At 63.0% G+C, this 52,155-nt stretch carries 79 protein-coding genes and 1 tRNA gene (1 of these 80 only partly in view); 16 read left to right on the forward strand and 64 right to left on the reverse strand.

The features are described from left to right. The 14 genes from CH283_RS28005 to CH283_RS28345 form a co-directional block, all read right to left on the reverse strand. A protein-coding gene (locus tag CH283_RS28005) for a hypothetical protein (RefSeq protein ID WP_141215250.1) crosses the window boundary here: on the reverse strand, positions 1-209 show its 5' portion. 70 nt of this gene lie to the left of the window's left edge; only the first 209 of its 279 coding nucleotides appear in the window; it begins with the start codon at positions 207-209; its stop codon lies beyond the left edge, outside the window. Continuing rightward, positions 206-859, reverse strand: a complete 654-nt coding sequence (locus CH283_RS16860; protein ID WP_094640293.1) for a metallophosphoesterase — start codon at positions 857-859, stop codon at positions 206-208. Before CH283_RS16860 ends, CH283_RS28005 begins: the two co-directional genes overlap by 4 nt. Before the next feature lie 158 nt (positions 860-1,017). Further along, positions 1,018-1,251, reverse strand: coding sequence for a hypothetical protein (locus tag CH283_RS28010; RefSeq protein WP_141215251.1), 234 nt, complete (start codon positions 1,249-1,251; stop codon positions 1,018-1,020). Next, complete coding sequence (locus CH283_RS16865; protein WP_094640294.1) at positions 1,248-1,604, reverse strand: hypothetical protein; 357 nt, start codon at positions 1,602-1,604, stop codon at positions 1,248-1,250. The genes CH283_RS28010 and CH283_RS16865 overlap by 4 nt, the downstream gene beginning before the upstream one ends. Further along, entirely contained in the window at positions 1,597-1,848 is a 252-nt protein-coding gene (locus CH283_RS16870) for a hypothetical protein (protein ID WP_094640295.1), read from the reverse strand. Before CH283_RS16870 ends, CH283_RS16865 begins: the two co-directional genes overlap by 8 nt. Next, positions 1,845-2,030, reverse strand: a complete 186-nt coding sequence (locus CH283_RS28015; protein WP_141215252.1) for a hypothetical protein — start codon at positions 2,028-2,030, stop codon at positions 1,845-1,847. Before CH283_RS28015 ends, CH283_RS16870 begins: the two co-directional genes overlap by 4 nt. Continuing rightward, positions 2,027-2,212, reverse strand: coding sequence for a hypothetical protein (locus tag CH283_RS16875; protein ID WP_094640296.1), 186 nt, complete (start codon positions 2,210-2,212; stop codon positions 2,027-2,029). The genes CH283_RS28015 and CH283_RS16875 overlap by 4 nt, the downstream gene beginning before the upstream one ends. A 255-nt stretch (positions 2,213-2,467) precedes the next feature. After that, entirely contained in the window at positions 2,468-2,761 is a 294-nt protein-coding gene (locus tag CH283_RS16880; RefSeq protein ID WP_094640297.1) for a hypothetical protein, read from the reverse strand. 325 nt (positions 2,762-3,086) lie between these two features. Beyond that, positions 3,087-3,278: a hypothetical protein gene (locus tag CH283_RS16885; RefSeq protein WP_094640298.1), complete on the reverse strand. Its 192-nt coding sequence runs from the start codon at positions 3,276-3,278 to the stop codon at positions 3,087-3,089. Beyond that, on the reverse strand, positions 3,275-3,460 hold the full coding sequence (locus CH283_RS16890; RefSeq protein ID WP_094640299.1) for a hypothetical protein: 186 nt from the start codon (positions 3,458-3,460) through the stop codon (positions 3,275-3,277). The genes CH283_RS16885 and CH283_RS16890 overlap by 4 nt, the downstream gene beginning before the upstream one ends. Positions 3,461-3,583: 123 nt before the next feature. Then, positions 3,584-3,961 carry a hypothetical protein gene (locus tag CH283_RS16895; RefSeq protein ID WP_094640300.1) on the reverse strand — a complete coding sequence of 126 codons (378 nt, stop codon included), beginning with the start codon at positions 3,959-3,961 and terminating at the stop codon, positions 3,584-3,586. A gap of 187 nt (positions 3,962-4,148) precedes the next feature. Beyond that, on the reverse strand, positions 4,149-4,511 hold the full coding sequence (locus CH283_RS16900; protein ID WP_094640301.1) for a hypothetical protein: 363 nt from the start codon (positions 4,509-4,511) through the stop codon (positions 4,149-4,151). Beyond that, entirely contained in the window at positions 4,508-4,897 is a 390-nt protein-coding gene (locus CH283_RS16905) for a hypothetical protein (RefSeq protein WP_094640302.1), read from the reverse strand. The genes CH283_RS16900 and CH283_RS16905 overlap by 4 nt, the downstream gene beginning before the upstream one ends. Further along, positions 4,894-5,457, reverse strand: a complete 564-nt coding sequence (locus tag CH283_RS28345; protein ID WP_176460285.1) for an NUMOD4 motif-containing HNH endonuclease — start codon at positions 5,455-5,457, stop codon at positions 4,894-4,896. The genes CH283_RS16905 and CH283_RS28345 overlap by 4 nt, the downstream gene beginning before the upstream one ends. A gap of 753 nt (positions 5,458-6,210) precedes the next feature. On the opposite strand from CH283_RS28345, the gene CH283_RS28020 reads away from it, so the two are divergent. Then, positions 6,211-6,618: a hypothetical protein gene (locus tag CH283_RS28020; RefSeq protein WP_141215254.1), complete on the forward strand. Its 408-nt coding sequence runs from the start codon at positions 6,211-6,213 to the stop codon at positions 6,616-6,618. 96 nt (positions 6,619-6,714) lie between these two features. On the opposite strand, the gene CH283_RS16920 is transcribed toward CH283_RS28020, so the two are convergent. The 44 genes from CH283_RS16920 to CH283_RS17125 form a co-directional block, all read right to left on the reverse strand. Beyond that, complete coding sequence (locus tag CH283_RS16920; protein ID WP_094640305.1) at positions 6,715-7,104, reverse strand: hypothetical protein; 390 nt, start codon at positions 7,102-7,104, stop codon at positions 6,715-6,717. Continuing rightward, the gene (locus CH283_RS16925) at positions 7,101-7,283 is read right to left on the reverse strand and encodes a hypothetical protein (RefSeq protein ID WP_141215255.1); all 183 of its coding nucleotides are present in this window, start codon (positions 7,281-7,283) and stop codon (positions 7,101-7,103) included. The genes CH283_RS16920 and CH283_RS16925 overlap by 4 nt, the downstream gene beginning before the upstream one ends. Next, positions 7,280-8,077, reverse strand: a complete 798-nt coding sequence (locus tag CH283_RS16930) for a hypothetical protein (protein WP_094640307.1) — start codon at positions 8,075-8,077, stop codon at positions 7,280-7,282. Before CH283_RS16930 ends, CH283_RS16925 begins: the two co-directional genes overlap by 4 nt. After that, positions 8,074-8,274 (reverse strand): hypothetical protein, encoded by a 201-nt coding sequence (locus CH283_RS16935; protein WP_094640308.1) that lies wholly within the window; start codon positions 8,272-8,274, stop codon positions 8,074-8,076. Before CH283_RS16935 ends, CH283_RS16930 begins: the two co-directional genes overlap by 4 nt. Continuing rightward, positions 8,271-8,525 (reverse strand): glutaredoxin domain-containing protein, encoded by a 255-nt coding sequence (locus CH283_RS16940; RefSeq protein ID WP_094640309.1) that lies wholly within the window; start codon positions 8,523-8,525, stop codon positions 8,271-8,273. Before CH283_RS16940 ends, CH283_RS16935 begins: the two co-directional genes overlap by 4 nt. Further along, positions 8,522-8,923 (reverse strand): hypothetical protein, encoded by a 402-nt coding sequence (locus CH283_RS16945; protein WP_094640310.1) that lies wholly within the window; start codon positions 8,921-8,923, stop codon positions 8,522-8,524. The genes CH283_RS16940 and CH283_RS16945 overlap by 4 nt, the downstream gene beginning before the upstream one ends. After that, positions 8,920-9,213: a hypothetical protein gene (locus CH283_RS16950; RefSeq protein ID WP_094640311.1), complete on the reverse strand. Its 294-nt coding sequence runs from the start codon at positions 9,211-9,213 to the stop codon at positions 8,920-8,922. Before CH283_RS16950 ends, CH283_RS16945 begins: the two co-directional genes overlap by 4 nt. After that, positions 9,210-9,422 (reverse strand): hypothetical protein, encoded by a 213-nt coding sequence (locus CH283_RS16955; RefSeq protein WP_094640312.1) that lies wholly within the window; start codon positions 9,420-9,422, stop codon positions 9,210-9,212. The genes CH283_RS16950 and CH283_RS16955 overlap by 4 nt, the downstream gene beginning before the upstream one ends. Then, the gene (locus tag CH283_RS16960; RefSeq protein WP_094640313.1) at positions 9,419-10,072 is read right to left on the reverse strand and encodes a hypothetical protein; all 654 of its coding nucleotides are present in this window, start codon (positions 10,070-10,072) and stop codon (positions 9,419-9,421) included. Before CH283_RS16960 ends, CH283_RS16955 begins: the two co-directional genes overlap by 4 nt. Then, positions 10,065-10,823: a hypothetical protein gene (locus CH283_RS16965; protein ID WP_094640314.1), complete on the reverse strand. Its 759-nt coding sequence runs from the start codon at positions 10,821-10,823 to the stop codon at positions 10,065-10,067. Before CH283_RS16965 ends, CH283_RS16960 begins: the two co-directional genes overlap by 8 nt. Continuing rightward, a complete protein-coding gene (locus CH283_RS16970) occupies positions 10,820-11,005 on the reverse strand; it encodes a hypothetical protein (protein WP_094640315.1) in 186 nt (61 codons plus the stop codon). Before CH283_RS16970 ends, CH283_RS16965 begins: the two co-directional genes overlap by 4 nt. Further along, positions 11,002-11,265 (reverse strand): zinc finger domain-containing protein, encoded by a 264-nt coding sequence (locus CH283_RS29130; RefSeq protein ID WP_441344165.1) that lies wholly within the window; start codon positions 11,263-11,265, stop codon positions 11,002-11,004. The genes CH283_RS16970 and CH283_RS29130 overlap by 4 nt, the downstream gene beginning before the upstream one ends. A gap of 717 nt (positions 11,266-11,982) precedes the next feature. After that, positions 11,983-12,816 carry an HNH endonuclease gene (locus tag CH283_RS16975; protein WP_094640316.1) on the reverse strand — a complete coding sequence of 278 codons (834 nt, stop codon included), beginning with the start codon at positions 12,814-12,816 and terminating at the stop codon, positions 11,983-11,985. Next, complete coding sequence (locus CH283_RS16980) at positions 12,817-13,161, reverse strand: HNH endonuclease signature motif containing protein (RefSeq protein WP_094640317.1); 345 nt, start codon at positions 13,159-13,161, stop codon at positions 12,817-12,819. Then, positions 13,158-13,565, reverse strand: coding sequence for a DUF4326 domain-containing protein (locus tag CH283_RS16985; protein WP_255183240.1), 408 nt, complete (start codon positions 13,563-13,565; stop codon positions 13,158-13,160). Before CH283_RS16985 ends, CH283_RS16980 begins: the two co-directional genes overlap by 4 nt. Next, complete coding sequence (locus CH283_RS16990; RefSeq protein ID WP_094640433.1) at positions 13,562-14,941, reverse strand: DNA-methyltransferase; 1,380 nt, start codon at positions 14,939-14,941, stop codon at positions 13,562-13,564. Before CH283_RS16990 ends, CH283_RS16985 begins: the two co-directional genes overlap by 4 nt. Beyond that, positions 14,938-15,222, reverse strand: coding sequence for a hypothetical protein (locus CH283_RS28025; protein WP_141215256.1), 285 nt, complete (start codon positions 15,220-15,222; stop codon positions 14,938-14,940). Before CH283_RS28025 ends, CH283_RS16990 begins: the two co-directional genes overlap by 4 nt. Before the next feature lie 18 nt (positions 15,223-15,240). After that, entirely contained in the window at positions 15,241-15,735 is a 495-nt protein-coding gene (locus CH283_RS16995) for an endonuclease domain-containing protein (protein WP_306437455.1), read from the reverse strand. Continuing rightward, entirely contained in the window at positions 15,719-16,675 is a 957-nt protein-coding gene (locus CH283_RS17000) for a DNA cytosine methyltransferase (protein WP_094640318.1), read from the reverse strand. The genes CH283_RS16995 and CH283_RS17000 overlap by 17 nt, the downstream gene beginning before the upstream one ends. Before the next feature lie 163 nt (positions 16,676-16,838). Beyond that, complete coding sequence (locus tag CH283_RS17005) at positions 16,839-17,588, reverse strand: hypothetical protein (RefSeq protein WP_141215257.1); 750 nt, start codon at positions 17,586-17,588, stop codon at positions 16,839-16,841. Next, complete coding sequence (locus CH283_RS17010) at positions 17,588-18,772, reverse strand: AAA family ATPase (RefSeq protein ID WP_094640320.1); 1,185 nt, start codon at positions 18,770-18,772, stop codon at positions 17,588-17,590. Before CH283_RS17010 ends, CH283_RS17005 begins: the two co-directional genes overlap by 1 nt. Further along, the gene (locus CH283_RS17015) at positions 18,769-19,365 is read right to left on the reverse strand and encodes a hypothetical protein (RefSeq protein ID WP_094640321.1); all 597 of its coding nucleotides are present in this window, start codon (positions 19,363-19,365) and stop codon (positions 18,769-18,771) included. The genes CH283_RS17010 and CH283_RS17015 overlap by 4 nt, the downstream gene beginning before the upstream one ends. Continuing rightward, positions 19,362-19,688 carry a DUF6197 family protein gene (locus CH283_RS17020; RefSeq protein WP_094640322.1) on the reverse strand — a complete coding sequence of 109 codons (327 nt, stop codon included), beginning with the start codon at positions 19,686-19,688 and terminating at the stop codon, positions 19,362-19,364. The genes CH283_RS17015 and CH283_RS17020 overlap by 4 nt, the downstream gene beginning before the upstream one ends. After that, a complete protein-coding gene (locus tag CH283_RS17025; RefSeq protein ID WP_141215258.1) occupies positions 19,685-20,203 on the reverse strand; it encodes a hypothetical protein in 519 nt (172 codons plus the stop codon). Before CH283_RS17025 ends, CH283_RS17020 begins: the two co-directional genes overlap by 4 nt. Positions 20,204-20,220: 17 nt before the next feature. Further along, positions 20,221-20,874: a hypothetical protein gene (locus tag CH283_RS17030; RefSeq protein WP_094640324.1), complete on the reverse strand. Its 654-nt coding sequence runs from the start codon at positions 20,872-20,874 to the stop codon at positions 20,221-20,223. 30 nt (positions 20,875-20,904) lie between these two features. Next, positions 20,905-21,099, reverse strand: a complete 195-nt coding sequence (locus CH283_RS17035; protein ID WP_094640325.1) for a hypothetical protein — start codon at positions 21,097-21,099, stop codon at positions 20,905-20,907. After that, positions 21,096-21,302 (reverse strand): hypothetical protein, encoded by a 207-nt coding sequence (locus CH283_RS17040; protein WP_094640326.1) that lies wholly within the window; start codon positions 21,300-21,302, stop codon positions 21,096-21,098. The genes CH283_RS17035 and CH283_RS17040 overlap by 4 nt, the downstream gene beginning before the upstream one ends. Further along, positions 21,299-21,544, reverse strand: a complete 246-nt coding sequence (locus CH283_RS17045; protein ID WP_094640327.1) for a hypothetical protein — start codon at positions 21,542-21,544, stop codon at positions 21,299-21,301. Before CH283_RS17045 ends, CH283_RS17040 begins: the two co-directional genes overlap by 4 nt. Further along, positions 21,541-21,927 carry a hypothetical protein gene (locus CH283_RS17050; protein ID WP_094640328.1) on the reverse strand — a complete coding sequence of 129 codons (387 nt, stop codon included), beginning with the start codon at positions 21,925-21,927 and terminating at the stop codon, positions 21,541-21,543. The genes CH283_RS17045 and CH283_RS17050 overlap by 4 nt, the downstream gene beginning before the upstream one ends. Next, a complete protein-coding gene (locus CH283_RS17055; RefSeq protein ID WP_094640329.1) occupies positions 21,924-22,187 on the reverse strand; it encodes a hypothetical protein in 264 nt (87 codons plus the stop codon). Before CH283_RS17055 ends, CH283_RS17050 begins: the two co-directional genes overlap by 4 nt. Further along, entirely contained in the window at positions 22,184-22,645 is a 462-nt protein-coding gene (locus CH283_RS17060; RefSeq protein ID WP_094640330.1) for an RNA methyltransferase, read from the reverse strand. Before CH283_RS17060 ends, CH283_RS17055 begins: the two co-directional genes overlap by 4 nt. Then, positions 22,642-23,064, reverse strand: a complete 423-nt coding sequence (locus tag CH283_RS17065; protein WP_094640331.1) for a hypothetical protein — start codon at positions 23,062-23,064, stop codon at positions 22,642-22,644. The genes CH283_RS17060 and CH283_RS17065 overlap by 4 nt, the downstream gene beginning before the upstream one ends. After that, positions 23,061-23,348, reverse strand: a complete 288-nt coding sequence (locus CH283_RS17070; protein ID WP_094640332.1) for a hypothetical protein — start codon at positions 23,346-23,348, stop codon at positions 23,061-23,063. Before CH283_RS17070 ends, CH283_RS17065 begins: the two co-directional genes overlap by 4 nt. Continuing rightward, on the reverse strand, positions 23,345-23,629 hold the full coding sequence (locus CH283_RS17075; protein WP_094640333.1) for a hypothetical protein: 285 nt from the start codon (positions 23,627-23,629) through the stop codon (positions 23,345-23,347). Before CH283_RS17075 ends, CH283_RS17070 begins: the two co-directional genes overlap by 4 nt. Positions 23,630-24,434: 805 nt before the next feature. Further along, positions 24,435-24,902: a hypothetical protein gene (locus CH283_RS17090; protein ID WP_094640337.1), complete on the reverse strand. Its 468-nt coding sequence runs from the start codon at positions 24,900-24,902 to the stop codon at positions 24,435-24,437. Beyond that, the gene (locus tag CH283_RS28355) at positions 24,899-25,072 is read right to left on the reverse strand and encodes a hypothetical protein (protein ID WP_176460288.1); all 174 of its coding nucleotides are present in this window, start codon (positions 25,070-25,072) and stop codon (positions 24,899-24,901) included. The genes CH283_RS17090 and CH283_RS28355 overlap by 4 nt, the downstream gene beginning before the upstream one ends. Beyond that, positions 25,069-25,554 (reverse strand): hypothetical protein, encoded by a 486-nt coding sequence (locus CH283_RS17095; protein ID WP_094640338.1) that lies wholly within the window; start codon positions 25,552-25,554, stop codon positions 25,069-25,071. The genes CH283_RS28355 and CH283_RS17095 overlap by 4 nt, the downstream gene beginning before the upstream one ends. Further along, positions 25,551-25,829 carry a hypothetical protein gene (locus CH283_RS17100; protein WP_094640339.1) on the reverse strand — a complete coding sequence of 93 codons (279 nt, stop codon included), beginning with the start codon at positions 25,827-25,829 and terminating at the stop codon, positions 25,551-25,553. The genes CH283_RS17095 and CH283_RS17100 overlap by 4 nt, the downstream gene beginning before the upstream one ends. Continuing rightward, a complete protein-coding gene (locus tag CH283_RS29040; RefSeq protein ID WP_094640340.1) occupies positions 25,826-26,335 on the reverse strand; it encodes a DUF1643 domain-containing protein in 510 nt (169 codons plus the stop codon). The genes CH283_RS17100 and CH283_RS29040 overlap by 4 nt, the downstream gene beginning before the upstream one ends. Further along, entirely contained in the window at positions 26,332-26,715 is a 384-nt protein-coding gene (locus tag CH283_RS17110) for a hypothetical protein (protein WP_094640341.1), read from the reverse strand. The genes CH283_RS29040 and CH283_RS17110 overlap by 4 nt, the downstream gene beginning before the upstream one ends. Continuing rightward, positions 26,712-26,969 carry a hypothetical protein gene (locus CH283_RS17115; protein ID WP_094640342.1) on the reverse strand — a complete coding sequence of 86 codons (258 nt, stop codon included), beginning with the start codon at positions 26,967-26,969 and terminating at the stop codon, positions 26,712-26,714. Before CH283_RS17115 ends, CH283_RS17110 begins: the two co-directional genes overlap by 4 nt. After that, a complete protein-coding gene (locus tag CH283_RS29045) occupies positions 26,966-27,196 on the reverse strand; it encodes a helix-turn-helix domain-containing protein (RefSeq protein WP_141215259.1) in 231 nt (76 codons plus the stop codon). Before CH283_RS29045 ends, CH283_RS17115 begins: the two co-directional genes overlap by 4 nt. After that, positions 27,193-27,987 (reverse strand): phage antirepressor KilAC domain-containing protein, encoded by a 795-nt coding sequence (locus tag CH283_RS17120; RefSeq protein ID WP_094640343.1) that lies wholly within the window; start codon positions 27,985-27,987, stop codon positions 27,193-27,195. Before CH283_RS17120 ends, CH283_RS29045 begins: the two co-directional genes overlap by 4 nt. 55 nt (positions 27,988-28,042) lie before the next feature. Then, positions 28,043-28,312 carry a helix-turn-helix domain-containing protein gene (locus tag CH283_RS17125; RefSeq protein ID WP_176460289.1) on the reverse strand — a complete coding sequence of 90 codons (270 nt, stop codon included), beginning with the start codon at positions 28,310-28,312 and terminating at the stop codon, positions 28,043-28,045. A 271-nt stretch (positions 28,313-28,583) separates the two neighbouring features. Between CH283_RS17125 and CH283_RS17130 the strand changes: the two genes are divergently transcribed. From CH283_RS17130 to CH283_RS17155, 6 genes are all read left to right on the forward strand, one after another. Further along, positions 28,584-29,132 carry a helix-turn-helix domain-containing protein gene (locus tag CH283_RS17130; protein ID WP_176460290.1) on the forward strand — a complete coding sequence of 183 codons (549 nt, stop codon included), beginning with the start codon at positions 28,584-28,586 and terminating at the stop codon, positions 29,130-29,132. A gap of 66 nt (positions 29,133-29,198) precedes the next feature. Beyond that, positions 29,199-29,633: a hypothetical protein gene (locus tag CH283_RS17135; protein ID WP_255183241.1), complete on the forward strand. Its 435-nt coding sequence runs from the start codon at positions 29,199-29,201 to the stop codon at positions 29,631-29,633. Between the two features lie 145 nt (positions 29,634-29,778). After that, positions 29,779-30,006 (forward strand): DUF3263 domain-containing protein, encoded by a 228-nt coding sequence (locus CH283_RS17140; RefSeq protein WP_094640345.1) that lies wholly within the window; start codon positions 29,779-29,781, stop codon positions 30,004-30,006. Beyond that, positions 30,006-31,208: a tyrosine-type recombinase/integrase gene (locus CH283_RS17145; protein ID WP_094640346.1), complete on the forward strand. Its 1,203-nt coding sequence runs from the start codon at positions 30,006-30,008 to the stop codon at positions 31,206-31,208. The genes CH283_RS17140 and CH283_RS17145 overlap by 1 nt, the downstream gene beginning before the upstream one ends. A gap of 198 nt (positions 31,209-31,406) precedes the next feature. Further along, complete coding sequence (locus CH283_RS17150; RefSeq protein ID WP_068050027.1) at positions 31,407-32,549, forward strand: N(5)-(carboxyethyl)ornithine synthase; 1,143 nt, start codon at positions 31,407-31,409, stop codon at positions 32,547-32,549. A gap of 14 nt (positions 32,550-32,563) precedes the next feature. Continuing rightward, positions 32,564-33,673, forward strand: a complete 1,110-nt coding sequence (locus CH283_RS17155) for a methyltransferase (RefSeq protein WP_094640436.1) — start codon at positions 32,564-32,566, stop codon at positions 33,671-33,673. Between the two features lie 63 nt (positions 33,674-33,736). Here CH283_RS17155 and CH283_RS17160 read toward each other — a convergent pair whose 3' ends face one another. The 3 genes from CH283_RS17160 to CH283_RS17170 form a co-directional block, all read right to left on the reverse strand. Beyond that, a complete protein-coding gene (locus CH283_RS17160; RefSeq protein ID WP_032394788.1) occupies positions 33,737-33,970 on the reverse strand; it encodes a hypothetical protein in 234 nt (77 codons plus the stop codon). Between the two features lie 23 nt (positions 33,971-33,993). Next, complete coding sequence (locus tag CH283_RS17165; RefSeq protein WP_068050025.1) at positions 33,994-35,178, reverse strand: fatty acid desaturase family protein; 1,185 nt, start codon at positions 35,176-35,178, stop codon at positions 33,994-33,996. 63 nt (positions 35,179-35,241) lie between these two features. Then, positions 35,242-36,354, reverse strand: a complete 1,113-nt coding sequence (locus CH283_RS17170; protein WP_094640347.1) for a ferredoxin reductase — start codon at positions 36,352-36,354, stop codon at positions 35,242-35,244. A 195-nt stretch (positions 36,355-36,549) separates the two neighbouring features. On the opposite strand from CH283_RS17170, the gene CH283_RS17175 reads away from it, so the two are divergent. Continuing rightward, on the forward strand, positions 36,550-37,176 hold the full coding sequence (locus tag CH283_RS17175) for a TetR family transcriptional regulator (RefSeq protein ID WP_068050021.1): 627 nt from the start codon (positions 36,550-36,552) through the stop codon (positions 37,174-37,176). A 29-nt stretch (positions 37,177-37,205) separates the two neighbouring features. After that, positions 37,206-38,030 (forward strand): alpha/beta fold hydrolase, encoded by an 825-nt coding sequence (locus CH283_RS17180; RefSeq protein ID WP_094640348.1) that lies wholly within the window; start codon positions 37,206-37,208, stop codon positions 38,028-38,030. Here the strand turns inward: CH283_RS17180 and CH283_RS17185 are convergent. Then, positions 38,027-39,349, reverse strand: coding sequence for an MFS transporter (locus CH283_RS17185; RefSeq protein ID WP_094640349.1), 1,323 nt, complete (start codon positions 39,347-39,349; stop codon positions 38,027-38,029). The genes CH283_RS17180 and CH283_RS17185 overlap by 4 nt on opposite strands. Before the next feature lie 83 nt (positions 39,350-39,432). On the opposite strand from CH283_RS17185, the gene CH283_RS17190 reads away from it, so the two are divergent. Genes CH283_RS17190 through cmrA form a run of 3 tightly spaced genes read left to right on the forward strand, consistent with a single transcriptional unit; the run spans position 39,433 to position 42,829 of the window. Continuing rightward, positions 39,433-39,960 carry a PadR family transcriptional regulator gene (locus CH283_RS17190; RefSeq protein WP_094640350.1) on the forward strand — a complete coding sequence of 176 codons (528 nt, stop codon included), beginning with the start codon at positions 39,433-39,435 and terminating at the stop codon, positions 39,958-39,960. Next, entirely contained in the window at positions 39,957-42,002 is a 2,046-nt protein-coding gene (locus tag CH283_RS17195) for an NADPH-dependent 2,4-dienoyl-CoA reductase (protein WP_094640351.1), read from the forward strand. Before CH283_RS17190 ends, CH283_RS17195 begins: the two co-directional genes overlap by 4 nt. A gap of 23 nt (positions 42,003-42,025) precedes the next feature. After that, on the forward strand, positions 42,026-42,829 hold the full coding sequence (gene cmrA, locus CH283_RS17200) for a mycolate reductase (RefSeq protein WP_068050011.1): 804 nt from the start codon (positions 42,026-42,028) through the stop codon (positions 42,827-42,829). A 48-nt stretch (positions 42,830-42,877) separates the two neighbouring features. Here cmrA and CH283_RS17205 read toward each other — a convergent pair whose 3' ends face one another. Then, positions 42,878-44,602: a helicase HerA-like domain-containing protein gene (locus CH283_RS17205; RefSeq protein WP_094640437.1), complete on the reverse strand. Its 1,725-nt coding sequence runs from the start codon at positions 44,600-44,602 to the stop codon at positions 42,878-42,880. A 94-nt stretch (positions 44,603-44,696) separates the two neighbouring features. Between CH283_RS17205 and orn the strand changes: the two genes are divergently transcribed. The 3 genes from orn to CH283_RS17220 all read left to right on the forward strand — a co-directional run bounded on the left by orn (position 44,697) and on the right by CH283_RS17220 (position 46,535). Continuing rightward, the gene (orn, locus tag CH283_RS17210) at positions 44,697-45,308 is read left to right on the forward strand and encodes an oligoribonuclease (RefSeq protein WP_082898768.1); all 612 of its coding nucleotides are present in this window, start codon (positions 44,697-44,699) and stop codon (positions 45,306-45,308) included. A 78-nt stretch (positions 45,309-45,386) separates the two neighbouring features. Next, positions 45,387-45,462 (forward strand) — tRNA-His (locus CH283_RS17215). A 311-nt stretch (positions 45,463-45,773) separates the two neighbouring features. Then, positions 45,774-46,535: a M23 family metallopeptidase gene (locus tag CH283_RS17220; RefSeq protein WP_094640352.1), complete on the forward strand. Its 762-nt coding sequence runs from the start codon at positions 45,774-45,776 to the stop codon at positions 46,533-46,535. A 20-nt stretch (positions 46,536-46,555) separates the two neighbouring features. On the opposite strand, the gene CH283_RS17225 is transcribed toward CH283_RS17220, so the two are convergent. After that, entirely contained in the window at positions 46,556-47,749 is a 1,194-nt protein-coding gene (locus CH283_RS17225) for a L,D-transpeptidase (RefSeq protein ID WP_094640353.1), read from the reverse strand. 259 nt (positions 47,750-48,008) lie between these two features. On the opposite strand from CH283_RS17225, the gene CH283_RS17230 reads away from it, so the two are divergent. Continuing rightward, the gene (locus CH283_RS17230; RefSeq protein ID WP_082898769.1) at positions 48,009-52,142 is read left to right on the forward strand and encodes a bifunctional nitrate reductase/sulfite reductase flavoprotein subunit alpha; all 4,134 of its coding nucleotides are present in this window, start codon (positions 48,009-48,011) and stop codon (positions 52,140-52,142) included. Positions 52,143-52,155: the final 13 nt, after the last annotated feature.

A 52,155-nucleotide genomic window follows, 5' to 3' on the forward strand; every position in this document is an offset into this window, starting at 1 on the left:
CGCAGCATCGCCGCCGTGTTTTCTTCGACGACGACCCGGGCGAATTCATAGACAGCTGGCAGCTGCTCGTCGGTGATCCCCACTGCCCGGAGTTTCCGGTACTCGTTCTCGGCGTGGGCGTCCCGTTCCGCAGTGAGGAGCCGTTCACGTTTCATGTGCTCGTCTAACACGGTTTTCAGTTCGTCAGACTGGCTTGAGGGTTCAGTCATGCTGTTGCGCCTTCCGTGTTGGCGGCAATGATGTCGGCGATCTCGTCGAGATGCACGAGGCGGTTCCATGCATCCCATCCGACGTGGATATGTCTGCACCGAGGAGAGCTGGAGACGAGTTCCGCTCCCCGCCATGTTTCGACCCGCGCGGCCGACGGCGCGAACGCTTCGGAACTGTGAGTGTGTCCGTGCAGCAGCCACTCCCCCTGATCCCGCAGGCGGTACTGGACTCCACGGTCGGTCTCGCTGTGATCGCCCTCGTACGGGAAGTGGGACAGCAAAACTCGTTGCCCTGCGATCTTCCTGCGGGCGAACAACTGCACCGACGTGAACGTTTGCATGAACGCGCGCTGACGGTTGTGACTGTTGCGGTTCGCCATCGGGTGCACGCTGTCGTGGTTCCCTGCGATCAGATGTATCTCGAAGCCGCCCTGTTCGCCGAGTGACGCCAGGCGGGTCAGCGCGACTCCTTCGGCTGCCGTACCCCCGGCCGTCAGGTCACCCAGGATCCACAATTGGTCACCAGGCTTCACGGTCTCCTCGATCGACTCGAAGATCACAGCGTCGTGCTCGGCGGTCGTGTCGAACCCGCGGCTCTCAGCGACTTTCAGATGGCCCCAGTGGGGATCGGACGTAAACCAGACGCTCATAATCGGTCACCTCGCTTCACTGACTGACACATCCCAACCACGAGAACGGACGATCCGCGGCGACAGGCGGCTCGATCACATCGGGACACTGATGCTCACGCCCATCGCTGAATAGGTACTGAGTCCCACAGAAACCGCAGCGGTAGTGCGGTCCGTCGTCAATCAGGGAAGTCATTAAGCAACTCCTCTGGGCTTCGATTGGCTTCGACCACAGCTGGAGGCGTGGCCGACGGCTTGACGCAGCACGTTGAGTTGCGAATGGGGCACGTCGTCACTGTGTGGGTGGATGAACTGCTCACGATGCCGGGTTCGCTAGTGAAGTGAACCCACGTCCAAGGTTGCCCGTTGTGCTCCTCGGCGAACTTGGTGATCTGGTCGATGATGTCGGTCATCGCTCTCCTGTTCCTGCAGTTTGGTACGCGCCCATCACGGACTTGTTGACGGATTGCCAAGCGCGAAGCTCGGATTCAAGAGCCTTTGCTTGCCTGTCTGCATGGCGATACATGGCATCAGCGACATCACGCGCCTTGCGTAGGTCGATCGTCGCGAGCTCGCACGTGTACCTCTTGCCGTTCGCGGGCCCACTGTCGGCGGCCCAAGCCCTCGCATACGCAATGTCGAGAGCGTGATCAGCCTCGAGGAACGCAACGTATCGTCTGTTGCATTCGGTGACGCCGTTGGCGATCCGGTTGGCGCACTCCCGGATCGCGGCCTCGACACTCACAGGATTGAAGACTTCAGGCATCGGGTCCCCAATCCCCTACGTTGCGCCGGCGGACAGGATCAGTCGGCGTGGGTAGGTGGTAGCCGGTGGATGGTTTGTAGCGGGCGGCGCGTTCCGCCTCCAACTTCTCGGCCAGTTCCTTCGCTTCGGCTGCGAGTTTCGCCAGATGCGACCGTTCCATCCGAGACAGTCCCCGGCCGTCCTTCACCGCACGCTGCCGGATCCGCACTTCCTCCATGTGGATCTCGTACGCCCGATCACTCATGATCCCTCCAACATTCGACGCTCAGGACTACCCACCGGATAGCCGCGTGCCCGCTCCGCATCCCGCCGGGCCCGAAGACGGGCAGGCATCGACAACCACCACGCCTTGTTCAACTCCACATCCGTCACAGCAATACGCTCACCGTGAAGGCCGCGGCACTCGACCAACTGTTCGCCGGTCATGGGATCACCTCGCCCACAGCGGTTCGGTGCCAACCTTCGTGGTGGTCTCGATGCTCTTCGATGACCATTGCGACACAGCGAGGGCACATCCACAGCACCAACGGCGGCAATTTCATGCCGTGGTCGTCAACACCACCCACGATCGACAGTCGGCGACCCCACGGCAGTTCGAGTTCACTCATGTGGCTTCTCCTCAGCCGCAGCGCGGACCTGCCGACGTGCTTCCTTCCATCGCTCGGTGCGCGCGAAATAGTCAGGTAGCTCATTTAGTCGGGCAGCGGCATCGCCTACATCAGGGTCGGTTCGCTCCAACTCACGTAGTTCACTGTCGAGATCGACGTGGCCACACTGATCACATCGCCAACGATTCGGCATCCGCCCAAGGTCGCGGATCGGTCCTTCATCACCGCTATAGCTCAGGTGCGTGCATTCAGCGGTCATGCCTTCTCCCCCTCAGCGGCAGCAGCGGGGCCGGTCGCACGCAACACGGCTTCGGCGAAGCGGTCGAACTTCGCCCACGTCTCATTGCCGCCTGGCGCGCGCTCTCCGTTGATTCGCAGATGTAGCGCGTACTCGGCCACCGTGCGCACCGACTTCACGTCAGCAGTGGGCACGATGCTGTAGCCGGCGTCCGTCAGCTTCGACACCACTTGCGCAGCGATAGCGTCGGCGTTGATGATCTCGCCCCTGATGCTGTCCGCGATGACGTTTACGGCATCTGTTGCACTCATTCGGCACCTCTCTCAACGGCGGTTGCAAGTTCCCTCTGAATGGTTCGACGACGCTTGTTCCAGAACAGGTGCGGTCGAGATGTCCATATACGTTGGTTCCCGTCGCGGACTTGGCTCCACACGAGTAACCCGCGCTTGTCGCGTCCAACGAATCGCCAACGTTCCTTCGCTTTCCCGTCCGTCGTTCCGAGAGGTGTTGGGTTGCTTCGGTGGTCACTGCATAGCGAGCCGTACAAGGTGCCTGTGCCACAGACAATGCAGTGGTTACACCACTCGTCGCAGTAGTCGTCGTGCTTGGGTTCCGCTGGTGTGGGGTTCGGTGTGCTCATCCGAGTGCCCTTGCGAGTTTCGTCATGGCGTGCATTTCTTCGCGGTCGGTGATAACGATGTCGAACTCGGAGTCACGGGATTCGGGGAAGTAGTCGGTCACCTTCAACGCTTGCGCCAGTGTCGCAACGCGAATGATGCGGCCGTCTTGTGACGCCCAATCCGGTAGGTCCAGCTTCACTGCGCTCACAACACCACCCCCGAAGCGGGCAGCAACACAGACTCGTTCACGGCGAGCCGCAACCCGCACGACTCCTGCACTTCGTACCTGCCCGAACCGGCCGGGTTCTCAGCGAGGACGGTTGCTGCGAACGGCTGATCTTCGTCCGGGAAGTCAACGAGAACTTGATCCCCTCGGCGGTAAGTGCTCATGGTGTCTCCTGTGGGTCATCGCCGGTGTGCTCGGTTTCGTTCTCGACAAGCAACCGTTGGTAATGCTCGAGCACGGACCCACCTTTCAGGCGCGCGTCGAACGATGCTTGGGTCCAGCACTTCTCACATGCGGCCATCTGGTGTCTCCTGTGGGTCGAGGGCAGCGCGGAGGCGGTCGACCGGGACGACCTGCTCGCCTTTCCAGTCGTCAGCCCATGGGTCTTGTAGGTGCGGCGCGGACTCCATCAGCTTCCGTACTCGTGCGATGGTGTTGTCCCGTTCCCGCACCGCAGCCAACAGCGCCGGGATGTCCTCGCGGGCATGAGCGATGAACTCGGTGTTGAACGGCGGGCCGTCGGGCGACGAGTGTGTGGTTGCAACCAACGTGAGCCCGTCGTCGTTGCCCAGAACTTCCTGTGGGTACATCCCCTTCGCGAGCCACGGTCCCGCACTGGCTGCGTTGGCTCTGGCTTCGATCTCCGCGAACTCCCCGCCGCTCATGCTCGGCCTCCCGCAGTGCGAGCAGCAGCGTCGTGGCAGTCGCATTGGCACATGTACGTGTCGTAGCCGCCACTGAATCCGGTGCAGAAGTACCCGTTGCCTGGGCCGCACGAGACACCGCAAGAGCAGTTGGTTCCGTGGAGTCGCCCCGTTGATGTGCGGTATGAGCCAGCGGTCAGGATGTCTCTCATTGGTCCGCTTCCTGCCATTCAGGTACGTCGCGGTATGCGATGAAGACATCGACTGTCGGATCGTCGCGCTTCCACTCATCACGGGTTTCTTCGGCCCACGCACGTTTCCGGTAATCGACTCCGACCGCGACGACCGTGCCGAAGGTGTCTCGGTAAGCGGCTGAGTATCGCCGCGTGGTGCCTTCGTTGGGCACGATCTCGATGTTGGGGAGGGCAGCAACCACAGACGCCACATGCAGATCGTGCGTCTTCTCCGGGCCTTCCTTGCCGCAGGAGCACTCCCAATCGCCACTATGGTTTGTGCCGCCGCGGTGCTGTCCGAGTGCTTCGGCCAACACCCCCACCACACCCGCGGTCACTTGACATCCACATCAGGGATCAAGGTCGACGGGTTCACGACAACGCGGTACTGATCGACACTCACTGTCGCAGGGTCGAGCTGGTCGACCTTGTAGGTGGTGACCGCATTCAGACCGACGAAGTTCTTAACGATGCCCATCGGTGACTGGCACGTGACTTCCAGCTGAGCGGGTTCTGCTTCGATATTGCAGCGGCCGGTAATGACTTGGAGAAAGTCGCCGGTGATGTTGTTGATTGTTGTGATTTCCCGGGCGATCTCAAAGTTGGCGGCGGCGGTCGAGATATTCTCCGAGGCGACGTCGGCGGTGTTCTGACTGCCGCAGCCAGCGAGTCCGACGGTTGCGACAGCTGCTGCGGTGGCGATCACGATCTTCTTGATGGTCATGCTTCTCCTCGTAGTGCTGCACGTTTGGCAGCGCGCTTCGCTTTCGCACGCTCGTTTCTTTCAGACGCCTGCACACGGATGCATTTGCCGCACCGCCTTGTCCCTTTATTTCCAATGAACACCGTGTTCTCGTCGGTGTACTCATGTCCGTTTACGCAATGCGTTTTCGTTTGCTCTATGGCGTTTCCATGCCGCCGCATGTCTTCCATGTTTTCTACTTGGGTGCCGTACTGCAGATTTCCGGGCGTATTGTTCAAGCTGTTTCCGTCGAGATGTCGAACAACCATCCCCGCCGGTCGAGGGCCATGAAACGCCTCCGCGACCATAGAGTGGACGGTGCGATCTGTACGCTTCCTGTTGCGGTAAAGGTGCGCCCTTTCGTAGCAGACACCGTCCTTCATCGGGGCCGTCGTCTTCAGGATTCGACCTCGAATCGTGGCGTCAGCGCCCATGCGATGCACAGTGCGCGTCTCTGATCGAATTCTGCCCAAATCGCTGACCTCATACAGACCTTCGTAACCGGGAACCGGTTTCCATTTCTCGCCGGGCAGGTCCTCCACGACTGGTGTCGGTTTCCGACTCAGCTGCCAGTGACGGCTACACAAACCCTTGGCAAGGGTCTTCTGATTGCAACTGTCGACCGAGCACACTGGATTGGGTGAATGTCGCGGGCGTAGCGTCTTCTCTGGGTCGCCGTAGCGCGCCCACCTCTTCCAGTGCATATCGCACCAACCATGGGTGGACGCGCCCCTGCGATCACAGCCAGCCACAGAGCATTGGATATGATTCATAACAGCCTCTCTTCTCGGTGTATCGAGAGATGGGGTTAGCGCCAGGACGGTTCTTGCCGGAACCTTCTGGCGCGCTTCATATTCTAACACTCTAATCACCATTAGCGGCGCTAACCAGCCTGCAAAATCATTCGTGCCCAATCGGATTCGCGGACGACAGCTCGGCACGTCGAACTTCTGCACTGAACCAATAGTGGAGGTGCATAGTTCAAACGTTGGACAGTCGCCAACACGGGAGACCCATCCGCGTACCGTTTCGTCCGCTTCACCAGCCTCGACGACCGCGACACCGACCCGCCCGGGTTGATCACACGGTCATAGACATTCACCGTCTCGGTGACCTCGACAGGCTTCCCGTTCCGCAGCAATGGTTCCGTCGAGTACTTCGGTGCGAATGCCGGCGTGAATACAACCAGGGTGGTGTGACCGCAGTCGGGGCATTCAATGCCCTTCGCTGGCTTCGGGCGTTCCTCGTACGGCCACCGCGCAAGATTCGTCGCCCGCTGATCGCACAGTTCCGACGTGAAATCCTCGACCCACTCGTGGGTGGCGATGACATCGATGCGCTCGAGCATCCACCTTGCTACCGAATCGACGGTGGCGATACCGTCCGAACGCATCCCCTGCACCCGTAACGCACCATCCGTCGAGTCCGCCGACGCCAACACCTTCCACGTGTTCGACATGTCCGGTGCCGGCTGGCCAATCGACTCCGCTGTGTACTCGGCCCACGAACACAGCAGCCCGAGGGTTTCGTCGGCGGCGTCGACGGCGGCCGCGGAGATCGGCAACTTCGACGATGCTTTCATCGGCGCGGTCTTCTCGAAATCACCCTTCACAGGTTCGAGTTGCTCCCGCATCCAAGCGACAGCTTTCGGTGTCGTCGCGACGATCTCCCGCAGTCTGGCGAGGTGGCCGTGGCACAGGTAGCTGGTGCCATCGTTCGCGCCCCTGCGTGGCTCCGAGTGATCCCACACCACATTGCCGTTATCGAGCATGTGGCGGTGCGGCAGCAAGCATTTCCGGTCAGACATTGATGTCCCCCTCAAAACTCTCCGGTGGGTCGGGGTACATGCCGAGTGGGTGCCGATTACCTGTCGGGTACTTGGCGTTCGCGTCGCTCATGCGCTGGATCTGATAGTCGATCCGCAGACCCGTTTCGGTGACGTATCGGTCTGTGATCGCACGCTGGATCAGGTGCCGGAGCGCGTCGCGATGATTGCCCGGTCCGAACAGTTCGTCGTAGCGGTCGTCGAACAGGATGGTGCGGATGTCGACGTCGCGGTAGTCCGGCTTCGTCAGGCACGACCCCACCAAATACGGATGCCCGTCGAACATCTGCGTCACTGCGATCGATGCGAGGTCCAACGCGTCGAGGTCCGGTGCGTCGATATAGCACCACGGGTTTGCACTCATCGTTCCTCCTGGGTGACCAACGTGACGATGTGATCGCTGTGCGTCGTCCGGGCCGGCTTACAGCCGTAGCCGTTGCTGTTCCGCCATCCGTTGGCCCAGTCCAGCGTCAGCATCTCGCCGCAGCCAGGACATTTCAGCTTGTCTCCCACCTCGGGATTGATCACGACGTCGTCGCTCACCTTCCCCACCCCCGATTCAGTTCTGCTGCGGCCCAATCGGTCCACGTGACGTTGGTGCCGGGCACATGCTCGACGGCGTAGGCGGTGTGCTGTGTGCGGGGCGGATTGCCGTAGGGCACGAGATACCCGAGCAATCCGGCGGCGGCCGCGGTGTACGAACCGCTACGGAGTCGTGCGAGCCAGTCCGTCGACCGCAGCCCGTCGAGCCTCTTGAACGGATCAGACTCATTCAGCTCGAGCGCTGCGTACGGGGACACTCCCGCAGCGATACGTCGGGCCGGACTGAATCGATCGGCGCAGCAGATGATGTCCCGTGGATTCGCGAGCTCGTAGACGACAGTGTTCGCCGGCCACTTCCCGTGCGACGAATGCAGACCGAAGCCCGGTGCGGGCACGATCGAATCACCCGCAGCGCGAGCTGGATTGGCGATGTTCACCACGAACGCGATGTCGAGCTTCGACCCGTTCTTGTTCAGCCACTCTCCCCGCTCGACCCGCTCGAGGAATCGGGACGCGACGATGCCGCCGAGACTGTACGAGATGATGCCGGCGCGGTTCGGTGATTTGAGGACCTGCCTGGCGAGGTCCTGGACGCCGATCTCGACGCACTGGTCCATGGGAACCCCTCGACCGTCCGATGCACCGATACGACCAATAGTCGCCGGGTAGTTCACATCGAACAGTCGGAACCTCTCAGGGTTCAGCTTGCGGGTGACGAGCCCGCACATGTCGTTCCGGGGGCCGGGCGCGTTGCCGGTGCCGCGGGCGACGTACGTGTCGATGACGACGCTCATGACATCGCCAATGCTGCCAGGACTTCCCCACGTAACGCGAAGTCTGCGAGTGGTATTCGGAACGGGTGCGGCGTGCACAATTCCCGTGCTCGTTCGATCGCTGCGAGAGCCTCAGCCAGTTGACGTTTCAGCCCGTCGATCTCATGCACCGTCGTGACGATGGTGCGTTCGCATCGCTGCTCGTGTTCGATGCTCATGCTGGTCGCTCCACAATCGATGCTAGGGCTTTGATCTTGTTCTCGCGGTGGTCGCTCCACCGGTCCACACCGTCGGGCAGTTCGACTTCCACGACGGGTGTCGACTGGAAGCCGAGGGTTTTGAGGTGTTCGGCGGCCGTCGCGTCTTCGGAGACGTCGATGTCGGTGAACGGGACGTTCGCTTTCGTGAGTGCACGTTTGGTGGCGCGGCACGGCATGCAGTTCGGTGATGAGTAGACGGTGACCTTCATTCGGGTAGCTCCCTCGGGGAATCGAGAATGGTGATTTCGAGCCACATTCCGGGCTTCCCGGACTTGTGGAGTACTACTTCGGGTTTCGACATCAGCTCTGGAATGTCGTCGGCGACGAGGCCGTGGTCCTGAGCCAATGAGTCGTAAATCGGCTTTGCGGTTGCTGCAACATTGTCCGAGTCGCGGCGGCCCCTGTCTGCGGGCCGGTAGTGGACTTCGACGACCGCGTGCGGGACACCCGTCGGTAGCTTCGCGGCTTTCGCGAGCCACGCCACCGTCTGCCGGATCTCCTTGATGGTCCTGGCCTTCGCGTACATTGCCCCTTCGCTTGCACCAGAATCGTTAAGAGACAGTGGTGGCCGCAAATACGGGAGCTTCACCACCAGCGGCCCGGTCATCTCGCCACCCGCCCAGCAACGATCGAGATGGTGTGCAGGTACGCCTCGCCACGCTGGTCGTACGTCTTCGTGCTGACTGAGACGATGGTGTTCCGATCCCATTTCGCGGTCTGCCCCATGATCTCGTCGAGGTCCGCGAGGGTGATGTGGTCCCGCGCTTCGAGTTTCAGTTCGGTGGTGAGCTTCGCGCGCCGGGCTTCCCGTTCCCGCTTCTCACGCGCTTTCTCCATGGACGCCATCTGCTCGGTCTCCATGTGCTGCTGACGTGGCTGCTGATTCCACATGGTCATCGCTTCACGACCGCGGTGACGAACGCGACGACGGCGATGAACACGATCACGATCAGGAACAGTGCGAACGCACCCCACAATGGCGCGGTCACCGCCCACCACGACCACATGATGACCCCCGTCAACTTCAAGACGAGGAACACCAGGAACAGTGCCCCGGTGAAGCCGATACCGGTTGAGCGTGAACTGGACTGAGATGTAGTGCTCATGAGTTCTCCTTGGACGCGCGGATTTCCGCGAAGATTCGATCGAGGTGGGGTTTCATTTCGGCGGGGATACGGCCCCCGTTGGGGATGGTTTGCAGCATGCGGGTGGCGTCGTTCGGTTCCTGCCGCCACCCGCGGGACTTGGTACAGAGCAGGCAGGTTCCGTAGTCGCGGCCCTGCTCGAACATCGGCACTTCGCAGATGCATCGGGCGTGAGCGAGGGCAACCGTCGAGCACGACATGTGGAACAGTCCGCGTTCGCCGCGCCACAGCGACTGCTTGGGGCCGTCCCACTGGTGGGAGCAGTTCACGACGTCACGCTTGGTCGAGCGGCCGCCGCACCATTCGCAACGGGTCAGCAGACGTCGACGCCAGCGCTGAATGAAGCACCATTGGATCTCCCAATGGTGGACGTGCCACTGCCACCGAGTGCCCCTGCATTCGCCACGGAGTGCGTCTTCCCCGTGGGGTTCGACATGCCAGACCGTGATCAAGTCCGGGAAGTAGTACTCGCGTCCTGCGAGGGTGACGAACGGGCTGACGTGGTTGCGACTGATCTGGATCTTCCACCGCGGTGTACGTCCTGCTCCCCGGCTTGATTTCTCGGGGTATGGCCGGCGGATGTTGAATGCGACGACTTTCGGGTCATGCATCTGAGCTCTCCTGGGGGTGTAACAGCTGAGGCTGAATTCGATTGGTGGCGTTCGGGCCCGGCTCGCAATGGCGGGGCCGCGGGACGCAGCAGTCGGAGCAGATCGACCACAATCGGTGCCGTGCAGTCGGTCCCGGGCAATCACCCTCGCGACTGCACTCGTACGTCCCGTCGCCGTGGTTGACGAGATCGCCGCCGCAATGGAAGCGAAGCGGCCTGTCCGGATACTCGCGTGACCACTTCTGCTCGTACTCGTAAGCGCCCCAAAAGCACTTGTTACGGAGGTGGAACGTGACGGCTGGACCGAGGATCGCGACGACGTTCTCCTGCCATGTCACCGACTGCTGCCGGTGGGTGACCACTTCCTCGCAAGCGGGGCAGACGCCGGCCGTCTCGAAGCGTGTCGCATTCTCAGCCGACCTCGCAGCCGTCTCCGTCGCGACGATCTCCCGGCACGGCGTGAGATCACCGCACTTCACACACACCGGGTAGTGCTCACCGAGGATCGGCCACCGCATACCGACGACCCGACCGTGGATGTCTTCGTCCATCGCGGTCCGCCACGTGTCGAGATGCGCGGGCCGAAGGTGGAGCATGTACGGCTTATGCCACGTCGATTCACCCTCTCGGAGCGGCGAGTCCCGTACCTCCATGACGCGCCACGGCTTGAAGTCATGGCCGATGATGTCGCCGACTTCCGGCCGGGCCTTCGCAGCACCGTGCTTGGCTCCGTCCGGCCACCACGTTCTCATTGGCCGACCTCCTGCCACTCGGGTACGTCGCGGTAGGCGATGAAGTATTTGCCGTTCGGTTCGTCGCGTTGCCACTCGATGCGGACCTCCTCCGCCCACGCACGTTTCGAGTAATCGACCCCGACCGTGACGATGTCGCCATCTAAATTCCGATATGCGGCTGAGTACCGACGTGTGGTCATTGGCCCTCCTGGGGGTGTAGTGGTTCGGTGATGTCGCGCTCGGATACGTCGGAATCGAGCTGAGTGAGGCCGTCGCTGACGAACGACCCCATCTCGGTATCCGAGTGCCGATCGGTGGCGTCGTAGCGTTCAGCGGCCTTCATACGAGCGAGGCACGGGAGCCGCCTCCGCTCCCCCGTAGACCACACACACGGCGTACGGGCCGAGGCATGGCATGTCGGGCAGGGGACAATCTCGGCATCCCGCCGAGCCGCGGTCACAGGGCACGCTGCTCACGTAGATGTTCGCAACGAACAACCGGTTCAGAGCCGATGATCCAGCCGGCGTCGTCGCAGTCGTGGCAAGACTGAATCGCAATGCGCCGAGCCTTCGCTCGATCCACCGTCGATCGGCCACGAGCCTCATCCCATTCAGCGCGAGCCACGCGAGCTTCCTTGCACCGACCGCAATTCGGAGGGTTCGTGATGTTTTCGTGGTCGGAGCATTTCGGGGAAGGGGCAGAACCACCCGCGTCAACATCAGTTACCCCCCTACCTAAATCTCCACTAGAAGAGGTCGGGTCGGGTCGGGTCGGGATGGGGTCGGGTCGGGGTTCGCGAACAGAGCCAGAACTTCGAGAATTGTTCGGGCGAACTTCCTCCGAAGCATCGCCAGAAGTTCTCTTGGAACGCCGCTTCTTCATCCGCTCCCGCGCAGCTTTCCGCTCCGCTTCTACCACTGCTTTCATCGGTTGATAGCCCTCCCAGTCATGAAACTGGAAGCCTTGCTCGCTGTCGTTGACTGCCTCAAACCACAACTCGGACTTGACCAAAGCGCGTGCAAGCGAACCACGAGGATCCCAACGCTTCGCGATCTCTCGCGGAACAAAACCGTCGGTCAAATTGCGCGCGGACCACGTCCCAGCAAGCACCCACAGGCCCATTGGGGCGGTTCCGGCACGACGAACCTTCCTGTGATCAGGTAGGCCATCATCCGCTTTAAACCAGGGCATCTGGCACCCCTGGCACCTCTGGCTGCGCAGCCGCACGCCCCTGATCGGACGCCCATTTGCCAATCGCGAAGCCCGCGATAAACGCGACGCATTCCCTTTTGCCGCAGTCTTCTTTACCCTCGCCTTCGCACCTACAGTTTGGAAGCACCAGCCCGTAGTCGGCGGACATGTGGCGCTCCGCCCGCTTGAACTCGTGGACCAACCAATCATCGGCGTTCTCCCAGTCGATCCCTGCGAGACCGTTCAGCACAGGTTCGGGTGCCACGATTTGCACTGCCCGTTCCGTGTTCTCTTTCACGCGCGACCAGCAGCATCCACAGAAGTAGCGCCACTTGTCGGTCACTGTGGTGTGCGACATGGCGATGCCAGCGAGCTCCTTGAGATCGTCTATCTCGAGACCTGCCGCAATCAACTGGTCAAGACTGGATTCCCAAGCGTTCGGTAGCGACTGGTGCTGGCGGCCGCGAAAACCGTCGCCTTTGAATCCATCCCAGTGCCGCTTGAATGAACGGTATTGCCTAGCGCGCGTTACACGTTCAGCATGACGTTCCGCGGCGACGATTGCCATCGCTCCCGCCCACTGCAGTGCCCGGTCGTTGACTTCACTCACCACAGCAGCGTCGGGGTTAGCCGCACTCTTGCCTGCATTGCAATCGACGCATGCAGCGACCAGATTTGATGGATCGTCACCGCCACCGAGAGTGACGGGTACAACGTGGTCAACCGACAACTTCACCTCAGGAGTTGTCCCCCCGCAGTACCGGCACTGATGATTGTCGCGTCGAAGAATCTCGAAGCGCAGGCGTTTTGAAACAGGCATCTAATCGGCCTCCTCTGGTAGTTCCTTGCACAGGCCGCTATCCGTCAGCATCACGAATCGGCCACCTATCCACACCGCCACGTCTTCCGGATCATGCTGCTGCCGAACCAGATAGCCGAGTCGATACGACTCATCGCGGTTGCTCTCGACGGTCGCGTGGCACGGCGAGCACAGGGCCAGTCCGTTCGACGGGTACGCGGTCTCAGGGCGGCGAGTACCTCCACTGCCTCGCGGCCGGCGGTGGTGGAACTGCTGGATCGGAGCATTCATACAGATCTCGCAGACACCCATCGCGCGTGCCTCGATGATGAGACGGGTGTCGTTGGTGAACGCGCCCGCCCTCACTCTGTGAATCCGTTCGCCAGCTCGAGCAACACGTCCGCGTGGCACGGCTGATCGAGCCGACACCAGCAGGCCAAATCCTTCCCGCGTAGCTCCGGAAGCATCGCAATCAGCGGCGGGTTAATCAGCCACTCAGTCAGATCTGCTCGGTACAGGCGCACCGATTCGCCACGTGCCCACTTCCATGCACCGGGCCGCTCCACATCCGACCAACTGTTTGTATGCGCCCAGTCATGGTCAATCACGTACGTGACACCGTTCTCGTCGATGACATCGACAGTGGGGCAGCACGGCGACTTAATCACGCGGAAAGGATTGCCCCACTTCGTTGGTCGCCCGACGTAAACCGCACCGTTGGGCATGCGCCAGCCCTTCGTGCGCTTCCGCTGGATCCGCTGCGGGCTCACTGGGTACCTCCGAAGTCGAAACCGACCTCAATCGGCTTGGACAAGCGAGCAACGATCAGCGGCAGATAGTCCGCCTCCCGCTCGATCGCGATACACCGCATGTGCTCGTGCACGCACGCCTCAGCCGTCGTCCCCGAACCCGCGAACGGCTCCAGCACAACACCATTCGGCGGCGTGACGAGCCGGACCAGCCAACGCATCAGGTCGAGCGGCTTCACCGTCGGATGCTGCACCCCGTCGACGGACGGCCGCTCGCTCGCTGGCGCTTTCGCCTCGTAGTGAAACGTCGGAAAGAATCTCGATGCGCCACCAGTGTCGCCGTAGCCCGACCACGCGGCGCGGTCATAGTGGCCGTAGATACCGTTGTCGCCGGTGGCTGACTTTTCGTCTCCCCGCACATTGCCGCCGGCAACACGGATCCCACTCTGACGATCCAACCGCTCGGCCTGCGACTGATCCAACGCCACGTTGGACGGCCACCGACCGATCACATCCGACTCCACCCCTACCGAGTTAGTGAGCGCCTCGCGATACCCCTGCTCGACGCGGGACACCCGTTGAAGAGAGCTCGAGGAACCCGCAGTATTCGTGCGGGGCTCGCTGCCCACTCGGCATGCATTGACATTCAGCGCGCCGGTGCCGTGGGTCAAAACGTTCACAGCCACCGTGCCCACGATGGGTTTGCGGCCAACTACGATCGGCTCGAACGATGGCTTGAGAGCAGTTCCCCACCCCTGCCATTGCCGAGCCGCATCAGTCGCCGGCGCTGTCAGTACGTCGGATACGCCGGCAAAGGCACTCAATGTCGTCGTGCTATGTTTCGCCGTCTGCTGTGCCGCCCGTGGGTTCGGGCCGACCACGTCCCGTTGTGCGCCCGCGGCCTTGTCAATCGCCTTGGATACGTCGAGGGATTTCGGGAACCCGGAGCCGTACAACCATGCAATGGAATCTCGAAGCTCGAAGCCAGAGTCCTCGATGGCGGCCGCGAGCCGATGCCAGGTGCGTGACCCGCCGAACGACACGATGTGCCCGCCGGGCTTGAGCACTCGAAGGCATTCGGTAGCCCACGCCTCGCACCATCGTTGAAAGTTCTTCATGGCGCTCGGGGACAGGTCGTACCGCCCTGCATCCATCGCGCCCGTGTCGCCTATCTGGTCGTCGCTTCGTTCAGGTCCCCGCCGATGGACACCGGGAGTCCCCGAAGATCGAGACGACCCGAATTCCCCTGGCTGGTCCCACTGCTTGCCCATGAACGCAATCCCGTACGGCGGATCCGTCACAACGGAGTCGACCGAACAATCTTCGAGCGTGCGCAGGACATCAAGGCAGTCCCCGTGATGCAGAGTGACTACGTCGTCGACATAGTGGATCGTCATGGGCGGACCTTCCGGAACAGTTCCCGGAACCTCGGGAACGGCTTGCCGCACCCGGCGCACACGGCCCGACCGCTGACCGACTGCGCAGCCATCGCCGTCCACGCCTTGTGTCCGGCGATGATGTGATCGACACAGACTCGTACCCGGATCCACTCATGCTCAGGCTGATCGAGGATGCATCCGTGAATATTGGCGACATGCTCGGCGGCCTTCGTGCACCGGGGTGTCCCAACCATGCCCTGCGGTAGCTCGCACACCGGCGGCTTTGATACGGGATTCATGACTGCACCGCCATGACGTCAGTCGTGGGGCTTGCCCCTGTACCAGGCCGTCTTTCGCCAGCTCTGCCGTGACTCGGGAGGTTCATCGTCGATGAGGACAAGACCGGGCGGGTTCTCCAAGTACTCGATCGCGCTTTTGAGTAGCGCGACGTTGTCCGCGAGCAAGCCGATGGCCATGTTGCACCTCGAGCAGAGCAGGCCACGCCACTCGCCGGTCGAGTGGTCATGATCTTTGTTGAGCAGGCGCACGACCCCGTTGCGCTTGCTCCGTTCAGGTTGCTTGCAAATGTCGCAGACGATGCGGTCGACGAATAGTCGCTGATTCTGTTCTGCTCGGTCATGCACGGCGCGCCGGTTGGTGCTGGCGCACTTTTTGCATCGGGATCGGAATGAGGTGCTACCAGCGCGCCTGTTCGCATTTTCGTCAGTGAGTTCAACGCCGCAGCTGCCGCAGTGTGTAGGTGCCGATCTGGGCATGTGTGGATTCTCCTCATCGTCATGCGGCCACCGCATGCGTGATGTGTGCACCGACGCGCTCACCGAGCCACTTCGCGACGTTGACCGGGACGGCGTTGCCGATCTGCTTCTTAACGTCAGATGCCTTGCCGGCGAATTGGTACGAGTCCGGGAATCCCTGAGCTCGAGCGCACTCACGATTGGTGAGCATCCGGAATCGCGGGCCGTCGTCGGTGAGTGTCGCGATGCCGTGATGGTTCCCGCCCGCGGTGACTGTTGCCAACGGGAAACGATCAGCTCGGCGAGCTTTCGCGTTGCGGCGGTACGTCACCAGATGGGTGACGCCGCGGTCCTCGATCTGTTCGATCTGCGGTGTCACATACAGCGGTCGCGTGATTGGCTTACCCAGGTCTGCGTCGAGAATCGAATCAGCATGCGCACTGTCGATAGTCGACATGCGCAGGTCCACATCGCCGGAACGGGTGAACACGATGAACAGTCGCACTCGATGCTGCGGCAAGCCGAAGTCCTTCGCGTTCAACGTAACGATCTGTTCTCTGTAGCCGAGTGCACGCATACCGTCGAGCCACCAGTCGAACAGTGACCACTTCCCGAATTCTGCAACGTTCTCGACGATCACCGCCTCGTAGCCGTGAACCTCGGACGCTGCGATGACCGCGAATGCCGTTGCCCGGTCGATCGCCCCAGCATCAGCACGGAGCCGTTCGACGTCGGCCGGTGGCGTCTTACGGCCGCCCGACCGTGCGTGCCACACACACGACGGCGACACCCACGCAATATCCGTCTTCGGGAACGTCCGAAAGTCGGTCTCGGACAGGTTCGCAATTCGATGCTCGGTATCGGGATGATTCAGCTGATGCGTGTGAACAGCGACCGGCCAATGGTTGGCGCACAACCGGACGTCATACCCGGCCTGGCTCAAGCCCTCCGATGAACCACCTGCGCCAGCGAACAAGTCTGTAGCAGTGAGCGTCATGGTCGACCCCGATTCGCGGCGAGCTCAGCAGCCCGTTCCCGCAACCGATCCGAACGCTCCTGCTCCCGATCCCACTCCGACAAATTCGCCGGCACACGATCCTTCCACCGCGCCGCGTAATGCCCACCATCCATCGGCTGCTCGAACTCATCAATATGTCTCGTCATGCCGCCACACCCTTCTCAAGATTCGAATAACGTTCTGCCGTACGGGGACTGATATGTGCCATATCCGCGGCCGCATTCACCGACATGCCGGACTCGCGGAGCATGAAGAACGCGGCCTTCCGCTCCTCGCGGGTCGCATTCGTCGGCTGGCCAGCCATCAGCCGCTCCACCACCACCGGATCCGGAAGCCCCGATTCCTCCGGTGCGGATGGCACCTCGAACGGGTCGTCGATATCTGTCCACTCAAACGGGTGCACCCACCCCTTACGGATGGCCCGCTGCCGAGCGATCTCCGAACCGCCATCGATACCTAGGCGGTTGAACACATCACGAACCGCGACATGGGTCTCCCACAACACAGCCCCCGTCGAACACCTCACCCTCGACAGAGACGACCAAGACATTCCCACCTCGGTGGCGATCTGCTCCAACGTGTAACCGATGCGCGCCAGACCCTGCAGACGGCGCACCGAACCCACGGCCAGCACATACGCTTGATGCTTCGACGGACGCCCATCAACCGCCAACACTGCAGCGGCGTAGCCCCTTCGGGTCGACGGCTGTCCTGACTTGTACAGGCTGATCTGGGTGTCGGTGATCCCAGCAGCCCGGGCGATCATCGCGATCGACATCCCGACCGACTCCAACCGCGCAATGTGTTCACGGACCGCAGTGGTATCGACGAGGTCGGCTCGGGAGCTGCGACGGATTCGAGAAACAGGGAAGCCCAGCCCTTCTCCGCGCATCACTTCACCCCCCGGTAATGCTGGGTGAGCGCATTGATCGCGACGTGGTCTTCGGTGGTCTCCAGATCGGTGCCGGTGTCGGACAAGAACTTGTTGACGGCGTCGCCCCATGCAATCCCCTTGAACTTCAGGGACTTCTCCAGGGCAGCGCGCGCCTCGCCTGCCGGCGTCGAAGTGTCCTGCGCAGATTCCTCCGCAGCCGCCTCAGGTACTGCCTCGGGCTGGGACTCAGCCTTGATCGCGGCCGCCCGCTCCAACAGCACCTCGCGGACCGTCTGAGAACCGTCGGACTCGTCGAGCATGTCCTCCTCGAACGCCAACTTCCACGTCGAGTTCACGGACTCCTTCGAGTCAGCAGCCCGGGCGACACGGAATACCTCTTCCGCCGTCACCCCCGACTGCAGATCCCGGACATGAGCACTCGCCGGATCGCACTTCAGCATCTCGAAAATCAGCTTCTCCAACGTCAGATCGGGGACGATCTTCGGCTTGTCCTCACCCGGCTTGATGCCCATGTGAACCGATCGAGCACCGACGATCCGTGGGTGTTCGGTGCGGAACATCCGAACCCACACCGAGCAATCGAACGGTGTCTTCTTCTGCGCGTCGACCTTCCACGTCTTGTCCTTCGTCGGATTGCCGGCCTTGTCCATGACAGCTACCTCGGCACCCTGCGCAGTGATGACGACGATCCCCGGGAAACGCTTGAGGATCAGCATCATGTCCTTGTGGCGCGCGTTAGCCAGGTTCCACAGGTCCGACGTGATCTGAATCTCCGCGTCAGGATTCTTGTCGAGGATCTTCGAGTTCTTCTCGCGACGACGGGCTTTCGCGTCGACCCACTCCTTCTGCATCTCCCACTCGGCGGTCACCGAGTCGATCGCGAGAACGACCGGCGGCTTTCCCTCGTCGTGGTACTGCTGCGCGAGATCTCGGGCGTCGCGAATTTGGCCGATGATCGTCGACCAGCGGCCGTCGTGAACGATGACCTCATAGCGGGCACCGTCGATAGCGCCGTACTCGTCGCCTGCACCCTCACCGAGGTCGAGCCACAGTGTGCGCGAGACCTTGTCGGATGCCGACAGTTCAGCGATCGCCCAGGACTTGCCGGCCTTCTCTTCGCCCTCGAGCATGATGAGCGGGTACGGGACCGAGCCCGTTGGTGGTCGAGTCTGCAACGTCATGCGGCCACCGCCTGAGCGGCGCGGTACTTGCGGATGCCCCAACTGATGGCGTGGCAGCTCAGCAGGTAGTGGTGGTCTAGCTCTCGGAAGTTCATGTCGTACCAATCCGTGAAGGCGTACCCGTCGAACTGGAAGTCGTTGAGTGCGGCGTGCGCGTGCTCCTCGCCCCACTCAGCAATGTCCAGCAGGTCGCTGCGGATCTCACGCCACAGAGGGGCGTTCTCCAGGCCACAATCGGATCGATACTCCCGGTCTTCCCAGAACCGCTCGAACACTGCACGTTTGAACATCTCGGGCGAGTAGGTCTTGGACACGGTTGGGCCGCGTAGCTTCTCGGCCCAGTAGTCCGGGCTGATGTCGCCGCTGGACTCGAACCACGGAAGCATGTCTTCCTCACGCGAGAAGTGGAACGACTGGAGATCGCCGTCGATGACGAGATGCCATGGCCAGGTGATGATGTCGAACCAGTACAGCGACGACCCGGGACGCTTGAATCGCAGATGCCGGTACAGCCCGTCGTCCTTCAGGACGGTCATCTCGTGCTCGCGGACTTCACCCAGGAGCTGGCGGAGTTGCTTCGGGTAGCGGCTCATGCGGCCACCCGCTTGGCGGCGGCACGCATCGCGTTCACGACGTCGGACTTATCCCGATCCAGACCGTCATTCCACGTCACCAGTTCCTGACCTACGAGCTCCTCGAGCGCCTTAAATGCATCCGTGATCCCGAATCCTGTGTCGGCCGGATCTTCGTAGTCGTCGGGCCGCCCGTCTTCGTCGTACTTGAAAGAACCACCACCGGCGAGGATGATCGCGCCGACCGTGCACAGGCATCCGGCTTCGTCCTGGAACTGTCCGCGTGTCCAACCCTTCACCTCGATCAGGTCAGCGGCCTTGGTCAACACTTCCTGTGCGTTCATGCTGCGTCACCTGGCTCTGGTCGGGCCTCGATAGCCAAGACGTCGACGAGGTCGAGTTCGCCGGACTGCCACATCCCACGCACGAGCGGCACCAGATTCTTCGACGGCGTGAACCGTGCCGACGCCGGCCGCGCCGCAGGAACGACGACATCGATGCCGGGCTTCTGCGGCTCCCCCGCCTTGTGCGCGGCGAGCGCTGCGGCCTCGAGGTCCTTCCGGGCCCAGTCTTTGATCACGTACCGCACCTCGACGGCGTCCTCGTTTTCCTCGAGGAGCCACGGCAGGATTTCCTCATCCCGCAGTTCGGGTTTCGGTTTCGGCTGAGTCGGTTTCGGGACCGTCGCATACCCGAGCTCCTCCCGGGTGTCGGGGTCTGCGGACGTGTACAGGTATTCGGTGCCGCGCGGCAGGTCCGCTTGTAGTGCTTTCTTCGCTGCGTTGATCGCATCGTCTGCGATCTGCTTCACCGCGGTGCCCGCCGCGATGGTGCGGAGTAGTTTCTGTCGGTCGTTCACGAGATCTCCTCGGGTGGTCATCGAAGGTTGCGGGTGACGGTGGCGGCAACTTGGTCGGCGAAGGTCTCTTTGACCGCCTCTTTGAGCTGCTGCTTGGCCTGTTGGGTGGCGTCGGCGACGGCCTGCTGTAGCTCGCCTTTCATCACCTGGGCGACTTGCTGGCCGACCACATAAGAGAGCCACGTGGTGCCGTCTCGGTTGCCGTACATGTCGACTTCACCGCGGCTGTTGACCTTGCTCTTGAGCTGGTCCTGGGCCTGCTTGGTGATCATCTCTTTGAGCGTCGTGGTTTCACCGGTGCGATCGCCGAAGCGGTTGGTCGGCACGATCGGGTTGGCGATGACCTCCCGCAGGATGGCCTCCACCTGCGCCTGCACGGTGTCGCGCAACTCCTGGCTGATGAACTGACGAATCTCTTTCGAGAGGTCGACGTAGAGCTTGTCGGCGACGATCTTCTGAATGATTTCGCGCGGACCAGCGAACGGCTCGGGCTGCTCCAGATCTGGGTCGCCGCTGTACGGCAAGTTCGGCCACATCGTCTCGATGAGCTTGGCTGGATCGAAAGTGAAGCTGATGGGGGCCAGCGCTTCTCCGCTGACACGGCTGTCTTCGGCGTTTGTCACGAGTTCTCCTCGGAAATGGTTTGGGTAGGAATGGTTTCGGTGTCCCACCGCGAAGCGGGATCCTCGAATGGGTCGAAGTCAGACGGCACGGGTGACCACCTCGACCGGAAGTTCGACCACAGCGACAGGGCAGGGAGTGGGGCCGTGCCACAGGACGCCAGCGCGGTGGTCATCGACGATGAACTCGCGGCCCAGGCGGCCGATCTCGCGGAATCGGGTACCCGGGTCCAGACGCCATAGGGACTGCTCGTCCCAGACCATGCGCCCGGTCATGGCAGCCACAGGATCGTGATCGGATAGCCGTCCAACTCGTCCGGCCGCAGAGGCGTCGGATCGCCCGTCTCGAACCACTCTTCCGGGCCTTCGTCGTCACCCATGAACGCCTTCACCGCGACCTGCGCTGTGTCGGTGCGGATCACAGCCCCGACGGGAAGCGTGGGGAGGATGTCGACGGTGACGGTGTCGCCGGCGTTCACAGGGTGCCTCCGGTCCACACGTAGTGGATCGCCCAGCACAGCAGCACGAGGCAGCCCCAGATGACGAACTTCGACCACGGATCGAGGCGGTCATCCTTCGGGAACGCGGCATCGACCTCTTCGACCTCGTACGGGTCTTCGTCCGCTTCCGTGTACGTCGGGCCGGTGGTGGAGGACACGAGCCGCAGATGCCGCGGCACCGCGGTGATCACGCCGCGATCCACCTCGAGGAAGTCGCTCATGCTGCGGCCCTCGCTTCTTCGATCAGTTCTTTCATGCGGCGATAAGCGTTCGGTGCCCCCGCTGTACGGCTCGGGCTGTTGTCGATGCAGCCCGGCCAGTCCTGCTCGCAGAGCGCAACGATTTCGTCCCAGTGGTCGACGAGATTCCGCCACACAGGCGAGATGTCACCAACCGCCGACATGTGCAGCCGGGCGAGAGGGACCGCACGGAACAACCGCTCGCAGCGACGGAAATCGCTGGGGTCGTGTGGGTGTGAGTCGAACTGACTCCACTTGGTGATCGGCACACCGGACAGGTGAGAGGCGATTTTCTCGGAGCTGATGCCCCTCTCCCCTGTTGCGAGCCACATCGTGAAGTGTTCGATTGGGACCAGAGCGTTCATGCTGCTTCTCCTTCGGACCATGCCGCGGCGACTGGGCCGGCAGCTTCGATGTCGAGTGGGGCACGCCGCGTCCTCGGCGGCAGCCCGCCGTAACGCCGCACCGCGGACCGCGGCACCCGAGCCAACAGGCGATTACGGGGCAGATCGGCGAGGACAATGACGTACTCGGTGTCGGTGGATTCGGCGATGTCGACGGGTGTGCCGTGGGCGTAGATCCCCCACTGCGTCGTCACATCGACAGCCAGGACCTGGGCGCTCATGCCGCCACCCGCTGCATAGACTTCGCGTACCGGTCATGCATCACCAAAGTCCCGGCGACGGCGACGTTCATCGACTGCACCGACGGTGTCGGGATCTGCACGATCCGATGGCACCTGTCCAGCACCGCCGGTGGCAGACCGCGGTCTTCAGCACCGAGCAGGTACAGGGCGCGGTCGTCGTGATGGAACGATTCGTCGAGCAGTTTCGCGCGCGGGTCGAGTTCCACGCCGATGATTGGGCAGCCGTGCGGCAGGTGCCGCACCAGATCGTCGAAGTCCGCGTAGTGGATCAGTGGTATGCGGCGGTCCACCTTGCTGGTGTCCGACGCCTGATGCCGGTACCGGAGACCGACTGTTCCGACGAACGCTGCCCCGTAGAGGTTCGCGTGCCGCCACAGAGTGCCGACGTTCGATTCCGTTTTCGGATGCCACACCGCGATCCCGAAGTAGCCACTCATGCTGGCACCTCAGCTGGGAACCATTCCTCTGCCAGCTCTTTGAAAATGAGCGCTTTCCCGGTGTCGACGTTGGCGATGCCGACTGCTACCTGCCCGAGATGAATGCGCGACTCGCTGTGCGGGTACAGAACTAGGACGCGGCTACCGGGCAGCTTCTCCCACCGCTCCACGCCGACCGTCGCCATCACCTGCATCAGCCATTGCAGGCCGAACGCGTGACCGACGCGGCGGCCCTTCTCCTTGTCGTACTGATCGAGGCCGTAACCACCGACACCCGTCCCGCCGCCATCGCCCTTGCAATGCAGCATCGCGGACATGATCCCGTGGTCCTCGATGCCGAGGCGGGTGGACTCGATCGTCATCACGTCGGCGCTATACGTCACGCCTTCGTGGACGACGTTGACGTTCAGTGCGTTCATGCCGCACCCACTGCGGCGGATGGGATCTCAGACAGGTGCACGATGTGCCCGATGCCGCGCAGCTTCCCGTACACAACCTCGTCATCGACGGGCAGCCCCTTGACGCCGGCACGGACCGCGTATTTCAAAGCTGCTGGGTTGCCCTGAGCGAACATCCAAGAGCCGGCCGAGTGCACCCGATCCCAGTAGTCCTCGATCGTGTACTCCCCGACGCCGATGCCGTCGATACCGATGTTGACGGTCTGGCCCGACAGTGGATGCGGTGCCTCGTGTATTGCGTTCATTCGTTTCTCGTTTCGTTTGGGGTGCCGGGAGCAGTGGCGAGACCGCTCACCGGCACCAAGGAACCCGCGCCACCCAGCCCGGCGGCAGCAGGAAGAACAGGAAGGGAGTCCCAGAACCTCGGTAAGATCCGGGTCAGTGAAACCTGAAGCGCGGCAGTGATTGCGTCCGCGGTGATCTGAATCAAGTTCGGGATCATGACACCGACGATCAGGGCGTCCAGGTCGCAGTCCGCGCCCATCGGGTAGCCGTCGTAGACCTCACCACGAGCGATGAAGGTCATCGCGGCACCGCCCCATACAAGGCACGCCACTTCATGCACTGCGACTCAGCCTTGCTCCGCCACCAGAACGTTCGACTCTTGATGCAACGGCCATCCCTGTACAGGCGCGCCTCATAGGTGTTCGGGATACCGGGAGCGCCGAAGACGTTGAACAACTGGCTGTAGCTGAACGTGTACTCGCTCATCCCGTCACCTGCCAGAGTGGTGAGGCGGCCAGACCGCCGACGAGGATGCCCGCGAGGATCAGGTGGGGACGGAGACGGTGGAGGGTGCGGCGGATCATGACGCGGCCTCCGCTTCGGCGAGAAGCATTGCCGCAAGACGCCGATGCCCATCCGGACTCGTCAGCTCACCGAGCGAATGCCCGACAACAAACTCCGCCGGCACCGCAACCCAAACCTCGGGCGGGTACGTGTCGTCTTTGTTCCCGTCTCCATCCCATCCGCCGATAGAAGCACCGTGAATGCGGGCCCTCATGCGACAACCGCCGATCGCATGTTCTTCCCGCACCGAACGCAGCGAGCCGAGATGATGCGAACACTCTCCGCCGTGAGCCCTGGCCCGATACCGCTGAATCGCTTTCGCACTGAGAGGTTCTCGTGGGTGCAGTCGAACAGCACGCTGCGGCCATACCGATCAGCGCACGAGCGACATTCAGCGATGCGTACAGGATGCCCCGCGTCGTCCGCGTACCCGCTGTTATCACCGGGGAACGTGGTGTGCTCGATGTACATGTCTCCGACGTCAATACGATTGCCGCAGCTGCACTTGCGTTGCTTGCGGCTCTTGCGTGGAACTGTCGTGTTCACGCGATCACCTCGATGGGTGTCTCATCGCGGGCGATGGACTCGGATGGGATGTACCTGCCATCCGTGGCGGACCATCGAGTGTTTCCGACGACGTTGATGATCTTGACGGCGAGAGAGATGCGGATCGGGTCGCCCGTCGTCCAACGGATCTGCGCACCTTCCGGCAGTGCGTCCAGTGCATCCCGGACCGTCTCCCAATCCCCCTCGAGCACGAGGGGTTCCAGCTCCCGGACACGAGCGATGAGAGCAGGGACATCGGTGCGAGAGTGGGCGATGAAGTCCGCATCCGTCGATACCAGGTAGGGATCCTCGAATACGCACTCAGATTCCGGGATTGCGGACGAGCCGATACCGCGTGTCCTGGTCGAGTGGTCGTTGGACCATCCGTCGTAGACATTCCACGGGCCGTCGGTCGCCTTGCTTGCGCGTGCTTCGAGCGCGTCGAGGTCGAGTGGTTCACTCATGCCGACATCACCGCCAACCCCGTCACGCCCACGATCAACAGCACCGCGACCACAACCGACAGGACACCCAACCCCAGAATCCGGGCATCAGACTCATGCCGAGCCCACTGATCGTTACGGATCTCCCGACGATGCCGAGCACGAACCTTCGGGTAATCGATATCGCTCATGCCGACACCACCGATGGCTCGAAGGCCGCGATCACGTCGAGGTTCCAAATGCAGCCCGACGCGCAATCCCAACCCCAGTACCACTGCGGGCCATTGTGGCGCTGGGACCACTGATACGGGGCGATGATGATGCCATCGAACTCCCCGTACAGGCGGGGCCAATCGACCTCGAATCGGTATGTCCGCGAGGCGTATGTGGACTCGATGCCGTACTCGCTGTCGAACGCGACCAGATCGTTGACGGTCGTAAGGCGCAGAATGTTCGCGGAGTCCGACAGTGTCACCACATGCGGAACTGCAAGGGCGTCAACGGCATATTCCTCGAGTCGGCACCACGATTCCCAGTCGTCCTCGCCAGCGACCGAGACCCACAACCCGGTCGGCTTGTCGGTGCGCTGGTGTTCCTTGCTGTAGTCGAACCCACGAGCCAGCTTGAGGGCCGTTGAGTGGTAGTGCACGAGTGCACCGTTTTCGATGGTCATGCCTTCACTCCCAACTCTTCGATGACCTGAGCGAGCGCCAACCACTGCGCCCGATACGTCTCCCGCAACGAGTTCTGCGACTTCCGTGCTGCCGCAGCCATATCCCGCGCCCGACCGATCGCATTCGGAAACAGGTTGGTGTTGAACACAGTTCGCACACCGTCATCCGTCACAGCCGCAAACACAGGCAGTGGACCGAACCCCGACCGGCGCGGGCACTCGGTGACAGTGACGTCCATTCCGTTGACGGTGATGACACGAGAGGCGGCACTCATGGCTTCCCCCCAACGACGGCAACCCAAGGAACCGGCTCACTGTCAGCACGCAAGTACAACGGGTGCCGAGGTGCACCGTTCTTTGTAATGCCCAGGCACAACAGACGATTCGACCCCGGCATTGCGGCGACCTGACGAACGCGATCGAGCCGTGCATTCGCACCCCAGGCCGCAATCACCAGACCAGGACGACCCAAAGCGACTCGCAACGCAGTGTCGTTCTCGGGGCCGACCGGGTCATCAACGGTCCACAAATCCTGAGGTCTGGTTGCCCGGTACGCGTAGAGATTCACGACATGGATGCCGTCGTAACCAAGCGTCCGAGCGAACCCGCAGCACCGACGGATAGTAGGGTCATCCTGCGACGCATCTGCAGTCGACGGATTGAGCATCACGAAGGTGAGCCAAAGGCCGCCACCCCATACTCGGCGAAGTGTGTATCGATACCGTCCATCGGACGACAACGAGGCCGAGCTCTCCACGCGTTCTGCACTTGGGGCGCTCATGCGGCACCTGCCTTACGGGCTTCGCTATCAAGGAAGCATCGATCCATCCCGGTGACGACGTCTTCCTCGGCACCAGTGCGCAGGTTCTCCAGGAACGCGAGCACACGATCTTTCGGATGCGACTGCGGATACTTCTCCGTCGGCTTGTCGTTGACGCCCGCACCGATCACGTACGACGACGACCAGGTGGACTCGAACTGATCCATCGCATCCATGCCCAGTACGTCGGCGACATGCGAGAGGACGCAATGTTTCGTTTGGCACGGGCTACGGAACGTTGGCCCCTCCCACCACGAATCAGGATCAGTAGCGCGAACCAGTTCCGTGACGTCGGCGAGCAACTTCATCGCCTCGGCATCGCTCGCAAGTGCTGCGCTCATTCGGCACCACCTAACGGGCCGCGACTCAAATCCGAACGCGCAGCACGAGACCGAGGCGACGCCAGCCCCGTCACATCCCGGATCACGCAATCCTCGATGTCAGAGTTCGCGGTGATCATGTTCTTGACGGCACCCTGCTTCGACGCGTAGTCCTCAGTGGCAGCACCGACGACACGGTGGTTGCCGGCGCGGCGAGTCCACCGGAAACCGATGCCGCGAGCGCCATAGAGGGTGATGACATGCGGGGCACTCATGCGGACCTCCGCAACCGGCGCGCGGGAGCCTCACCAGCGACCCACGCATCCAGATCGTCGACGTGGATCAGCCATGAGCCCTGCGGCTCCACCAACTGGCGGCCACGAAGACCACTACCTGGCTTCGCCTGCTCAGCCCACAACGCCTTGTACACGGAATTACGATGGCGGCGAACACGATCCGCCGCTTCCTGCACCGTCAGCCACGGTGACGTCGCGACGCTCATGCCGTCGCCTCCAGTCGCTCAAGCAACCGCGACATTCCCTTGGGTGTAACCCGGACCTGGGGGCAGCGGATGTGCACACCACCGTCGTCGTCGACCCACTCGCCGGTCGGCTTCTCCGCCAGAACGCCGGAGTCCTTCGCGGACTGGTACGCGCGAGGCCGACCCTTGCTGTCCTGGAAGGTCCAGCGCATCATCCGCAGCGTCTCGAACAGTCGCTTCTCGCCGGTCTCGATACCCGCACGACTGAGAACACCCGCACACTCGGACACCGAGTAGTCACCATCGGCCGAAAGGAAGTTGTCGAACTTCGCAGCCTTGGGTGCGAGTTCGCCGATCCGGTTTTCCTGCTCGGCTATAAGTTCTTGCATCGCATGCATGCCGATCGCGAGACGATCCTCACGAGTCATTGCAGCGGGCGCGGTCTCGGCCTCACGTGTGCGGATCGCGAAGTAGGACTGCGCCGCAGCGATTGCAGGCTTCCTCGGATCGCCATTCATTACGACGAGATACGCACCGAAACGCGAGAGCTGGTAGTCGTCCGACGAACGCTGTGCCCCGCTACCGATCTCGACCATTTTGCTGACGCCGACAAAATGATCCTGAGCTGGACTTCCACTGTTCTCGCACGCAATCTTTGCGCGATCGAGGGCGGCCGCGAAGTTGCGCCATGTCTCGTACTCGACGGCCTTCGAGAGCTCACGGGCCGACCAGTACTCCGAGCCGTCTGCTCGAACACGACGAATCGCGTCGAACGGGGATGGCTCCCCATGTCGTACCATTGGTACTGACATTGATCCTCATTTCTGTGTCGTTGCCGTCACCTGTTCGCCCAGGTGGCGGCGTTTTTTATGCAGCTTTTGCGGTAGTGCGCGTCCCACGCTTGGCGACTTTGGTTGGTGTAGTGGGCGACTTCTTGCCCACGAAAAGAGTGCCGGGGAGCACGTCAAGCGCCTCCTCGATGAGCTCACCCATCTGCCGAGTGCACGTTGTCCGCTTGCCGTTGATGAGCATGAAGATGAACTGCCGCGAGCAACCGCAGTAGCGAGCGAGCCGCGCCTGACTGAAGTCGTGCTTGTCCATGTACTTGACGATGAGCTCGGGGTCTCTGACTTGCATCCAGATTCCTCTCGATCGTTTCCGCCGAATTGCGGTAGCCACAGTCTGCTCTCCTTCGCCTTGGTTGTCAACGACTTGCAGACAGAGAGTCGCATACCGGTTGACGTTTCGTCAACACTTACACCGGTGTAGTTCAGCAGCGTGCAGGTCACGACCGGTATCAGTTGGTCTACGGTTAGTTGACACAATTGGCCGTCAAGTCGCCTAGGCCCAGTTGACATTGAGTTTTCGGCGGCTTGTGGACCCGGCGTGACTCTCGGAAGGTATTGGTGTGCACGAGTTCAATCGGTTCATTCAGTCGCAGTGCGACCTACGTGGTTGGCGACCGTCCGAACTCGCCACACGCTCAGGCCTGTCACGGCAGCACGTATCCAAGCTGCTGAACGACAAGCGGAGCCACCTCGGACAGATGCCCGACGACAAGACCATCGCCGGTCTTGCCCAGGCATTCGAGGGCGTCTCCGAACAGACAGTCCGTGACGCAGCCGCACGAGCTCTAGGCGCGGTTGGGGAAGCGGAACGACAGGCAGAGCTCGACCTACAGCGGGTGTCGATAGACGCACTGCTGACCGAGATAAAACGAAGGGTTCAAGCAAATGAAGACACGGGCACGCAGGACACGCAGGGCGATCCGCAGATTGATGGAGAAGCTGGGACTCGCGGAACCCCCAATACACGCGCCGCTCACGGCGGCGCAGACAAGGTCACACCCTTGCGTAGGCGGAATCAAGGCTCGCAACCTGACCCGGCTATGCCTGGCGCGGCGTCGGAACGCGTGAAGGAGAAGACCGACACGCCCGACTTTGAGCCGGGTTCATAACCAAACCCGCAGGTCAGCTAATTACAGTCGCGTAATTTGTCGGTACACCACCGCAGACTCGTCGGTATGCGATACCACCCGTGGCGACGAGCCAGAGACGACTACCCCGAGTGGGAGATCGACTACACCAAGACGCTCCCCGACGGCGTGGCCGCCAAGATCGTCGACGGCGTCATCTTCATCTGCGCATCCCTGACTCAGGCAGCGCGTAGATCGGCGCTCGGCCACGAGCTGGAGCACATCGACCGCGGCTCGGAGCATGACATCCCGGACTCGTGGTTTCGCCGCAAGGAAGAGCAGGCCGTCGACATTATCGCGGCCCGCAAACTCATCGAACTCGATGACCTCGTCGAAGCGCTCACGTGGACTCGTGGCCTGCCTGACCGCGAGTGCGCGTGGGAACTGTGGACCGATGTCCACACGCTCACGGTCAGGATCGCTCACCTCACGCCGGACGAGCGCCGCTATCTCAGTAACGAACTCGAACGGAGACAACTCTGATGTGGACCGACTGGACGAACCCAAAGACCGGCATCGTTGAGCAAGTGTGGGCCTGCCGCATGGGTCCGACACTGAACGAGGTCATGGACGAGAAGTGGGAGGCCGAGCTTCACGCGGCCGACCCTGAGGGAAACGAATGGGGAGCATGACACCACAACAGGAAGAGATCCTGAAGTTCGAAAAGCGTTGGTACACAGCGCCAGGAAACAAGGAAGCCGACATTCGTGACCAGCTCGACCTGTCGGCGGTGCGCTACTATCAGCTTCTCAACGCACTACTCGACGACCCGGACGCTCTCAAGGCCGACCCGGTCCTCGTGAAGCGACTGCGCCGCATCCGCGATAGTCGGGCGACACTACGAAGGGCCGGATAATGGCGTGGACCCGCCGACTGTCATCAGGGAAGTTCCAAGGGCTGTACCGCGACGCCTACGGCAAGGAAAGATCCGCTGGCACCTTCCCCCGCGAACGGCAAGCCCTGAGCAAGGCCGCCGCCGCCGAGGAAGATGCACGGATCAACCCCCGCTCCCCCGAAGCCCGCACCATTACCTGGGCGCAGTGGGAACCGCGGTGGCTCGCCCGACGATCCGTCGCCCCGCAGTCATTGAAGGCAGACATGTCGAAGATCGAACATCACGTTCGACCGAAGTGGGGTGACGTACCGCTCGCGGACATCACCCAGGGCGATATTCAGGAGTGGGTGAACGAGCTCCGTCGATCCGGTGGCGTCCGCACCACCAGCCGGTACGAGGCCGGGCGGCCGCTGTCGGCGTCGACGGTGACGAAGTGCTATCGACTCCTGTCGTCGTCGATGCGGGCCGCTGTGACAGCGAAGGTGCTCGACAAGTCCCCGTGCTTCGACGTCAAGATCTCGAAAGACGGGGTGTCACCGGAGCGGTATCTGACAGATGACGAGCAGGACGCGATCTGCGCCGAGCTCGACGGCCAGGACCTCGTACTCGTCCGGTTGGCGTTCGGCACTGGGCTCCGTCTCGGGGAGATCATTGGCCTGCACTGGGAGTCGATCGACCTCGACGGCAAGACCCTTCACGTGCGACACGCCTACGACCCTGAGGACAGGTCGATGAAGGCACCGAAGTCGTACGCGATGCGGGCAGTGCCCATACCCGACGAGGTAGTGGCGTTGCTCGAGGAACACCGCACCGACAGCACGCCAGCTCTGCAATGCCCGATCGTGCACAACGGATCCACGAAGTGCCGGACCGGTCTGGTGTTCACCCAGGCCGACGGGAAGCCGATCGACGGCCACAACTTCCGGCACCGCCGATGGGAGCGAGCCTGCCGCCGCGCAGCCGTACGGGACAGTCAGGGTCGCGACATTCCCGTGGGGCACGCGAGGGTCCACGACACTCGCCACACGTACGCCTCGACGCTTATTCGGGCCGGGATCCATCTCGCTCAGGTCTGCACGCTGATGGGTCACTCGTCGATCGTCGTCACGATGCGGTACTCGCATCTCGGGAACTCGCAGTGGGGTGCGGTGGCCGAGGCGCTGAATCGGCGTACAGCAGGTCGTACAGCAAAACCTGAGTTAAGGGTGGTGAAGCATTGGTAGGCACTGGCAGGCGCAAACCCTGCCTGACCTGCGAAAAGGTGCGGATTGTTTCGCAAAGTGAAGTAGTGTGAAACCCCTCGAACGGCCTTCTAATCCCTTGGTCGCAGGTTCGAATCCTGCCGGGGGCACCCTCTGACCAGCACAAACGTAAGTCGGTTCGGCTCACTGTGGTTGACTTCGCATAACGAAGGGTCACACGTGCATCAGCTCACTCTCGGAGTCCTCTCACGTTCGCGCAAGCCCGATGAGCGGCGACTACCGATTCACCCACTGCATTTCGATCGAATAGATGCCGATATTCGCGCCCGAATGTTCCTGGAATCCGGCTACGGCGAGCCGTTCGGAATTTCGAATGAGCACCTGGCCACCCAGGTGGCGGGCATTCGCACACGCGAGCAACTCGTCGCCGAGTGCGATGTGATCCTGTTGCCCAAGCCCCAGGCCGAGGATCTCGCATCCTTGCGCCCAGGGCAGACACTGTGGGGCTGGCCGCACTGCGTACAGGACGAAGAACTCACCCAGATCGCCGTCGACCGCAAGCTGACGCTGATCGCCTTCGAGGCGATGAATCACTGGACCCACGAGGGCTCGTTCAATCTGCATGTGTTCCACAAGAACAACGAGTTGGCCGGCTACTGCTCGGTGCTGCACGCACTGCAGTTGATCGGGTCGACCGGTGATTACGGTCGCCGGTTGCGGGCTGCGGTCATCGGTTTCGGTGCCACCGCTCGCGGTGCGGTCACTGCACTCAATGCCCATGGCATTCACGATGTGGACGTTCTCACCCAGCGCGGCGTCACTGCGGTGAGTTCGCCGATCCACTCGGCCAACATCGTCAACTTCGATCTCGACGACGCCGATCCACGCCAGAGTCGGGCCCTCACTCCCGACGGCCGCGTACCACTGTCGAGCTTCCTCGCCGACCACGACGTCATCGTCAATTGCGTTCTGCAGGATACCAATTCACCACTGACGTTCCTGACGAACCAGGACCTGCCGACTCTCGCGCCTGGCACCCTCGTGGTGGACGTCTCGTGCGACGAGGGCATGGGATTCGAGTGGGCCAAGCCCACGTCGTTCGCCGATCCCATGTTCACCGTGGGCGACAACGTGCGGTACTACGCCGTCGACCACAGCCCCTCCTACCTGTGGAACTCTGCCACCTGGGAAATCAGTGAATCGCTGCTGCCGTACCTTCGGATCGTGCTCGACGGACCCTCGGCGTGGAGTGCCGATTCCACCATCGAGCGTTCGATCGAGATCAGGAGCGGCATCATCGTGAACCCGAATATCCTTGCCTTCCAACATCGCAGTGCGGAGTACCCGCACACCGCAGCGTGAACGAAGCGCACGGCATGAGCATCACGTGGATCGAGGACGGTAGCGAGCGGACGTGCCGCTGGCAGTCGGAGAACGGCGCTCCCGCACCCCGCACGGTACGCATCGTCGACGATTCGACGACGGCAGACGTTGCGTACAAGCTGGCCACGATCGGCGAAGCTCTGTTGTGGCGCGGCGATTACAACAATGCTCGGCAGCTGCTGTCGGCGATGACCCGGCGGGTACCACCGGCCAAACAGTCCTCCGACGCGTCACCTGCGGAGCAGTTTCATCTGCATCGTCAACATCGAGCCAGACGTGCCCGCGTGCTGGGAATGCTTCTGGTGGAACTCGATTCGAGCTGTCGACTCGACCTGGGCCGGGCTCCGGACGTCCGTGCAGCCGTATCGGAGGCACTCGGCCCCGACGCCACGCCGTGCGTGCTGTCGCTGCGCGAGCTGCTTGGCATGGTCGGCGCACACGAATGGCGACGCAAGGGTGTCTTCGTGCCGGCGCTGGATGCCTCGATCCACCCACACTACGGCGTCTTCTCCCCCGTCCGCGGCGAGTACATCCAACTCGTCGCCGGCGCACCGCTGCCGGACACGGACCGAGCGTTCGACATCGGCACCGGCTCGGGCGTTCTGGCTGCAGTGCTCGCCCGCCGCGGCGTGACCTCGGTGGTCGCGACCGACAAGGATCCGCGGTCGATCGCGTGCGCACGAGCCAACATCGATGCTCTCGGATTTGCCGATCGGGTCGAGGTGGTGCAGGCCGACATCTTCCCGTCCGGGCGTGCGGGACTGATCGTGTGCAATCCGCCGTGGATTCCCACGAAACCCACGTCGGGCATCGAACATGCGGTGTACGACCCCGGGTCGCGAATGCTCAAGTCCTTCCTCAGCCGACTCCGCGGGCACCTGACGCCGAACGGTGAGGCCTGGCTGATCGTGTCCGACCTCGCCGAGCTGCTCGGATTGGTCACGCGCGCAGAACTTCTCACCGCCATCGACGCGGCAGGCCTGGCCGTCGTCGGCCGAACCGACACCACCCCGACGCATTCGCGCGTCACCGACAGCTCCGATGTGCTGCACGCGGCACGCTCACGCGAAACCACGTCACTGTGGCGGCTCCGCGCACGCTGACAGTGGACACACGACAGCGCCGCCCGAGCAATGCTCGGGCGGCGCTGGTGGATCCGGTACTTCTTACCGTTCGCGGGTCTCGAACTCGCCGTTGATCACGGTGCCCAGCGGCGCGTCACGCTCCGCCTTCTTCGCCGCCTCACGCATTTCGATTCCGTCGGTGATCAGATCACCGATTTCACGAGTGACGTCGCGGACGGCTCCGGCGATTATCACCACGATCCGGCCGACGTGAGTCGCGGCCGATTCGGTGAACTCCTGCACGGTGTCCTTGTTGCGCTCGAACTTTCCTACCAACAGGACCGCCCCCTTCGAAGTCGTCACGCTGCGCTGGTCTTCTTACGCTCGACGATAACACCGGCCGGAGCCGCCGATCCCGTGAGCGAGTTGGGCAGGGCGAGCTTGAAGATCTTGCCCCACACGGTGCCGATCTGGTGGAAGAAGCCACCGGTGTTGTACGGCAGGTCGTACTTCTCGCACAGGGCCTTGACCTCCGGCGCGATCTGCGGGTAGCGGTGCGCGGGCAGATCGGGGAACAGGTGGTGCTCGATCTGGTGCGAGAGGTTGCCCGACATGATGTGGAACAGCGGAGTTCCCTCGATGTTGGCCGATCCCAGCATCTGCCGCACGTACCATTCGCCGCGGCTCTCCTCGGCGGTCTCTTCCTTGCTGAAGGTCTGGACTCCGGTCGGGAAGTGGCCGCAGAAGATGATCGAGTAGGTCCACACGTTGCGGATGAGGTTGGCGGCGACGTTGCCGACCACGGTGGACGCGAAGAACGGCCCGGTCAGCGCGGGGAAGATCACGTAGTCCTTGAGCGCCTGCTTGCCCGCCTTGCGCCACATGCCCTGCAGCAGCGGCTTGACGTCGTGCCACTTGCGCTTGCCCGCGACGATGTTCTCCGTCTCGAGGTCGTGCAGCATGACGCCCCACTCGAAGAACGTCATCAGCAGGAATGCGTACACCGGGTTGCCGAGGTAGTACGGATTCCACTTCTGGTCCTGGTCCATCCGCAGGATGCCGTAACCGATGTCGCGGTCCATGCCGACGATGTTGGTGAACGTGTGGTGCATGTAGTTGTGCGAATGCTTCCACTGGTCTGCCGGACAGACGGTGTCCCACTCGAACACCTCGGAGTTGAGGCCGGGCTCACGCATCCAGTCGTACTGGCCGTGCATGACGTTGTGGCCGATCTCCATGTTGTCGAGAATCTTCGCCACTCCGAGGGCACCGACGCCTGCGAGCCATGCAGGCGGAAGGAAGGGCAGGTACATCAACGCGCGTCCGGCGACCTCGAGGCCGCGCTGCGCCTTGATGATCTTGTAGATGTATTCGCGGTCCTCGTCACCGAGCTTGGCGACGGTGCGGGCGCGCAGGTCGTCGAGTTCGCGGCCGAGCTCCTCCACCTGTTCGTAGGTCAGCACGGTCGGCTGGTCCGGCAGGGTCTCGTCACGGCGGAAGGGCAGGACGGTGGTGGGCAGGATCGAGAGAATCGTTCCGAGCATCTGATGATCTCCAATTCGATCGGGTCGAGATGGGTCTTGGGGTTGTCGCTGTTCGAGGTGGATCTAGATGTCGATGTCGACGTCGCCCACGGCGACGGACACGCACAGCTGGATCTTCTTGTCCGATTCGGTGTCGGTCTCACCGGTCTTGATGTTCTTGGTGCAGCCGGATTTCTTCACCGAGGTGCAGGTGAAGCAGATACCCATCCGGCAGCCGTTGGCAGGTGAGAGTCCCGCCGCCTCGGCCTGTTCGAGCAGCGTCTCGCCGTCGTTCTCCGAGGACACGTCGCTGCCGGAGAACGTGGTGGTGCCGGTGACGTCGTCGCTGACGGTGGCGAACGAGGGCGTGAACTCCTCGAGGTGCAGCCGCTCGCTGAGACCTGCGTCGTCGAAGTACGACGTCACGCTCTTCATCAGTCCGGGAGGTCCACACAGGAAGGTGTCGGCCTCGGCGAACCACGGGGCCACCGCATCGAGATGTTCCTGGCCGAAGAACCCGTGCAGGTCGCCGCCGGTCTTCTGCTCGGTGTACGCGAAGACGATGTTCACGTTCTCGTGCTGGGCGGCGATCTTCTCGAGGTCCTTCTTGTACGCGACGTCGTTTTCGGTGAACGCGTAGTGCAGGAAGGTCAGGTCGCTGCTGTACCCCTCGTCCAGCAGCGACCTGAGCATGGACAGCACCGGCGTGATACCGCTGCCACCGCTGATCAGCAACGTCTTTGCCGGGCGTGGTTGGGGAAGCTCGAACGTGCCGTCCGCCTGCGACAGGCTGACCACCAGGCCGACGTACGCGTTCTTGTGCAGGTACTGCGACACCAGACCCTCGGGATGCGCCTTGATCGTCAGTTCGATCCGGCCGTCCTTGCGGTACTGCGAGCACGCGGGCGAGTAGCAGCGGGTGTGGCGTACTCCGTCGATGACGACTCCGACCTGAACGAACTGGCCGGCCTTGAATCCCTTCCACTGACGCGTGGGACGGATGGTGAGCGTCAACGAGTCTTCGGTGGACCGGTGTATATCGGTCACTTCGCCGCGAAGGTCACGAACGGTCGTCATCGGGTCGACGAGTTCGAGGTAACGATCGAGCGCGTGGGGCGTGGCCATGGCCTCGAACAGGGAAAGAAGCGAGAACTTGCGCGAACCCGAGGCTCGCGACGGACGTTCTTGAAGCGTCATTCCATCCTCCCTTACCGGATCGAAACCTACGACCCATTCAGTGAACGATTGTGCACTAACATGAGTGTGACAGAGCGACACCGGTACCTGTCAACGTTTATGTGACCGCCGTTACAGAGCGAATCGACAGTTCTGTGGGTGCCGGGAAGCAACCGGAAGGGAGATCACAGAGTGCGCGCCCATAAACTGGACGTTGTGACAGAACCGGGGACCCGCGCCGAGCGCAAGGAGCGCACGCGGCAAGCACTGATCGAGGGCACCCTGGACCTGCTCCGCGAGCGTTCCTTCGCCAGCGTCAGCCTCCGTGAGGTCGCTCGATCCGCCGGCATCGTCCCCACCGCGTTCTATCGACACTTCGCCTCCATGGAGGACCTCGGCGTCGCTCTCGTCGAGGACAGCATGCGGATGCTGCGACAGATGCTGCGCGACGCCCGACGCAACCCCAGCACCAAGACGGCCACCGAGTCCTTCGGCATCCTGGTTCGCCAGGTTCGCTCCCACGAGGATCAATTCCGCTTTCTCAGTCGCGAACGGTACGGCGGCGTGACCGGAGTGCGCCGCGCCTTCGCCACCGAACTACGACTGTTCGTCAGCGAGCTGACCATCGACCTGTCCCGCATGCCCGGTCTGGAGCGGTGGGACGTCGCCGATCTGGAGATGACCGCAGACCTGCTCGTCTCGACGATGCTCACTGCGGTGGTCGGCCTGTTGGAAATCGACAGACCGGGTAGTCAGAACGAGAAGGATCTGATCGAGCGGACCGAGAAGCAGATCCGCATGATCATGCTCGGGATGAGCCGATGGGAACCACGACGGGCTTGACCGTTCGAGAACGAGACGGCCGCGAAGGGATGTTCATGACCGAGTTAAGTGTCGGCGAGTACGTGTTCGAGGTCGAGATGTCGGGACCACCGGACGGTGTTCCGGTGGTTGCGCTGCACGGCTTTCCGCAGACCAACGCGTCGTGGACCGCGGTGACGCCCGGCCTGGTCGGCGCAGGTTGTCGCGTGATCGCCCCGAACCAGCGGGGCTACTCCCCCGGTGCCCGTCCGGTCGGCGTCGAGCACTACCGCATCGAACATCTCACCGGCGACATTCTCGGATTGCTCGACACGCTCGAGCTGCCGTCGGCGCATCTGGTCGGACACGACTGGGGTGCGGTGGTCGCGTGGCATCTCGCAGCCGAACATCCGGATCGCGTCCGCACTCTCACAGCGGCGTCGGTCCCGCATTCGGCCGCGTTCAACTGGGCCATCCGCGAGGATCCGGATCAGCAGGAGCGGTCCACGTACTTCGGTCTGCTCCGAGAACCGGAGAAGGCCGAGCGAGTTCTGGTCGAGAACGACGCCCAGCGGCTGCGCGCGATGTTCGGTGCGGACAGCCTCGACGACGAATACGTTCGGCATCTCACCGTCCCCGGGGCGCTGACGGCCGCATCGAGCTGGTACGCCGCGATGACCAGGGAGTTCGCAAACCTTCCTGCGGTGACCGTGCCCACCACCTACGTCTGGAGCAACGGCGACACCGCCATCGGTCGAGCGGGAGCCGAGCGCTGCGGCGAATTCGTCGATGCGCCGTACCGATTCGTCGAATTGGACGGCATCTCGCACTGGATCCCGGAAGAAGCGCCCGAGAAACTGACGGCCGAGATCCTGGCCCGTATCGACTCCGCCTAGACCCGCTCGGGAGCCCGCACCTTCAGCAGCGCCAGCAGTCCGGCAGCGAGGACGATGATCAGCCCGGCGATACCCGCGCGGTCGGCGTCGAACATCCACACGAACAGACCGAACAGGGACGGTGCGAGGAACGAGGCGGCGCGTCCCGTCGTAGCGAACAGTCCGAAGAACTGACCTTCGCGTCCCGGTGGAGCCAGCCGGGCCAGGAAGGTGCGGGCGGACGACTGCGCCGGCCCGACGAACAGGCACAGGATCAGCCCGAAGATCCAGAACATCGTCGGTCCCGAGACGAACAGCAGAATCGTCCCGGCGGCGATCATGCAGGTGAGGGAGAAGACGATCACCTTCTTCGGGCCGATTCTGTCGTCGAAACGTCCGGCGACGACGGCTCCGAGTCCGGCGATGACGTTGGCGGCGACGCCGAACAGCAGGACGTCGCCCGCCCCGATGCCGTAGACACTGACGGCGAGTACGGCTCCGAAGGTGAAGACCCCCGCCAGCCCGTCCCGGAACAGTGCACTGGCTATCAGGTAGTAGACGGCGCGGCGGTCTGCACTCCACAGCTCACGGACATCACGGAACAGGACGCGGTACGAGGCCGCGAAGCCGACCTCTGCAGCCTTCGGATCGGCGACGGCGCGAGGTACCTCGGGAACGGCGAGCAGAACCGGGATGGCCGAGACGGCGAACCACACGGCAGCGAGCAGAGCGACGAGTCGGATGTTCAGTCCGCCGTCGGTGCTCAGCCCCAGAACTCCGCGGGTGTCGCCGTCGCCCGCAATGAAGCCGACGTAGCACAGGAGCAGCAGTACGATTCCGCCGAAATAGCCCATCGACCAACCGAACCCGGAGACTCGGCCGATGTTCGCCGGAGTGGAGACCTGCCGCAGCATCGAGTTGTACGGGATGCTGGCCAGCTCGAACATGATGGATCCGAGACCGAGCAGCAACAGGCCGAGCCACAGATAGTGGTAGTCGTCTCGGACGAAGAACAGGCCCGCCATGGCGACGACCGTCAGCGCGGTCAACACTCCCAGCAGCCACTTACGTTTGCCGCGCGCGTCGAAGTACTGCCCGCAGACCGGCGCGAGGAGTGCGATGACAACGCTGGACACGGCAATCGACCAGCTGAACCAGGTGGTGGCCGAGATGGAACCGGGCAGATCGTCGCCGACGGCGTCGGTGAGATACACCGAGAACACGAACGTGAGAATCACGGCGTTGAACGCGGCCGAGCCCCAGTCCCAGAACCCCCAGGCGGTGACCTGCTTACGCGTTGTGGCGACTCCGACGACAGCGGCCTCCGGCTGGGTTCCCATGGTTGCCAACACTAGACCGCGGCATCCGAATTCATCAGTGCACCTAGTTGCATAGTCACCGTGTTGCATACATACTCTCGGGTGTGGCTTTGGAACACGCGATTCTGGTTTCCCTCACCGAGCTCAGCGGCTCGGGGTACGAGCTCGCCCGCCGCTTCGACAAGTCGATCGGATTCTTCTGGAGCGCAACGCATCAGCAGATCTACCGGACGCTGACGCGGATGGACGGGGCTGGATGGATCACCGGAGAGGCAGTCGCGCAGGACGGCCGGCCGGACAAGAAGGTCTACTCCGTCAGCGCTGCGGGTCGCGCGGAGCTCGATCGCTGGATCGCCGCTCCGACCGATCCTTCGCAGCTACGCGAGGAACTCGCCGTCAAGATCCGCGGGGCTGCCAACGGTGACATCGCTGCTCTCAAGATCGAAGTCGCCCGCCATCGCGATGTTCATGCCACCCGCCTCGACGTCTACCGACTGATCGAGAAGCAGGACTTTCCGGCCCCCGCTGCCCTCACCGGCACCGCGTTGCATCAATACCTGGTGCTGCGCGGCGGAATTCGCGTCGAAGAAGGATTCACCGAGTGGTGCACCGAGGTATTGGAGAAGCTGTGAAGACCGAGCAGACTGCTGGCCCGTATCCGATTCTGTTGTCTCCGTTGGATGTCGGCGCAACCACGCTGAAGAACCGCGTGATCATGGGATCGATTCACACCGGCCTCGAAGATCGCGCCCGCGACACCGGCCGCCTGGCGGCCTATTTCGCCGAGCGTGCCCGCGGCGGAGTCGCGCTGATCATCACCGGGGGCTATGCGCCCAATCGCACCGGTTGGCTGTTGCCGTTCGGAGCCAAGCTGACCAATCGCATCGAAGCCCGTCGGCATCGCCGGATCACTGCTGCCGTCCATGACGAAGGCGGCAAGATCGCCTTGCAGATCCTGCATGCCGGGCGCTATTCCTACCAGCCGCTGAGCGTGTCGGCGTCGTCGATCAAGGCTCCCATCAATCCTTTTCGGCCGCGGCGACTGACATCGAGGGGCGTCCGCTGGCAGATCCGCAACTACGTACGCTGCGCCCGGCTCGCACAGAGCGCCGGCTACGACGGCGTCGAGATCATGGGCGGAGAGGGTTACTTCATCAACCAGTTCCTCTCCGAGCGCACCAACAAGCGACGCGACGAGTGGGGCGGTTCGGCGAAGAACCGTCGGCGGATGGCCGTGGAGATCGTGCGGCAGACGCGGGCAGCCGTCGGCCCCGACTTCATCGTCGTGTTCCGGCTGTCGATGGCGGATCTGGTCGAACAAGGCCAGAGCTGGAACGACATCGTCGCGCTGGCCGAGGACGTCGAAGCTGCGGGTGCAAACATCATCAACACCGACATCGGCTGGCACGAGTCGCGGGTGCCGACCATCGTCACCTCGGTTCCGCGCGCCGCATTCGCGGACATCACCGGCAAGCTCGAAAAACACGTGTCCATCCCGGTCGCCGCGTCCAATCGCATCAACATGCCCGAGATCGCCGAGAACATTCTGGCTCGCGGCGATGCGCAGCTGATCGCGATGGCCAGGCCGATGCTGGCCGATCCGTTCTGGGTCGAGAAAGCCGCCACCGACTCCGCCGACCGGATCAACACGTGCATCGCCTGCAACCAGGCCTGCCTGGACCACGCCTTCGTCCACAAGAAGGTCTCGTGCCTGGTCAACCCGCGTGCCGGACGCGAGATCGACCTGCAACTGCTGCCGACGAAGAAGACCAAGAAGGTGGCGGTCGTCGGAGCCGGGCCCGCAGGCCTGGCCGCCGCGCTCAATCTCGCGCAACGCGGACACGCCGTCAGCCTCTTCGAGGCCAGAGACGAGATCGGCGGACAGTTCGGAATCGCACGACTCATCCCAGGCAAGGAGGAGTTCGCCGAAACGATCCGGTACTTCTCCAGTGCACTTCGCAGCGCAGACGTCGCCGTTCACCTCGACACCCGAGTCACCGCGGCCGAACTCGTCGCAGGCGAGTTCGACGAGGTGGTGCTCGCCACCGGCGTCACCCCCCGGATTCCCCGCATCCCCGGCATCGAGCACCCCTCGGTGCTGTCGTACGCAGAACTGGTGCGCGACGGCAAGCCCGTCGGCGATCGGGTCGCGGTCATCGGTGCAGGCGGTATCGGCATCGACATCTCCGAGTTCCTCACCACCGACGCCTCCCCCACCTTGGATCTGAAGGAATGGAAGCAGGAGTGGGGCGTCACCGAGCCCGAGGCCGCGCCGGGGGCGTTGACTACTCCGGTACCCGCACCGTCTCCGCGTGAGGTGTATCTGCTGCAACGCAAGCCGGGACGCATCGGCGCCGGGCTGGCGAAGACGACCGGCTGGGTTCATCGAGCTGCATTGAAAGCCAAAGGCGTGCAACAGCTTTCCGGTGTCAACTACGAGAAGATCGACGACGCGGGCCTGCACATCTCCTTCGGTGACAAGCACGAGCGTCCGCGCGTTCTCGAGGTGGACACCATCGTTGTCTGCGCCGGTCAGGAATCGGTTCGCGACTTGGTCGACGAGCTGAAGGCCGCGGGCACCACGACGCACATCATCGGCGGTGCGGACGTCGCTGCGGAGCTCGACGCCAAGCGGGCCATCGAGCAAGGCACCCGGCTCGCGGCCACGATCTGATCTGTCCGCTAGCCTGTCTCACCGTGAGCCTGCCCAAGCCCAGCCCAGATGCCCGCGCCGTCGTCACCGGAGCCTCTTCCGGAATCGGTGAAGCCCTGGCCACCGAACTCGCCGCCCGTGGTCATTCACTGATCGTGGTGGCTCGACGCGGCGAGTTGCTCGAGGCGTTGGCCGCAAAGCTCACGGCCGAGTACGGCGTCACCGTCGAGGTGCGTCAGTCGGATCTGTCGAACCGTGAGCAGCGACAGGAACTGGTGACCGAGCTGTCCGAGCGCGAGATCTCGATCCTGTGCAACAACGCAGGGATCGCAACGTTCGGGCCGTTGTCCGGTCTGGATCCCGCGTACGAGCGCGACCAGGTCGAGCTCAATGCCGTTGCGGTGCACGACCTCACACTGGCGGTCATGCCCGGCATGATCGGTCGTGGAGCGGGCGGCATCCTGATCACCGGTTCGGCGGCAGGCAACATGGCCATCCCCAACAACGCGACGTACGCCGCGACCAAGGCCTTCGTGAACACGTTCTCGGAATCGCTGCGCGGTGAGCTCGCGGGTACCGGAGTCAACGTCACCCTCCTCGCTCCCGGCCCGGTCCGCACCGAGACACCGGACCCGGCCGAGGCTTCGATCGTCGACAAGATGGTTCCCGATTTCCTGTGGATCGACAGCGCCTACACCGCGAAGGTGTCTCTTGAGGGCCTCGAGAAGAACAAAATGCGCGTCGTACCGGGTCTGCTGAGCAAGGGCATGTCGGCGGCCGGCCAGTACAGCCCGCGCAGCATCTCCGCACCGATCATCGGCAGCTTCTACAAGAAGCTCGGCAACTGATACCCGAATTTCGGTCGTTCCGCGGGCTCCACTCCCGACTGAGCAAGCTCAGCGTCGACGGCGACGTCCGGTTCCGAAGATGCTGCGCGAGATCTCCCGCCCGGCGGCCGAGGCGGCCGATCGAAGGAAGCTCTTGACGGCAGGGTTGCCCATGATCCGCTCTGCGGCCGACGGCCCATCCGGCTCGCTCGGCGGTAGATCCGGCAGATCCGCAGGCAGGGGCGGGATGTCGAACTTCTCGGCCGGGGCCGGTACGTTCGCCACCCGCGCGTTCATCCGCTCGTAGGCCGACTCGCGATCGATCGTTTCTCGGTATTTCGAGGACAGGGTGCTCGACGATGCGGCCGCCCCGATGGCGTCGTTGCCGATGGTGTCCATCAGGGAGCGGGGCGGCCGAATCTTGGTCCACGCCACGGGAGTCGGTGCACCCTCTTCCGAGAGCACAGTCACGATCGCTTCGCCGGTACCCAACGAGGTCAGCGCCTTTTCCAGGTCGTAGGCGTCGGTCTTGGGGTACGTGCGGACCGTCTTGTTCAAGGCCTTCTGATCGTCGGGCGTGAAGGCGCGCAGGGCGTGCTGAATCCGCGCCCCCAATTGCGAGAGAACATCGTTGGGGACGTCGGTGGGCAGCTGCGTGCAGAAGAAGACACCGACACCCTTGGAGCGGATGAGCTTGACGGTCTGCTCCACCTGCTGCAGAAACGGCTTCGAGGCGTCGGCGAACAGCAGGTGTGCCTCGTCGAAGATGAAGACCAGCTTGGGCTTGTCCACGTCACCCACCTCGGGCAGCGTCTGGAACAGATCGGCCAGCACCCACATCAGGAACGTGGAGAACATCACCGGCCGCGAAGCCTGCGCCCCGAGCTCGAACAAGGTGATCACGCCTCTGCCGTCCGGCCCGACGCGCAGCAGGTCCTCGGTCTCGAGCTCGGGCTCGCCGAAGAAGGTGTCGCCGCCGTCCGCTTCGAGGTTGACCAACGCGCGCAGAATCACGCCTGCGGTGGCCGAGGAGACGCCGCCGATGCCCTTCAGGTCGGCTTTGCCCTCGTCGCTGGTCAGGTGCATGATCACCGACCGCAGGTCTTTGAGATCGAGCAGGGCGAGCCCCTGCGAATCGGCCCAGTGGAAGATCAAGCCGAGAGTGGATTCCTGAGTGTTGTTCAGCCCCAACACCTTGCTGAGCAGAATCGGGCCGAACGCAGTGATGGTGGCGCGCACCGGGACGCCGACTCCGTCGGTGCCCAGGGAGAGAAACTCGACCGGATGGCCGGAGGGAGCCCAGTCCGGAATACCGGTGTCCGCTGCTCGGCTGCGGATCTTTTCGTTGCCTGCTCCCGGCTGCGACAGGCCGGACAAGTCACCTTTGACGTCGGCCATGACCACGGGAACGCCTGCGGCGCAGAGCTGTTCGGCAATGCCCTGCAGCGTCTTCGTCTTTCCGGTTCCGGTGGCCCCGGCCACGAGGCCATGTCTGTTCAATGTGGCCAACGGAATTCGGATACGAGCGGACGGATCGGTGACGCCGTCGAGCACCACGGTTCCCAATTCCAACGCGGCCCCCTCCGACGCGTATCCGGCGGCGATCTCGGCGGCCTTGCCCGTCGATGCCTGCGGCTGCCCCTGTTCCGCGGCCAACGCTTCGGCTTCGGCGGCGTCCGCTGCGGCCAGAGCTTCGGCGGCGACCCGTGCCGCTTCGACGGCGGCGGCCTTGGCAGCCTTCGCCTTCTCTGCCGGGCTGAGCGTGGGTGCCGGCTGCGTCGGGTCGACTGTCATGTCCGCGTCCTCCATGAACGTGTGCTGATGCTGAACTGGCTCGATCGCCACCGCAAACCCTAGTGGCACAGCGGCTCGCACTAGTGTGGTGCGAGTGCAGGACAAACTTGTGTGGATCGATTGTGAAATGACCGGCTTGGACCTGAGCAAGGACAAGCTGATCGAAATTGCGGCGCTGGTGACCGACAGCGAGCTCAACATCCTCGGGGAGGGTGTCGACATCGTCATCCATGCCGACGACGACGCGTTGGCGAACATGCCTGCCGTCGTCACCGACATGCATGCCAAATCGGGCTTGACCGACGAGGTGCGCGCGTCGACGGTGACGCTGGAGGAAGCCGAGCAGCGCGTCCTGGCGTACATCAAGGAGCATGTCCCGGTAGCCGGAACGGTTCCCCTCGCGGGAAACTCCATCGGCACCGATCGCGGCTTCATCTCTCGCGACATGACCGCGCTCGACACCTACCTCCACTACCGCATGATCGACGTCAGCTCGATCAAGGAACTCGCCCGCCGCTGGTACCCGCGTATCTACTACGGACAGCCGCCCAAGGGCCTTGCGCACCGCGCTCTCGCGGACATCAAGGAGTCGATCAAGGAGCTGCAGTACTACCGCCGGACTGCCTTCGTAGCGCAGCCGGGGCCCTCCACCAGCGATATTGCAGCTGTCGTTCACGATCTCGACACGCAGTCAGGGGCGGATTAGCAACCCGGGATTCAACCCGCTAGTATTGTCGACGCTGCTGATGGAGAGCCCGAAAAGGTTCTGCGGATGCGTGCAATGGTGGGCGTAGTTCAGCTGGTAGAGCACCAGGTTGTGATCCTGGATGTCGCGGGTTCGAGTCCCGTCGCTCACCCCATACGAACAAGGCCGGTCTCCTCGTGAGGCCGGCCTTTTTCGTGTCTCCATTCCCCGAGCGACGAGCCCCCCGGTCCCGCCGCAACCACGCTGACCTCGAATTACGTTGTTGTAATTCAACTTTCAGGTTTCTTGTGGGGTTAATGTGACGTACGGTTACCAATGGCACTTTTGGGGAAGAAAAGTACCAATGTGATTCATGTGTTTTTTGCTACGTGAGTTCAGCGTGCCCCGAAGCGTCACCGAACATGTTCTTACGTCCTGCGCGCACCCATCCGAGGTGCGCGGAGGACGCAGACGAGGAGGCTTTTCGTGGGTCGCAGAATGCACAGAGTCATAGCGGGTTCGATCTTGTCGGCAGCACTGTGCATCGGCACAACCGGCTTGCTCAGCCCAGCGGTGGCCACCGCTCAACCCACCATCGAACTCCCCCAGATCCCGATACCGCAGCCCGACGCGCAGCAGCGGGCCGCGATTCTCGCGGCTGTCCTGGACGCCACCGGCGTCCTGATCAACCAGGTCGCAGCCATCGTTCTCGACAGCGACGTGCTCTCCGCACCGGACTCACCGGACGCTCCGAGCACGGTGGAAGTACCCGAGATCGAACTCCCGACCGCTCCGCCGACCGTCGGGCTCGGTGGAGCAGTGCTGCCCATCGATGCAGGCGACTACCGCATCACCTCCGGCTACGGCGGGCGCAACAACCCGACCGGCAACGGCGCGCAGTTCCACCAGGGTGTCGACTTCGCTGCGGACAGCGGAACTGCGATCCACGCGGTCACCGGCGGAACCGTCGTTCAGGCCGGAGATGCAGGCGACGGCTACGGCAAGCTCGTGCGGGTCAAGAGTGGCAACACCGAGACCTACTACGGCCACCAGTCCAGCATCGCGGTGTCGGTCGGCGACGAAGTGGCACCGGGCGATGTACTCGGCGCAGTCGGCAGCACCGGAAACTCGACCGGACCGCATCTGCACTTCGAGGTGCGCAACAACGGTTCGAGCGTCGAACCGGTGGCCTACCTGAAGACGCTGGGTATCGATCCCTCGCTGTACCAGACCCGCGACCGAAGCTGATCGGCCGAACTCCGCTTCGATCAGACCGTAGTGGCGTTCCCGGCCTTCCACTCGTCCCACGGGACGTTCCAGTCACCGAGGCCGTCGGTACCCGACAGCGTCCCACCGACGGTGTTCTTCACGACGACGATGTCGCCGCGCTTGGTGTTGTCGTAGACCCACTTCGCGTTGGTGGGGCTCAGGTTCAGGCACCCGTGCGAGGCGTTGGAGTAACCCTGCTGTCCCACCGACCACGGTGCGGAGTGGAAGAAGATGCCGCTGTAGGACATCCGCGTCGCCCAGTCGACCGGGGTGCGGTATCCGCTGGACGAATTCACCGGCACACCGTAGGTCGAGGAATCCATCACGAGATGCTCGAAGCGGTCGCCGATGATGTAGACGCCGTTGTCGGTGGGCGTGCTGTCCTTGCCCATCGATGTCGGCATGGTGATGACGTCCTGACCGTTGACGTTGAACGTCACCTGCTTGGTGTTGTCGTCGGCGGTGGCGATGACCGCATCACCGATCGTGAACGAGGTCGTGGCGTTCTCCTGACCGAAGATGTCGTCACCGAGATCGCGTCCGTACACGTTCACCGCCACGTCGACCTTGGTGCCCGGTGCCCAGTAGTTCTGCGGACGCCAGCGAACTTCCTTGTTGTTGACCCAGTAGAACGCGCCCTCGACGGCAGGCGTCGTGGTGACGGTGATGGCGTTCTGTGCGGCCACTTTGTCGGTGATCGGTTCGTCGAACTGAACCGCGACCGGCTGACCGATTCCGACGATGTCGCCGGGGTTCGGCAGAACGTAGGGCTTGGTGAAGTTGCCGGGCTGGCTGGTGGTGAAGCTCGATACCGTGCTCGACGCTCCCCCGAGTCCGTACGCGTCGGCCTGGACGCGGTATTCACGGTCGTAGCCGAGCGGTTCGGAGTTGGTCCACGACAATCCGTCGGGCGAGATCGCGCCCGAGACCGGCTCGCCCTCCGGGTTGAGCATCGTCACCGAGGACAACTTGCCGTCGGCGACCGAGACGGTCACCGGGTCCGCCGGGGAGAATCCGACGGCTCCGTCGAGGACGCTCGAGGTCAGCTTCGGCTTCATCAGCTCGGTCATCGGGTTGGAATCGATCGGCACCGACGGTTCGGAGACGTCCGATGCAGAACTACATCCCGACAGGACTGCCACCGAAGCAACCACTCCCACCGCGGCGAGTACGAATCCGCGATACACCCTCATGAATCACACCACTTCCCACTTCGAGCCCGACCCGGACGATTGTGCCAGCGGAAAATCGGACACTCCACTCGACAGCCCGTTCGATGAGTAACGTTCGAGTACCAATCGCAGACCAGGAAGTTCGTGTTACCTCCCATCCGCCTCTCACCAGCTCCCGGGCGGACATCACCGCTCCTGGCGGGGCACGGTGAGGACAACGTCATATCCGGCTAACTGACGTGTAATGACGGCGCACCCTGGGCCGGGCACTGTGGAATCCATGGTCACCACGGTGAAGACACTCTGCGCGTACTGCGGCGTGGGATGCGGCATGGTGCTCGAGATCGGCGGCCGAACCGCGTCCTCCGATGCCACCCCGACCAGGCCTGTAGTGACCAAATCCGTCGGCGACAAGTCCCACCCGGCCAACTTCGGCCGACTGTGCACCAAAGGGACCACCACCGCGGACATGCTCGCGGGGCCCGGGCGGCTCGAGAAGGCCCAGATTCGCCATCGCCGCGGCGAGCAACCGGAGAGCACGGACACCGCGGTGACGATCCACGACACCGCTCGGCGGCTGCGCACCATCATCGACGAACACGGGCCCGATGCGCTCGCGTTGTACGTGTCGGGGCAGATGTCGATCGAGGCCCAGTACCTGTCCAACAAACTGGCCAAGGGGTTCATCGGCACCAACCAGATCGAATCCAATTCCCGACTCTGCATGGCGAGCGCAGGAACCGGATACAAGCAATCACTGGGAGCCGACGGCCCGCCCGGGTCGTACCAGGACTTCGACCACGCCGACGTGTTCTTCGTCATCGGCTCCAACATGGCCGACTGTCACCCCATTCTGTTCCTGCGGATGATGGACCGCGTCAAGGCAGGGGCGAAGCTGATCGTCGTCGATCCCCGTCGCACCGCCACAGCGGACAAGGCCCACCTGCATCTGCAACTCGAGCCGGGGTCGGACCTGGCGCTGCTCAACGGTCTGCTGGCGCTCATAGCGGAGAACGGCGACCTCGACACCGAGTTCATCGCGGAGTTCACCGACGGCTGGGACGCGATGCCGGAGTTCCTCGGCGACTACACCCCGGAGAAGGTCTGCGCCGCAACCGGTCTCGACGAGAAGGACCTACGAGCCGCGGCCGCGATGATCGGCGGTGCAGAGAACTGGATGAGCTGCTGGACGATGGGTCTGAACCAGTCGACGCACGGAACGTGGAACACCAATGCGCTGTGCAACCTCCATCTGGCGACCGGTGCCATCTGCAAGACCGGCAGCGGCCCGTTCTCCCTGACCGGGCAACCGAACGCCATGGGTGGTCGGGAAATGGGATACATGGGCCCCGGGCTGCCGGGACAACGAGCGGTGGTCAACGACGCCGACCGCGCATTCGTCGAGGATCGATGGGGCGTTCCGCGCGGAACGCTGCGCACCGACGTCGGCGGCGGAACCATCGAGATGTTCTCCAAGCTCGCTGCCGGGGAGATCAAGGCCTGCTGGATCATCTGCACCAATCCGGTTGCCTCGGTGGCCAACAGAACGACGGTGATCGACGGTCTCGAGCGCGCCGAGTTGGTCATCACGCAGGATGCGTTCGCCGATACCGAAACCAACGACTACGCCGACGTGATGCTGCCCGCCGCGTTGTGGACGGAAGCGCACGGAGTGATGGTCAATTCCGAACGCAATCTCACGCTGTTCCAACCGGCGCTCGAGGCACCGGGCGGTGCACTACCGGACTGGAAGATCATCGCCGACATGGCGTGCGCGCTCGGATATGCAGATGCCTTCACCTATGCGAGCGCCGAGGAGGTGTTCGAGGAGATCAAGCAGTTCTGGAATCCGAACACCGGCTACGACATTCGCGGAGTCACCTACGAACGGTTGCGCGAGAGTCCCATCCAGTGGCCGTGCCCGCCCGACGCGACCACCACCCGGCATCCGATCCGATACCTCAACGACGGAGTCAGCCAACGGCAACGAGTGTCCGACGACGGTTCGATCCCCGCACTGTCCTTCCCCACTCCGAGCGGTCGGGCCCAGTTCTTCGCCAGGCCTGCGATGGCACCCGCGGAGATGCCCGACGACGACTACCCGTTCGTGCTCAACACCGGACGCCTGCCACACCAGTGGCACACCATGACCAAGACCGGCAAGGTCGCCAAGCTGAACAAACTCGATTCCGGCCCGTTCGTCGAGGTACACCCACTCGACGCCGACCGGCTCGGCGTGATCGACGGCGACAGTGTCGAGGTCGCGTCCCGCCGAGGCCGAGCCGTCCTTCCTGCCGTCGTCACCGATCGAGTGCTCCCGGGCAGCTGCTTCGCGCCCTTCCACTGGAACGAAAAATTCGGTGAGTACCTCGCCATCAATGCCGTCACCAACGACGCCATCGATCCGTATTCTCAGCAGCCCGAGTTCAAGGCGTGCGCGGTCACTCTCACCAGAGTTGCTGCAGCCCAATCACCCTCACCCGTGGGCGACGAACCTTCCCACGATCCCGTCGAGGCGCTCGCCACGATCGTCGGTCTCCCTGCGCGTCCTTCTCAGCCGCTGACGACCGTCGAACAGCGTTATATCGCAGGGCTTCTCGAAGGTCTGGGCAGTGAGGCCGGCCGAAGCGCCGCCGGAACGCCCACTCTGCCGTCGCGCACTCCCCTGTCCCCCGAGACCCACGCATGGCTCGACGGCGTTCTCGCGGGCCTGTTCTCGCGTGGACCCGCCACCGGCGGTGCTGGTGCCGATGTACCGGCCGAGACCGCCGATCCGGGGCGACGGCCGGTGCTGTTGCTCTGGGCCTCGCAAACCGGCACCGCCGAGGAGTACGCCCAGGCCTGCCTGTCCCACCTGCGGGGAGCAGGCGTGTCGATCGCAGAGCACTCGATGGATACGTTCACCGTCGATTCTCTGCCCGCCGAGGCCGATGTGCTGATCGTCAGCAGTACCACCGGTGACGGCGAAGCACCCGACAACGGAACGACGTTCTGGGACAGTCTCGTCGCCGAGCCCGCCACGGAGCTTCCGGGAATCCGTTATGCGGTACTCGCTTTCGGCGACTCCAGCTACGCAGACTTCTGCGGCCACGGACGCAGGATCGACGAGCGCCTCACCGAGTTGGGTGCCCGGCGACTTCTCGAGCGGGTCGACTGCGAGCCCGACTACGAGAACGAGGCGGCGGCGTGGCTCGATGCGGTGGTCGAGAGGCTTCGACGCGATGACGACACCACCACCGAAGCAGCGGTGGAGTCCCCTGCACGCACCGTTCCGCAGACCCGAGCGGAGCCGGAACAGTACAGCAAGAAGTCACCGCTGGTGACGACTCTCGTACGTAATCGAGTACTGACCGCACGCGGATCCGTCAAGGACGTCCGCCAATTCGGATTCCATGTACCCGACGGGACTCTCGAGTACGAGGTCGGTGACGCACTCGGAGTGTGGCCGCGCAACAGCGATGCCTACGTCGACGAGTGGCTCGAGGCCACCGGACTGGACCGGGACACCGCTGTCGATCTCGCTGGACACGGTTCGATGTCGCTGCGCACAGCGCTGAGCCGCCACCTCGAAATTGCTCGTGCAACACCGGATCTCCTGAAGTTCGTCCACCGACGGACTGCGGACGACGATCTCGAGTCGATGCTGCACCCCGACAACAAGCATGCGCTGTCCGACTGGATGTGGGGTCGTCAGTCGATCGACGTGCTTGCTGCCCATCCGGTTCGAGCTTCGGTGGACGACTGGTTGGCAGTTCTCAAACCGTTGCAGCCACGGCTGTACTCGATTTCGTCGAGTCCGAAGGAGAACCCCAACGAAGTACAGGTGACCGTCTCGGCGGTGCGGTACAACGTGCACGGAGTTCCCCGGCGCGGCGTGTGCTCGACCTACCTGGCCGACCATGCGTCGAATCACGACGTGGGAATCTTCGTGCAGAAGTCGTCGCATTTCAAGCCGCCGGAGGACCCGACAACCCCGATGATCATGGTCGGCCCGGGTACCGGTGTCGCCCCCTTCCGCGCCTTCCTGCACGAGCGTCGCGCGCTCGGGCACACCGGCCACAACTGGCTGTTCTTCGGTGAACAGCACGCCGACACGGACTTCTACTATCGCGACGAACTGACGGCGATGCTCGGCGACGGTTCGCTGAACCGCCTGGACGTCGCATTCTCACGCGATCAGAAGGACAAGGTCTACGTCCAGGATCGGATGCGTGAACACGGGGCCGAGTTGTGGAACTGGATTCACCGCGGTGCCCACTTCTACGTGTGCGGCGACGCGTCCCGAATGGCCAAGGACGTCGACGCCGCGCTGAAGGGCGTGGTGGCGCAGCACGGCAAACTCGCGCCGAGCAGTGCCGAGGCCTACGTCAAAGCTCTTGCCGCAGAGAAGCGATACGTCCGCGACGTCTACTGAGTCGGTGGAACCG

The sequence above is a fragment of the Rhodococcus sp. 05-2254-2 genome (genome assembly GCF_002259095.1).
Classification (GTDB): Bacteria; Actinomycetota; Actinomycetes; order Mycobacteriales; family Mycobacteriaceae; genus Rhodococcoides.

Excerpts from the sequence above, each read along its gene's own strand:
- CH283_RS28015 (WP_141215252.1), bottom strand. The coding sequence starts at position 2,030 with ATGACCGGCGAACAGTTGGTCGAGTGCCGCGGCCTTCACGGTGAGCGT.
- CH283_RS17170 (WP_094640347.1), bottom strand. The coding sequence starts at position 36,354 with ATGACGCTTCAAGAACGTCCGTCGCGAGCCTCGGGTTCGCGCAAGTTC.
- CH283_RS17070 (WP_094640332.1), bottom strand. The coding sequence starts at position 23,348 with ATGAACGCAATACACGAGGCACCGCATCCACTGTCGGGCCAGACCGTC.
- CH283_RS16965 (WP_094640314.1), bottom strand. The coding sequence starts at position 10,823 with ATGAGAACGTGGTGGCCGGACGGAGCCAAGCACGGTGCTGCGAAGGCC.
- CH283_RS16935 (WP_094640308.1), bottom strand. The coding sequence starts at position 8,274 with ATGAGCATCGAACACGAGCAGCGATGCGAACGCACCATCGTCACGACG.
- CH283_RS17055 (WP_094640329.1), bottom strand. The coding sequence starts at position 22,187 with ATGAGCGCCCAGGTCCTGGCTGTCGATGTGACGACGCAGTGGGGGATC.
- CH283_RS16860 (WP_094640293.1), bottom strand. The coding sequence starts at position 859 with ATGAGCGTCTGGTTTACGTCCGATCCCCACTGGGGCCATCTGAAAGTC.
- CH283_RS16895 (WP_094640300.1), bottom strand. The coding sequence starts at position 3,961 with ATGAGCGGCGGGGAGTTCGCGGAGATCGAAGCCAGAGCCAACGCAGCC.
- CH283_RS17010 (WP_094640320.1), bottom strand. The coding sequence starts at position 18,772 with ATGACGTTGCAGACTCGACCACCAACGGGCTCGGTCCCGTACCCGCTC.
- CH283_RS16920 (WP_094640305.1), bottom strand. The coding sequence starts at position 7,104 with ATGAGTGCAAACCCGTGGTGCTATATCGACGCACCGGACCTCGACGCG.
- CH283_RS16960 (WP_094640313.1), bottom strand. The coding sequence starts at position 10,072 with ATGCATGACCCGAAAGTCGTCGCATTCAACATCCGCCGGCCATACCCC.
- CH283_RS28010 (WP_141215251.1), bottom strand. The coding sequence starts at position 1,251 with ATGACCGACATCATCGACCAGATCACCAAGTTCGCCGAGGAGCACAAC.
- CH283_RS29040 (WP_094640340.1), bottom strand. The coding sequence starts at position 26,335 with ATGAGCGCCCCAAGTGCAGAACGCGTGGAGAGCTCGGCCTCGTTGTCG.
- CH283_RS17065 (WP_094640331.1), bottom strand. The coding sequence starts at position 23,064 with ATGAACGCACTGAACGTCAACGTCGTCCACGAAGGCGTGACGTATAGC.
- CH283_RS16875 (WP_094640296.1), bottom strand. The coding sequence starts at position 2,212 with ATGAGTGAACTCGAACTGCCGTGGGGTCGCCGACTGTCGATCGTGGGT.
- CH283_RS17225 (WP_094640353.1), bottom strand. The coding sequence starts at position 47,749 with ATGAGGGTGTATCGCGGATTCGTACTCGCCGCGGTGGGAGTGGTTGCT.
- CH283_RS16975 (WP_094640316.1), bottom strand. The coding sequence starts at position 12,816 with ATGCCTGTTTCAAAACGCCTGCGCTTCGAGATTCTTCGACGCGACAAT.
- CH283_RS16870 (WP_094640295.1), bottom strand. The coding sequence starts at position 1,848 with ATGAGTGATCGGGCGTACGAGATCCACATGGAGGAAGTGCGGATCCGG.
- CH283_RS16970 (WP_094640315.1), bottom strand. The coding sequence starts at position 11,005 with ATGACCACACGTCGGTACTCAGCCGCATATCGGAATTTAGATGGCGAC.
- CH283_RS17205 (WP_094640437.1), bottom strand. The coding sequence starts at position 44,602 with ATGACAGTCGACCCGACGCAGCCGGCACCCACGCTCAGCCCGGCAGAG.
- CH283_RS17125 (WP_176460289.1), bottom strand. The coding sequence starts at position 28,312 with ATGCAAGTCAGAGACCCCGAGCTCATCGTCAAGTACATGGACAAGCAC.
- CH283_RS17045 (WP_094640327.1), bottom strand. The coding sequence starts at position 21,544 with ATGAGCGACTTCCTCGAGGTGGATCGCGGCGTGATCACCGCGGTGCCG.
- CH283_RS16905 (WP_094640302.1), bottom strand. The coding sequence starts at position 4,897 with ATGACCATCAAGAAGATCGTGATCGCCACCGCAGCAGCTGTCGCAACC.
- CH283_RS17060 (WP_094640330.1), bottom strand. The coding sequence starts at position 22,645 with ATGAGTGGCTACTTCGGGATCGCGGTGTGGCATCCGAAAACGGAATCG.
- CH283_RS17090 (WP_094640337.1), bottom strand. The coding sequence starts at position 24,902 with ATGAGTGAACCACTCGACCTCGACGCGCTCGAAGCACGCGCAAGCAAG.
- CH283_RS16945 (WP_094640310.1), bottom strand. The coding sequence starts at position 8,923 with ATGACCGGGCCGCTGGTGGTGAAGCTCCCGTATTTGCGGCCACCACTG.
- CH283_RS16990 (WP_094640433.1), bottom strand. The coding sequence starts at position 14,941 with ATGACGATCCACTATGTCGACGACGTAGTCACTCTGCATCACGGGGAC.
- CH283_RS17180 (WP_094640348.1), top strand. The coding sequence starts at position 37,206 with ATGTTCATGACCGAGTTAAGTGTCGGCGAGTACGTGTTCGAGGTCGAG.
- CH283_RS17100 (WP_094640339.1), bottom strand. The coding sequence starts at position 25,829 with ATGAGTGCCGCCTCTCGTGTCATCACCGTCAACGGAATGGACGTCACT.
- CH283_RS17050 (WP_094640328.1), bottom strand. The coding sequence starts at position 21,927 with ATGAACGCTCTGGTCCCAATCGAACACTTCACGATGTGGCTCGCAACA.
- CH283_RS17140 (WP_094640345.1), top strand. The coding sequence starts at position 29,779 with ATGACACCACAACAGGAAGAGATCCTGAAGTTCGAAAAGCGTTGGTAC.
- CH283_RS28355 (WP_176460288.1), bottom strand. The coding sequence starts at position 25,072 with ATGAGCGATATCGATTACCCGAAGGTTCGTGCTCGGCATCGTCGGGAG.
- CH283_RS16955 (WP_094640312.1), bottom strand. The coding sequence starts at position 9,422 with ATGAGCACTACATCTCAGTCCAGTTCACGCTCAACCGGTATCGGCTTC.
- CH283_RS16865 (WP_094640294.1), bottom strand. The coding sequence starts at position 1,604 with ATGCCTGAAGTCTTCAATCCTGTGAGTGTCGAGGCCGCGATCCGGGAG.
- CH283_RS28025 (WP_141215256.1), bottom strand. The coding sequence starts at position 15,222 with ATGAATCCCGTATCAAAGCCGCCGGTGTGCGAGCTACCGCAGGGCATG.
- CH283_RS17115 (WP_094640342.1), bottom strand. The coding sequence starts at position 26,969 with ATGAGTGCCCCGCATGTCATCACCCTCTATGGCGCTCGCGGCATCGGT.
- CH283_RS17005 (WP_141215257.1), bottom strand. The coding sequence starts at position 17,588 with ATGCGCGGAGAAGGGCTGGGCTTCCCTGTTTCTCGAATCCGTCGCAGC.
- CH283_RS17155 (WP_094640436.1), top strand. The coding sequence starts at position 32,564 with ATGAGCATCACGTGGATCGAGGACGGTAGCGAGCGGACGTGCCGCTGG.
- CH283_RS17120 (WP_094640343.1), bottom strand. The coding sequence starts at position 27,987 with ATGTCAGTACCAATGGTACGACATGGGGAGCCATCCCCGTTCGACGCG.
- CH283_RS17075 (WP_094640333.1), bottom strand. The coding sequence starts at position 23,629 with ATGACCTTCATCGCTCGTGGTGAGGTCTACGACGGCTACCCGATGGGC.
- CH283_RS17095 (WP_094640338.1), bottom strand. The coding sequence starts at position 25,554 with ATGACCATCGAAAACGGTGCACTCGTGCACTACCACTCAACGGCCCTC.
- CH283_RS17145 (WP_094640346.1), top strand. The coding sequence starts at position 30,006 with ATGGCGTGGACCCGCCGACTGTCATCAGGGAAGTTCCAAGGGCTGTAC.
- CH283_RS16880 (WP_094640297.1), bottom strand. The coding sequence starts at position 2,761 with ATGAGTGCAACAGATGCCGTAAACGTCATCGCGGACAGCATCAGGGGC.
- CH283_RS16890 (WP_094640299.1), bottom strand. The coding sequence starts at position 3,460 with ATGAGCACTTACCGCCGAGGGGATCAAGTTCTCGTTGACTTCCCGGAC.
- CH283_RS17000 (WP_094640318.1), bottom strand. The coding sequence starts at position 16,675 with ATGACGCTCACTGCTACAGACTTGTTCGCTGGCGCAGGTGGTTCATCG.
- CH283_RS17135 (WP_255183241.1), top strand. The coding sequence starts at position 29,199 with ATGCGATACCACCCGTGGCGACGAGCCAGAGACGACTACCCCGAGTGG.
- CH283_RS17015 (WP_094640321.1), bottom strand. The coding sequence starts at position 19,365 with ATGAGCCGCTACCCGAAGCAACTCCGCCAGCTCCTGGGTGAAGTCCGC.
- CH283_RS17110 (WP_094640341.1), bottom strand. The coding sequence starts at position 26,715 with ATGAGCGCAGCACTTGCGAGCGATGCCGAGGCGATGAAGTTGCTCGCC.
- CH283_RS29045 (WP_141215259.1), bottom strand. The coding sequence starts at position 27,196 with ATGAGCGTCGCGACGTCACCGTGGCTGACGGTGCAGGAAGCGGCGGAT.
- CH283_RS17230 (WP_082898769.1), top strand. The coding sequence starts at position 48,009 with ATGGTCACCACGGTGAAGACACTCTGCGCGTACTGCGGCGTGGGATGC.
- CH283_RS17185 (WP_094640349.1), bottom strand. The coding sequence starts at position 39,349 with ATGGGAACCCAGCCGGAGGCCGCTGTCGTCGGAGTCGCCACAACGCGT.
- CH283_RS17035 (WP_094640325.1), bottom strand. The coding sequence starts at position 21,099 with ATGACCGGGCGCATGGTCTGGGACGAGCAGTCCCTATGGCGTCTGGAC.
- CH283_RS16950 (WP_094640311.1), bottom strand. The coding sequence starts at position 9,213 with ATGACCATGTGGAATCAGCAGCCACGTCAGCAGCACATGGAGACCGAG.
- CH283_RS17020 (WP_094640322.1), bottom strand. The coding sequence starts at position 19,688 with ATGAACGCACAGGAAGTGTTGACCAAGGCCGCTGACCTGATCGAGGTG.
- CH283_RS16995 (WP_306437455.1), bottom strand. The coding sequence starts at position 15,735 with ATGCGGTGGCCGCATGACGATGAGGAGAATCCACACATGCCCAGATCG.
- CH283_RS17165 (WP_068050025.1), bottom strand. The coding sequence starts at position 35,178 with ATGCTCGGAACGATTCTCTCGATCCTGCCCACCACCGTCCTGCCCTTC.
- CH283_RS16940 (WP_094640309.1), bottom strand. The coding sequence starts at position 8,525 with ATGAAGGTCACCGTCTACTCATCACCGAACTGCATGCCGTGCCGCGCC.
- CH283_RS16930 (WP_094640307.1), bottom strand. The coding sequence starts at position 8,077 with ATGAGCGTCGTCATCGACACGTACGTCGCCCGCGGCACCGGCAACGCG.